Origin of the sequence: Aminobacter sp. J41, from assembly GCF_000526635.1 — a bacterium.
Classification (GTDB): domain Bacteria; phylum Pseudomonadota; class Alphaproteobacteria; order Rhizobiales; family Rhizobiaceae; genus Aerobium.
In genome coordinates this window covers 1-57,671 of record NZ_JAGL01000023.1, presented here as the reverse complement: position 1 = coordinate 57,671, position 57,671 = coordinate 1, and the positions used below count along the sequence as shown (strand labels likewise).

The 57,671-nt window shown below is 63.1% G+C and carries 43 protein-coding genes and 4 pseudogenes (1 of these 47 running past the window's edge); 24 read left to right on the top strand and 23 right to left on the bottom strand.

The annotated features are described in order from the left end of the window. The 5 genes from L630_RS23285 to L630_RS0115095 all read left to right on the top strand — a co-directional run. Positions 1-5,784 carry the 3' portion of a peroxidase family protein gene (locus L630_RS23285; RefSeq protein ID WP_024849086.1) on the top strand. The gene continues 1,713 nt to the left of window position 1, outside the view, so the window shows 5,784 of its 7,497 coding nt (coding positions 1,714-7,497); its start codon lies off the left edge, out of view; the stop codon is at positions 5,782-5,784. Positions 5,785-5,849: 65 nt separating this feature from the next. Beyond that, positions 5,850-7,604, top strand: coding sequence for a type I secretion system permease/ATPase (locus L630_RS0115110; RefSeq protein WP_024849085.1), 1,755 nt, complete (start codon positions 5,850-5,852; stop codon positions 7,602-7,604). Between the two features lie 14 nt (positions 7,605-7,618). Continuing rightward, entirely contained in the window at positions 7,619-9,799 is a 2,181-nt protein-coding gene (locus L630_RS21550) for a cadherin-like domain-containing protein (protein WP_024849084.1), read from the top strand. Positions 9,800-9,810: 11 nt separating this feature from the next. Then, complete coding sequence (locus L630_RS0115100) at positions 9,811-11,109, top strand: HlyD family type I secretion periplasmic adaptor subunit (RefSeq protein WP_034330489.1); 1,299 nt, start codon at positions 9,811-9,813, stop codon at positions 11,107-11,109. A gap of 87 nt (positions 11,110-11,196) precedes the next feature. Next, positions 11,197-12,624, top strand: coding sequence for an ATP-binding protein (locus L630_RS0115095; RefSeq protein ID WP_084466078.1), 1,428 nt, complete (start codon positions 11,197-11,199; stop codon positions 12,622-12,624). Between the two features lie 15 nt (positions 12,625-12,639). Here L630_RS0115095 and L630_RS0115090 read toward each other — a convergent pair whose 3' ends face one another. Further along, complete coding sequence (locus L630_RS0115090) at positions 12,640-13,320, bottom strand: response regulator transcription factor (RefSeq protein ID WP_024849081.1); 681 nt, start codon at positions 13,318-13,320, stop codon at positions 12,640-12,642. 188 nt (positions 13,321-13,508) lie between these two features. Beyond that, positions 13,509-14,531: a LacI family DNA-binding transcriptional regulator gene (locus tag L630_RS0115085; RefSeq protein WP_024849080.1), complete on the bottom strand. Its 1,023-nt coding sequence runs from the start codon at positions 14,529-14,531 to the stop codon at positions 13,509-13,511. Positions 14,532-14,840: 309 nt separating this feature from the next. Here L630_RS0115085 and L630_RS0115080 point away from each other — a divergent pair, with 309 nt between their 5' ends. The 7 genes from L630_RS0115080 to L630_RS0115050 all read left to right on the top strand — a co-directional run bounded on the left by L630_RS0115080 (position 14,841) and on the right by L630_RS0115050 (position 22,068). Further along, positions 14,841-16,145, top strand: coding sequence for an extracellular solute-binding protein (locus tag L630_RS0115080; protein ID WP_051473292.1), 1,305 nt, complete (start codon positions 14,841-14,843; stop codon positions 16,143-16,145). An 80-nt stretch (positions 16,146-16,225) separates the two neighbouring features. After that, the gene (locus L630_RS0115075) at positions 16,226-17,173 is read left to right on the top strand and encodes a sugar ABC transporter permease (RefSeq protein WP_024849078.1); all 948 of its coding nucleotides are present in this window, start codon (positions 16,226-16,228) and stop codon (positions 17,171-17,173) included. Beyond that, positions 17,170-18,111 carry a carbohydrate ABC transporter permease gene (locus L630_RS0115070; RefSeq protein WP_024849077.1) on the top strand — a complete coding sequence of 314 codons (942 nt, stop codon included), beginning with the start codon at positions 17,170-17,172 and terminating at the stop codon, positions 18,109-18,111. The genes L630_RS0115075 and L630_RS0115070 overlap by 4 nt, the downstream gene beginning before the upstream one ends. Beyond that, complete coding sequence (locus tag L630_RS0115065) at positions 18,108-18,332, top strand: hypothetical protein (protein ID WP_024849076.1); 225 nt, start codon at positions 18,108-18,110, stop codon at positions 18,330-18,332. Before L630_RS0115070 ends, L630_RS0115065 begins: the two co-directional genes overlap by 4 nt. A gap of 3 nt (positions 18,333-18,335) precedes the next feature. After that, positions 18,336-19,433, top strand: coding sequence for an ABC transporter ATP-binding protein (locus L630_RS0115060; protein ID WP_024849075.1), 1,098 nt, complete (start codon positions 18,336-18,338; stop codon positions 19,431-19,433). Next, a complete protein-coding gene (locus L630_RS0115055) occupies positions 19,426-20,421 on the top strand; it encodes an ABC transporter ATP-binding protein (protein ID WP_024849074.1) in 996 nt (331 codons plus the stop codon). The genes L630_RS0115060 and L630_RS0115055 overlap by 8 nt, the downstream gene beginning before the upstream one ends. A 9-nt stretch (positions 20,422-20,430) precedes the next feature. Further along, on the top strand, positions 20,431-22,068 hold the full coding sequence (locus tag L630_RS0115050; RefSeq protein WP_024849073.1) for a dihydroxyacetone kinase subunit DhaK: 1,638 nt from the start codon (positions 20,431-20,433) through the stop codon (positions 22,066-22,068). A 138-nt stretch (positions 22,069-22,206) separates the two neighbouring features. Here L630_RS0115050 and L630_RS0115045 read toward each other — a convergent pair whose 3' ends face one another. The 8 genes from L630_RS0115045 to L630_RS0115010 all read right to left on the bottom strand — a co-directional run bounded on the left by L630_RS0115045 (position 22,207) and on the right by L630_RS0115010 (position 30,773). Then, positions 22,207-23,823, bottom strand: a complete 1,617-nt coding sequence (locus tag L630_RS0115045; protein WP_024849072.1) for an MFS transporter — start codon at positions 23,821-23,823, stop codon at positions 22,207-22,209. Positions 23,824-23,880: 57 nt separating this feature from the next. Beyond that, positions 23,881-24,879 (bottom strand): glutaminase A, encoded by a 999-nt coding sequence (gene glsA / locus L630_RS0115040; RefSeq protein ID WP_024849071.1) that lies wholly within the window; start codon positions 24,877-24,879, stop codon positions 23,881-23,883. Between the two features lie 80 nt (positions 24,880-24,959). Then, entirely contained in the window at positions 24,960-25,982 is a 1,023-nt protein-coding gene (locus tag L630_RS0115035; protein WP_034330499.1) for an AI-2E family transporter, read from the bottom strand. Between the two features lie 59 nt (positions 25,983-26,041). After that, positions 26,042-26,590 (bottom strand): DUF308 domain-containing protein, encoded by a 549-nt coding sequence (locus L630_RS0115030; protein ID WP_051473290.1) that lies wholly within the window; start codon positions 26,588-26,590, stop codon positions 26,042-26,044. 289 nt (positions 26,591-26,879) lie between these two features. Then, positions 26,880-27,914: an extracellular solute-binding protein gene (locus L630_RS0115025; RefSeq protein ID WP_024849068.1), complete on the bottom strand. Its 1,035-nt coding sequence runs from the start codon at positions 27,912-27,914 to the stop codon at positions 26,880-26,882. A 29-nt stretch (positions 27,915-27,943) separates the two neighbouring features. Further along, positions 27,944-28,753, bottom strand: coding sequence for an ABC transporter permease (locus tag L630_RS0115020; protein WP_024849067.1), 810 nt, complete (start codon positions 28,751-28,753; stop codon positions 27,944-27,946). Then, entirely contained in the window at positions 28,746-29,669 is a 924-nt protein-coding gene (locus L630_RS0115015) for an ABC transporter permease (protein WP_024849066.1), read from the bottom strand. Before L630_RS0115015 ends, L630_RS0115020 begins: the two co-directional genes overlap by 8 nt. A 3-nt stretch (positions 29,670-29,672) precedes the next feature. Then, positions 29,673-30,773 (bottom strand): ABC transporter ATP-binding protein, encoded by a 1,101-nt coding sequence (locus tag L630_RS0115010; RefSeq protein WP_024849065.1) that lies wholly within the window; start codon positions 30,771-30,773, stop codon positions 29,673-29,675. Positions 30,774-31,035: 262 nt separating this feature from the next. Between L630_RS0115010 and L630_RS0115005 the strand changes: the two genes are divergently transcribed. Beyond that, positions 31,036-32,067 carry a histone deacetylase family protein gene (locus L630_RS0115005; protein WP_024849064.1) on the top strand — a complete coding sequence of 344 codons (1,032 nt, stop codon included), beginning with the start codon at positions 31,036-31,038 and terminating at the stop codon, positions 32,065-32,067. Between the two features lie 124 nt (positions 32,068-32,191). Here the strand turns inward: L630_RS0115005 and L630_RS0115000 are convergent, their stop codons facing one another. The 4 genes from L630_RS0115000 to L630_RS0114985 form a co-directional block, all read right to left on the bottom strand. Then, positions 32,192-32,992 carry an inositol monophosphatase family protein gene (locus tag L630_RS0115000; protein WP_024849063.1) on the bottom strand — a complete coding sequence of 267 codons (801 nt, stop codon included), beginning with the start codon at positions 32,990-32,992 and terminating at the stop codon, positions 32,192-32,194. A 44-nt stretch (positions 32,993-33,036) separates the two neighbouring features. Further along, the gene (locus L630_RS0114995; RefSeq protein ID WP_024849062.1) at positions 33,037-34,095 is read right to left on the bottom strand and encodes an ABC transporter ATP-binding protein; all 1,059 of its coding nucleotides are present in this window, start codon (positions 34,093-34,095) and stop codon (positions 33,037-33,039) included. Continuing rightward, positions 34,092-36,323, bottom strand: coding sequence for an iron ABC transporter permease (locus L630_RS0114990; protein WP_024849061.1), 2,232 nt, complete (start codon positions 36,321-36,323; stop codon positions 34,092-34,094). Before L630_RS0114990 ends, L630_RS0114995 begins: the two co-directional genes overlap by 4 nt. Positions 36,324-36,401: 78 nt before the next feature. Then, on the bottom strand, positions 36,402-37,430 hold the full coding sequence (locus L630_RS0114985; protein ID WP_024849060.1) for an ABC transporter substrate-binding protein: 1,029 nt from the start codon (positions 37,428-37,430) through the stop codon (positions 36,402-36,404). Positions 37,431-37,682: 252 nt separating this feature from the next. Between L630_RS0114985 and L630_RS0114980 the strand changes: the two genes are divergently transcribed. Together L630_RS0114980 and L630_RS0114975 are read left to right on the top strand one after the other, a co-directional pair. Next, positions 37,683-39,080 (top strand): NAD(P)/FAD-dependent oxidoreductase, encoded by a 1,398-nt coding sequence (locus L630_RS0114980; RefSeq protein WP_024849059.1) that lies wholly within the window; start codon positions 37,683-37,685, stop codon positions 39,078-39,080. After that, positions 39,077-40,045, top strand: coding sequence for a UDP-glucuronic acid decarboxylase family protein (locus L630_RS0114975; protein WP_024849058.1), 969 nt, complete (start codon positions 39,077-39,079; stop codon positions 40,043-40,045). The genes L630_RS0114980 and L630_RS0114975 overlap by 4 nt, the downstream gene beginning before the upstream one ends. 24 nt (positions 40,046-40,069) lie before the next feature. Here L630_RS0114975 and L630_RS0114970 read toward each other — a convergent pair whose 3' ends face one another. Further along, on the bottom strand, positions 40,070-40,840 hold the full coding sequence (locus L630_RS0114970) for a DeoR/GlpR family DNA-binding transcription regulator (protein ID WP_024849057.1): 771 nt from the start codon (positions 40,838-40,840) through the stop codon (positions 40,070-40,072). 145 nt (positions 40,841-40,985) lie between these two features. Here L630_RS0114970 and L630_RS0114965 point away from each other — a divergent pair, with 145 nt between their 5' ends. The 4 genes from L630_RS0114965 to L630_RS0114950 all read left to right on the top strand — a co-directional run bounded on the left by L630_RS0114965 (position 40,986) and on the right by L630_RS0114950 (position 46,369). Then, positions 40,986-41,900: a choline/ethanolamine kinase family protein gene (locus tag L630_RS0114965; RefSeq protein ID WP_024849056.1), complete on the top strand. Its 915-nt coding sequence runs from the start codon at positions 40,986-40,988 to the stop codon at positions 41,898-41,900. Next, a complete protein-coding gene (locus L630_RS0114960) occupies positions 41,897-44,356 on the top strand; it encodes an FAD-dependent oxidoreductase (protein WP_024849055.1) in 2,460 nt (819 codons plus the stop codon). Before L630_RS0114965 ends, L630_RS0114960 begins: the two co-directional genes overlap by 4 nt. A gap of 108 nt (positions 44,357-44,464) precedes the next feature. Beyond that, the gene (eutH, locus tag L630_RS0114955) at positions 44,465-45,691 is read left to right on the top strand and encodes an ethanolamine utilization protein EutH (protein WP_024849054.1); all 1,227 of its coding nucleotides are present in this window, start codon (positions 44,465-44,467) and stop codon (positions 45,689-45,691) included. 120 nt (positions 45,692-45,811) lie between these two features. Further along, the gene (locus L630_RS0114950; protein WP_024849053.1) at positions 45,812-46,369 is read left to right on the top strand and encodes a dihydrofolate reductase family protein; all 558 of its coding nucleotides are present in this window, start codon (positions 45,812-45,814) and stop codon (positions 46,367-46,369) included. Here L630_RS0114950 and L630_RS0114945 read toward each other — a convergent pair. Continuing rightward, positions 46,366-47,151, bottom strand: a complete 786-nt coding sequence (locus L630_RS0114945; RefSeq protein ID WP_024849052.1) for a helix-turn-helix domain-containing protein — start codon at positions 47,149-47,151, stop codon at positions 46,366-46,368. The genes L630_RS0114950 and L630_RS0114945 overlap by 4 nt on opposite strands. A gap of 354 nt (positions 47,152-47,505) precedes the next feature. Here L630_RS0114945 and L630_RS21545 point away from each other — a divergent pair. After that, positions 47,506-47,957 (top strand): annotated as a pseudogene (locus L630_RS21545) (integrase core domain-containing protein); the annotation flags it as partial. An 83-nt stretch (positions 47,958-48,040) separates the two neighbouring features. Here L630_RS21545 and L630_RS22515 read toward each other — a convergent pair. The 7 genes and pseudogenes from L630_RS22515 to L630_RS0114905 all read right to left on the bottom strand — a co-directional run bounded on the left by L630_RS22515 (position 48,041) and on the right by L630_RS0114905 (position 54,682). Continuing rightward, positions 48,041-48,607: a DUF1643 domain-containing protein gene (locus L630_RS22515; RefSeq protein ID WP_245263758.1), complete on the bottom strand. Its 567-nt coding sequence runs from the start codon at positions 48,605-48,607 to the stop codon at positions 48,041-48,043. Between the two features lie 183 nt (positions 48,608-48,790). After that, positions 48,791-49,630 (bottom strand): annotated as a pseudogene (locus L630_RS0114930) (IS256 family transposase); the annotation flags it as partial. Between the two features lie 51 nt (positions 49,631-49,681). Further along, positions 49,682-50,574, bottom strand: a pseudogene (gene istB / locus L630_RS21540) (IS21-like element helper ATPase IstB). After that, on the bottom strand, positions 50,571-52,043 hold the full coding sequence (istA, locus tag L630_RS0114920) for an IS21 family transposase (protein ID WP_084466069.1): 1,473 nt from the start codon (positions 52,041-52,043) through the stop codon (positions 50,571-50,573). The pseudogene istB and the gene istA overlap by 4 nt, the downstream one beginning before the upstream one ends. 226 nt (positions 52,044-52,269) lie before the next feature. Beyond that, positions 52,270-52,635, bottom strand: a pseudogene (locus L630_RS21535) (IS256 family transposase); the annotation flags it as partial. A gap of 440 nt (positions 52,636-53,075) precedes the next feature. Then, positions 53,076-54,389, bottom strand: a complete 1,314-nt coding sequence (locus tag L630_RS0114910; protein WP_034330487.1) for a type II toxin-antitoxin system HipA family toxin — start codon at positions 54,387-54,389, stop codon at positions 53,076-53,078. A gap of 14 nt (positions 54,390-54,403) precedes the next feature. Further along, the gene (locus L630_RS0114905; RefSeq protein WP_024849045.1) at positions 54,404-54,682 is read right to left on the bottom strand and encodes a helix-turn-helix domain-containing protein; all 279 of its coding nucleotides are present in this window, start codon (positions 54,680-54,682) and stop codon (positions 54,404-54,406) included. Positions 54,683-54,984: 302 nt separating this feature from the next. Here L630_RS0114905 and L630_RS0114900 point away from each other — a divergent pair, with 302 nt between their 5' ends. The 4 genes from L630_RS0114900 to L630_RS23280 form a co-directional block, all read left to right on the top strand. Then, positions 54,985-55,317: a hypothetical protein gene (locus L630_RS0114900; protein WP_024849044.1), complete on the top strand. Its 333-nt coding sequence runs from the start codon at positions 54,985-54,987 to the stop codon at positions 55,315-55,317. A 47-nt stretch (positions 55,318-55,364) separates the two neighbouring features. Then, on the top strand, positions 55,365-56,621 hold the full coding sequence (locus tag L630_RS22900) for a hypothetical protein (RefSeq protein WP_144708691.1): 1,257 nt from the start codon (positions 55,365-55,367) through the stop codon (positions 56,619-56,621). Positions 56,622-56,702: 81 nt separating this feature from the next. After that, entirely contained in the window at positions 56,703-57,203 is a 501-nt protein-coding gene (locus tag L630_RS22895; RefSeq protein ID WP_144708692.1) for a hypothetical protein, read from the top strand. Between the two features lie 260 nt (positions 57,204-57,463). Continuing rightward, positions 57,464-57,671, top strand: a 208-nt coding sequence (locus L630_RS23280) for a hypothetical protein (RefSeq protein WP_034330485.1), incomplete at its 3' end; no start/stop codon positions are given.

Here is a 57,671-nt window from a genome sequence, read left to right as displayed (position 1 = left end):
TTCGCCAACGTCGTGTACCGCTTCGGTCACTCGATGCTGAACGAGAACATCGAGCGGGTCTATAGCGACGGTGCGCGGGACGACATGACCCTGTTCGAGGCGTTCCTCAACCCGATCGCCTACGACAACAACGGGACTCTCTCCCACGACGAGGCCGCCGGAGCCATCGTCCGCGGCATGAGCGGTCAGCTCGGCAACGAGATCGACGAGTTCGTCACCAACACGCTACGCAACCAGCTGCTGGGCATTCCGCTCGATCTGGCGGCTATCAATATCGCCCGCGGCCGTGACACCGGCATGCCGACGCTGAACGAGGCGCGTGCGAAGTTCCAGGAGATGGCCTTCGGCGACAGCCAGCTAGAGCCGTACAAGAACTGGATCGATTTCGCGCTCAATCTCAAGAACCCGGCATCGATCGTCAACTTCATCGCTGCCTACGGCACGCACGAACTGATCCAGGCCGAGACGACTGTCGAGGGCAAGCGTGCGGCGGCGATGGCGATCGTGTTCGGTACGTCAGAGCAGGTGTGGGACAGCTCGAGCGTCTCGTTCCGCACTATCGCGCCGCCTTCTGCAGACGACCGGAACGCCTTCCTCAACGGTACCGGTGAATACGCCGAAAACCTCGGCGGCCTCAACAAGGTCGATCTCTGGGTCGGCGGCCTAGCCGAAAAGAAGATGGATTTCGGCGGCATGCTGGGCTCCACCTTCTCCTTCATCTTCGAGATGCAGCTTGAGCGGCTGCAGGATGCCGACCGGTTCTACTACCTGTCGCGCGTCCAGGGCCTCAACCTCATCTCCGAGCTCGAAGGCAACTCGCTCGCCAAGATGATCCTCCGGAACACTGATCTTGGTGAGGACGGCACGGCCATTCCGGGTGACATCTTCGCGACGCCGGATCGCGTGCTCTACGTCGATCACGCCCGCCAGCTGGCGATGACAGGACTGGAAGATCCCGAGCACGAGAACATCTTCTGGCAGGCGCTCGTGCCGATGGTAGAGCGTGGCACGGACGAGCAGGGCCGCAATTACCTCCGCTACAACGGCGAGGAGCATGTCGTCATCCAGGGCACCGACGGCGACGACCATATCATCGCCGGCGAAGGCGACGATACCATCTGGGGCGGCAAGGGCAACGACCGTCTCGGGGCGGGCTACGGTGTCGATCACGTGCATGGCGGCGAGGGTGACGACATCATCACCAATGCCGGTACGGACATCGGCATGACCGACTTCCTCCATGGCGAGGAAGGCAACGATGTCATCCACGGTGGCAGCGGCCTTGCTCTCCTGTTTGGCAACCAGGGCAAGGACTTCCTGATCGCTGGTCCCGACGGCAAGCAGGTCTGGGGCGGCATCGACGACGACTTCATCATGGGCGGGGACGGCATGGACTTCCTGCTGGGGGAGGCCGGCGATGACTGGATCGAGGGCGGCGACCGCTTCGATACTCTCGCGGGCGAGAACTCGGAACTCTTCTTCAACTCGTCCATCAAGGGCAATGACGTCCTCAACGGCCAGAGTGGCGACACCGACTACGACGCCGAGGCTGGCGACGACATCATGTTCCAGGGCACCGGCATTCAGCGCAGCAACGGCATGGCCGGCTTCGACTGGGGCATCCACAAGGACGACCCGAACCCGGCGAATTCGGATCTCGGCATTCCGATCTTCGCAAATCAGGAAGCCTTCATCCTGCGCGACCGCTTCGACCTGGTGGAGGGCCTGTCAGGCTGGAAGCATGACGACACGCTTACTGGCCGCGTGGTGCCGGTGAACACCCGCGTCGAGGCAACCGGTACCGCTGCGATCCCGGCGCCGGGTCAGCCTCTCTATGCCTACTCAAACGCGCTGCTCGAGCGGAACGTCGAACTCATCGACGGTCTTGACAAGCTGGTCGGTCACCTGACGGCCTATGAAGAGGTCGGACGCGACGGCGTCGCCGAAATGGTGCTGTTCGAAACCGCCGACGCGTCGGACATGATCCTTGGTGGTGGCGGCAGCGATCGCATCAAGGGTCTCGCCGGCAATGACATCATCGATGGCGACAAGTGGCTGAACGTCCGCATCCGCATCACGACGGACGACGGCATCTACACCGCCGATGGCATGACCAAGCAGATCTTCCGCGAGGAAGATATGGTCAATGGCGTGCTGGTCGAGAGTGCGGTCGCCCAGTTCGAGGGGAAGGCGCTTCACATGCTCATGCTGGACGGCGTCTTCAATCCGGCTCAGCTGACCATCGTCCGCGAGATTGTCGACGGCAACCAGACGGGCGACATCGATACTTCCGTCTACACCGACGTCCGCGTCAATTATGCGTTCGGCGTGAACAAGGACGGCAGCCTCTATGTCGAGCACGCGCCGCCTGCCAGCGACGAGACCGATCCGCTGACTGACAACATTGAAGGTGTCACCGAGCGTCCGGTGCTTGATGGCCGCGACACGGTTCGCAACATCGAACGGCTGGAGTTCACCGACATGACGATGAACGTCATCAACGGCAGCTCGGCCAATGAGACACTGAACGGCGACCAGGCCGGGTTGGTTGACCAGCACGGCAACCCCATGATCCACGACGTCCTCATGGGCTTCGAGGGGATTGACATCCTCAACGGCGGTACGGGTAACGACGTTCTCATCGGTGGCGCCGATAACGACACCCTCCGCGGTGGCGCCGGCGACGACATCTATGTCTTCGGTCTCACCGACGGCAACGACCGCATCGAGGACTCGAGCGGGAATGACAGGATCGCCGTTTCCACCGATGGTCAGAGCTTGGCGGCCCTCAACTTCGCTCGCGCCAATAACGGTGATCTCGTCATCAGCGTCAACGGCAACGAAATCCGCGTGGTCGGTCACTTCAATGGCACTTCCGTCGAGACGATCAGCTTCGATGGCGGCGACTTCATGGGCTATCAGCTGCGCCTGGCCGATGACGAAGGCGACGAGGTGTTCCGCGGCGACTTTGCCCTCAGCACCGCCATTTCAGCCGACGAAGCAGGTGTATTGACCCTTCGCGCCGAAGCGGGAGTCAGTACCATCCTTGCCGACGCTCAGGGAGCCGGTGCAACGACGCTGCTGGGCGACACGGGCGATGACATGCTGTTCGGCAACAACGGCGCGGACAAGCTGAATGGCGGCGCCGGTGCGGACCTCTTGGTCGGCGGATCAGGCAACGACACCTACATCGTCGACGGCTACGGCGACACCGTTGTTGAATTCGGAGGCGGTGGCACCGATACAATTGAGGCCAGTATCGACAGCTACACCCTCGACGCCAATGTCGAACGCCTGACCTATACCGGAAGCGGTGACTTTACCGGCGCTGGCAACGAGCTCGACAACATCATCATTGGCGGGGTTAACGGCGACAGCCTTTACGGCGAGGCCGGCAATGACCGCCTCGAAGGCCTCGAGGGCGACGACTATCTCGACGGCGGTGAGGGCAACGACACCCTCCTCGGCGGCGAGGGCGACGATTACCTCGTTGGTGGTGCCGGCAACGACACGCTGACCGCCGGCAATGGCAACGACTATCTCGACGGCGGCGACGGCGACGATACGCTGAACGGTCAGGATGGAGACGACATCATCCGCGGTGGTGCCGGCAACGACACCATCAATGTCGGCAATGGCTTCAATACGATCGTTTACGACACTCTGGACTTCGGCAATGACACCGTGGCCAGCTTCGACGCCAATCCGACCGGCGGCGGTCAGGACAAGATCGACCTGCGCGGTCTCGGCATCACCGATGCCAACTTCGAGGAAATGGTCACGATCACGGCTGACGGTACCAACACTACCGTTACGATCGCGGGTGGCGGCACGATCACGCTCAACGGCGTTACCGGCGTCGGCAACAACGCGATCACTTGGGCTGACTTCATTCTTGAGGGCCAGGATGCGGACCCCATCAATGGCCCGATCAGCGGCACTCCGGGCGACGATACGCTCAACGGAACCTCGGCGAGCGACACGATCCTCGGTGGTGCCGGCAACGACACGATCAATGGCCTCGCAGGGAATGACATCATCGACGGCGGCGCTGGCGACGACGAGATCTTCGGTGGGTCCGGCGACGACGTCATCCACTGGCAGGCGCCAAATGGTGGCTGGGATGTGGTCGACGGCGGTTCGGAAGGCATTGCAGGTGACACGTTCGTCATTACCGGTGACGACTCCTACGAGATCTTCCGCTTCTATCCGACCGAAGATGCCACGACCGACTTCCCGGATATTGTCCTGCGGGGTGCGGCCACGGAAATCGTGGTGCTGCGCTTCCTCGTGACCAACGGCGTCGAGAGTGCGCCGCAAGTGATCGCCGAGCTGTCGGAGATCGAGGAGATCGTCATCAACGGCGCTCCGGCCTCCGGGTCGGGCACCTCTGCGGGCGACCGATTCGAATTCGTCGGCGATTTCAACGAGCAGGGCGAGGAAACCAACCTGCGGTTCAACACGATCACGGTCAACGGCTCGACCGGCAACGACGTGGTCGACATTTCGGGCCTGGCATCGGCGCACCGCATCCTCTTCCGGCCCGGCGGCGGCGTCGACACTATCATAGGTGCCTTGCGGCCGCAGGACGCGATCGTGCTGCCTGCAGGCACGACGCTCGATGACTTCGACCTCGTGCGAAATCTCGATGGCACGGTGACCCTGATCGGCGAGAACTTCTCGGTCACGTTCACCAGCCTGACCGCCTCGCCGCAGATCCTCCTGGACGATGGCGAGGGCAGCTACGCCGTCCCGCAGCCAGGCCTCGCCCCGAACGCTGTCGATGGGGAAGAAGTCATCGGCGAGGAGACGGAAGAGCCGGGTGAGCAGACTGGAGCTCCGCAGGATGAAACGCCCGGCGGTGGAGAGCAGAGCGGCGAGACCCAAGACGGTGACACGGGCCAGACCCAACAGCCGCCGGTTCAGGAGGAGACTCCGACCGACACCGGCAATGCTCCGGCCGAGGAGACGCCTCCGGCTGAAGAAGCACCGGCTGGCGACGAAACAGAGAGCGTCAAAATCGGTGGTGCCGGAGAAGACACGCTTACAGGCACAAGTGGCCGGGACATCATCTCTGGTTTCGACGGCAATGACGTGCTCGTTGCTGGTGGCGGTGCAGATATGGTGTTCGGCGGTGCCGGTGACGACACCATTCTCGGCGAAGGCGGTGACGACATTCTCGACGGCGGAGCAGGACGCGACACCGTCGTCGGCGGAGCAGGAAACGACACCTTTGTCGCCAGCGCCGGCGATGGTGATGATCTCTACTTCGGCGACGAGGGCAGCGATACGCTGAACATGGCTTCGGTTCAGTCGAACGTTACCGCTGATCTCGGCAGTTCGGGCTCCATGGGCGTGGTCAGCAGTGCTGAGACCGGCACCGACCTTCTCTGGCGCATCGAGAACATCACCACCGGCTCCGGCAATGACACCATCGTCGCGAGTGAGGCGATCAACGTAATGGATGGTGGGCTCGGCAACGACACCTTCCGCTTCGTGTCGGCTGCTGCTGCCAACGGGGATACGATCATGGGCTTCCAGCCGGGCGACAGGATCGACCTCAGCGGCATTGACGCCAACCAGGGCCTGAGCGGTAACCAGTCCTTCACTCTGGTTTCGGGGGCCTTCACCGGCGCGGCCGGGGAGCTGCTCATCACCCATGAGAACCGGGACGGCGTCGACTACACCGTCGTGCAGGGTAACACCTCCGGCGGCAACCAGGCCGACTTCAAGTTCTCGATCAAGGGTTCGCACGACCTCACGGCGAGCGATTTCAATCTTTGACGAGCTGAATGCCGGGGGCGCACCTGCGCTCCCGGCATTCCCACTGTTGCCCTGGGAGGGGTGTCATGCGTCAACGAGACAAGAAGTCTTCGACCAACAGAAGCGCGGAAAAGCTGACGAAAGGCTTCCGCTCCGTCGCCGTCTTTCTGTTCCTCATGTCGGGGATCATCAACATCCTGGCGCTGACCGGCGCCTTCTACATGCTCCAGATCTACGATCGCGCTCTTACCAGCGCGAGCATCCCCACGCTGCTGGCGATCTCGCTGCTTGCGGTGGGGCTCTATTTCTTCCAAGGCCTGTTTGACATCCTGCGCTCGCAGATCCTGGTGCGCGTCGGCGCTCGCCTCGACCGCAAGGTGGCGCCGCTGGCGCATCAGGTCGCTGTCGACATGCCCCGCTTCGGCTTCTCGACCGCCGAGGCGCTCGAGCGCGGCCGCGATGTCGATACCGTCCGTGGGTTCCTTGGCGGGCAGGGGCCTGTTGCCCTGTTCGACCTGCCGTGGATGCCGCTGTTCATTGCCTTCGTCTACATCCTGCATCCGCTGCTGGGCGCACTGGCGGTTGGCGGGGCGGTGGTGCTGACGCTGCTCACCATCATCACCGAGCTGATGACGCGCAACCTCACCAGCGCAACGCATCATGCGGTGGTGACGCGCAACGCGATCGCCGACTCCAATGCCCGCAACGCCGAGGTCATCAAAGCAATGGGCTTTGCCGCACGTGCCGTGGCCCGCTTCAACCGTGCCAATGAGGAACATCTCATGCTGCAGACGCGGGCCAACGATGTTACCGGCACGTTCGGCGCCATCTCCCGCGTGCTGCGCATGATCCTGCAGTCGGCGGTGCTGGGGCTTGGCGCGTATCTGACCATCCAGGGCGAAATGTCGCCCGGTGCCATCATCGCCGCCTCGGTCGCCTCTGCACGCGCACTCGCGCCGATCGATCTGGCGATCGGCAACTGGAAGGGTGTTGTTGCAGCCCGCGCTGCCTATGGGCGGCTCAAGGAAACCGTCGGGGCGCTTGCCTCGATCACCGAGCCGCTTGAATTGCCCGCGCCGCAGCGTTCGCTGAAGGTCGAGGGTATCACCGTCGCTGCCCCCGGTTCCGGCCGTGTGCTCCTGAGCGACGTGACCTTCGAGCTGAAGGCGGGCGAGGCTCTTGGCGTCATCGGTTCCAGCGGCGGCGGCAAGACGACGCTCGCCCGCGCGCTCAGCGGCATCTGGCCGACCCTGCGCGGTAGCGTCCGCCTCGATGACGCGGAGCTCAGCCAGTATGCTGATGCAAAGCTCGGCTCCTATATTGGCTTCCTGCCGCAGGAAGTCGCGCTGCTCGACGGTACCATCGAGGACAACATCGCACGGCTCGAGGAAGCGCCGGATCCGCGCGCGGTTGTCAGTGCTGCCATGGCGGCCGGGGTCCACCCGATGATCGTGCGCATGCCTGATGGCTACAAGACCGAGCTCGGCCCGCAGGGCGCATCGCTTTCCGGCGGCCAGCGCCAGCGCATCGGGCTCGCCCGGGCGCTCTACGGCGATCCGTTCCTGGTCGTGCTTGATGAGCCCAACTCCAATCTCGACGCGGAAGGCGAGGCGGCTCTGACTGCGGCGATCGAAAACGTGAAGCGCCGTGGCGGCATCGTTGTCGTCATCGCGCATCGTCCGAGCGCGCTCGCGGCCGTCGATACGGTCGCCGTGGTGCAGAATGGCAGGATGACGGCCTTCGGACCGAAGGAAGAGGTCCTTGCCGCGATCCTCCACCCGTCTGCTCCGGTAGCCGTACCCGCCGCAGCAACCAAGGTTAAGGAGCGCGCCGCTGTCTGAAGGCGCGTACGGCCATGATCGTCAACGTTAAAGGCACAAAACAGACGCAGGCCGATCCGGACTTGGCACAAAAGTTCGTGCTGAAAAGCATGGATCGGCAGTCGAAAACGCCGTTTGCGCTCGGGATGCTGCTGGCGAGCCTCGTGCTCTACTTCAAGTCGTTCCTGTCGAGCCCGGGATCGGCTCAGCCAGCCGAGGAGGGTGCGGAGCCTTACCCGGAGGAGCTTCCTCCCTCCGAGCCGGAAGTGACGGCCGAAATCATTCCGCTGCCTGTCGAACGCAAGCCGGAACCAGAAGAACCCTTCGAGCTGGATACCAGCTCGACGGTGCTGGACGACTTTTCCGCGGCCGCCTTTTACGGCATCTCACCGGAGCCATTCGAATTCGAGATGGACCTCGGCGTCCTTTCGGTCACCAAGCCGATGGTCGTTGCTGTCCTTGCCGCAAACGACAACAATTTGGCAATCGGCGACCCGGCACAAACCTCTTCGGCCGACAGTTCGGACCAAACGGGCTTCGACCCGGTAGCTGGCCCGGATCAGGAAACGTCGGCGGAAGCACCAGCCTCTCCACAGGAGGCGGCGACGCAGGATCCGACTGATGGAACAGATCAGACGGACGTCGAAGATCCGGGCGAAACGGACACGCGCGATCAAGGCGACACCCCGGACCTCGACGGAGAGGACGAGGAAGGGCGGGTCAATCGCGCGCCGCGCAGCAGCGGGCCAGTCACGCTGTGGGACCTCAGCGGCTGCGGGCCCTTTCTGATCGCGATTTCCGATCTGCTCAGCGCGGCATCGGACCCTGATGGAGACCCACTTACAGTCCAGAACGTGACCGCCTCGCACGGCACGATCACCTGGACGAACGGCCATTGGGAATTCCAGGCCGCGCTCGGCTACGAGGGCGTGGTGACGATGACATACGAAATCACCGACGGCGAATTCGTCATCGAGCAGGTCGCCTATATCAACGTCCAGCGCAACACGATCGAGGGCACCGACGGCGACGACCAGATCGTCGGTACCGACTGTGGCGAGAACATCGACGGCCGCGCTGGGGACGACAACATCTACGCACGCGGGGGTGATGACATCATCAGCGGCGGCGAGGGTGACGATCACATCGTTGCCGGCGAGGGCAACGACATCGTCTTCGGCGGCAACGGTCATGACATCATCCTGGGCGGCTCAGGCGACGACTACATCTTCGGCGAGGCCGGAAATGACTATCTCTCGGGCGACGAAGGCGACGACATCGTGTTCGGCGGCGATGGCGATGACCGTCTCTACGGTGGCGCCGGTGACGACATTCTCGATGGTGGCGACGGCGATGACATCATCGAGGGTGGAGCGGGCAACGACGTTCTGCTCGACGGCAAAGGAAGTGATCGCGTCGCAGGAGGCGAGGGGGATGACCTCGTCATCGCGGCTGCCGATGGCGCCGACGACCATTTCGATGGCGGAGCAGGCTTCGACACACTCGAATATTCCGCGGCAGGCGAGGGCATTGTCATCAACATGACCGAGGCCGTTGCCTCCGGCGAAGAGATCGGTACCGATACGTTCGTCAATTTCGAGGCCGTCGTTGGCGGTACGGGTGATGACCACTTCATTGCCGCTGCTGACGGTGATGACGATCATTTCGATGGCGGCCAGGGTTTCGATACGCTGGACTACTCGGCTACGAGCGAGGGGATCGTCATCGACGTGATGGGGGGCGTGGCATCTGGCAAGGAGATTGGCACCGACACCTTCGAAGACTTCGAGGCCATAGCAGGCGGCAGCGGCGATGATCATTTCATCGCGGCTGGCGGCGAAACCGTTCTGGCCGGCGGCGGCGGAGATGACGTCTTTGAGTTCCTGCCGCCCGAGCCCGCGCCTGTTCAGGGCACCTCGATCCCTGAGCCGACGCCGACCGGAAAGCACATGATCCTCGACTTCAATGTCGGCGACCGCGTTCGGATGTCGAAATACGACATCTTCGAGAAGGTGCTCGACGAAATCGAGGAAAGGTTCGAGGAAATCTACGGTGACGACTTCGACGATGATGACATGGCGATCCGCTATCGCCATGACCGCGTCGACGACATCAGCCGCACCGTCATCGAGGCGGATTTCAACAATGACGGAGTTTGGGAAACAGCCGTGATGATCGATGGCACGCGTGCGCTCGTCATCATCGGACATGCGTAGGGGAGGTTACCGTGAGGAAAAAGGGAAAAGACACGTTCCGGATCGGCTCCCGCGTATTCGCGGGGACGATGCTGGGTATCCTTCTGGTCGGCGGTGCCGGCGGCTGGGCGGCTTCCGCACAACTGGCCGGCGCGGTGATCGCGCAGGGGCAGGTTGCGGTTGATCAGCAGATCAAGGCGATCCAGCACCACGACGGCGGCATCGTCAGCGCCATCCTGATACGTGAGGGTGACGTGGTAGAGGAAGGCCAGGTGCTGATTCGCCTGGACGTCACCCAAACCAAGGCCGAACGCTCGATCGTCGAGGCGCAGATGCTGGAACTGACAGTCCGGCGCGCCCGTCTTCTGGCAGAGCGCGACCTTCTAAATCACATCGAGTTCCCGGTATCGCTTGATCTTTCGCGTCCTGACGTCGAGTTTCTCGTCAATGGCGAGAAGCGGGTTTTCGAAGGCAACCTCGCCAATCGCGAAAGCCGCAAGCAGCAGCTAGAGCTGGTGCTCGCGCAGGTCGCCGAGGAGATTAAGGGGCTTGAGGCGCAGCTCATCTCCAAGCAGGACGAAATCGCGCTCGTCGACCAGCAGCGGGAGAAGCTCGAGCATCTCGTCTCCCGCCAGCTCATGGAGCATTCTCCGCTCTATGCGGCACAGCGCGATGTTGCCCGCCTGCGGGGCGAAAAGGGTGAGATCGATGCTTCGATCGCCCGCGCTCGCACAAAGATGAACGAGATCCGGCTGCAGATCCTCGCCATCGATGAGACGGCCCGAACTGAGGCACAGCGGGAGCTGACCACCGTCGATACCAAGCTTTCGGAACTGCGCGACCGTCACATGGCCATTTCCGACCGTCTGCTGCGCACCGATATCCGCTCGCCTATCGCGGGCACCATCCACGAGCTCAACGTCCACACCATTGGTGGTGTCATCACGCCTGCCGAAGTGCTGGCGACGATTGTGCCGGTCGATGCGAGCCTCAAGGTCGAGGTCATGCTGCAGCCGACTTCGATCGATCAGGTCGCGATCGGCAGCACCGCGCGCGTCCGTCTGCCGGCACTCAATCAGCGCACGACGCCGGAGCTGTTCGGGCTCGTCTCGCACGTTTCGCCCGCAACGACGCGTGATCCCGTCAGCGGCCAGCATTTCTACAAGGGCGACATTCTGCTGAACGAGGGCGAACTAGCAAAGCTGGGCGACAGCAAGCTGATTCCCGGCATGCCGGTGGAGGCATTCGTGACCACCAGCGAGCGTACGGCACTGTCCTATTTCGTCAAGCCGATAACAGACCAGCTCAGCAAGGCGTTGAGAGAACGATGAAGAACTTCATCATATTCTGATTGAGCGATTTATCAGTCAGATCGATCTGGTGTAGTCTCTTCCCGTTGCTTGGGGCTGGCAAAGTTCATGCCGCATACGGGAAGAGATCGGGGCACGCTATTGGGCCTCAGCCTGTCCATGCAGTTCATGGCGGCTGCGGCCGTGGTGCTGTGCGTGTCGATGGCCGTCCTCGGTTCGTGGGTAAACAACCAGATCACCCGCAGCGTGCTGGCTACCTCCGGTGCCGGCGCCGTCGGCTTCATGCGCGCGTTCATCGAACCGCTGCTTCACGATCTCGATACCTACGACGAGCTGCCTCCGCATGTTCATCGCGCGCTGGATGGGCTTCTTGCCGAGGGCGAGCCGATCCTGTCGAGCATCGTCACCGTCAAGATCTGGCGGCCGGACGGGAAGGTGCTCTACGTCAACAAGCCGAAGTCCCTCATCGGCCAGAGCTTCGTGTCGACCGACATGGCGAGGGCCGCATCCGGCGAGGTCGTCGCCGAATTCGAAGACATGACGAGCGAGGAGAGCGCTTATGAGCAAACGCTCGGTCTGCCTCTTATCGAAGTCTATGCGCCGCTTCGCGACCCATCAGGCAAGGTGATCGCCGTCGGCGAAATCTATGAAAACGCCAGCGAACTCGGCGTGCAGCTGAAGGTCAGCGAGTTCCGTACCTGGATCTTCGTCTGCTTCACCACCGTCGTCATGCTCGGATTTCTCTACCTCATTGTCCGGCGCGGCAACGGCCTTATCGAACTGCAGAGCTCGGAACTACAGGCGCGGTACCGCGAGTCGGTGGCGCTTGCGAAGATCAACCAGGACCTCCGCGTCGAGGCCGACAGGGCACGCCTCGATGCGAACGCGGCCAATGAGGAACTGATCGGCCGCATCGGCCTCGACCTGCACGACGGGCCGATTCAGTTGCTGAGCCTGCTGATGCTGAGGCTGGGGCGCTTGCGCCAGAGCAGCATGAGCCCGGAAGAAAAAGCCAATGCGGCTGCGATCCAGGAACTGACGTCATCTGTGATTCAGGAACTGCGCGAACTGTCCGCCGGGCTCGTGCTGCCGGAAATTCGCGAGATCGGTCTGGAGGAAGCGATCCGCCACGCCGCGGAGCGGCACGAGAACCTGACCGGCACCACGGTTGCTGTGGAACTCGGTCCTTTGCCCGCCGATCTGTCGGATGCACTGAAAATCTGCATCTACCGGATCATCCAGGAATCGCTGAACAATTCCTTCAAGCATGCGGGCGGAAAGGGGCAGCGTGTCAGCGCCCGGGAGGAAGAGGGGCGCATACTGCTCACTATCTCCGACAGCGGCGAGGGACCGGTCGAGCAGGTCCGGCAGAGTGCGGTGGGAGCAAAGCTTGGCATGCACAGCATCCGCAATCGTGTCGCGACCTTCGGCGGCGAACTGAACATCCACTCTGACCGCAACGGCACGACAGTCTCGGCCGAATTGCCGATAGCCGCGCAGCCGGCGGCGGGCAGCGCATTGCCCGCCACCGCGTGAGGCGGATTTCGCTCGTCAGTTGAGCAGCGGGGTCTGCTGCACGTCGCCGCGTGCCGTCGCGAAGGTGCCGAGTTCCTGGGCCGCGAGCACCACCTCCACGCGGTTGCGGGCATGCAGCTTCTGCATGAGCAGCGTCATGTAGTGCTTGACGGTCTTTTCACTGATCTTCAGGCGTTCGGCGATCTCTTTGTTGGTACGCCCCACCAGCAGCAGGCGCACGATCTGGTCCTCGCGGACGCTGAGCTTGATGGACGGATCGGACGGCGTCCTCACCGAGGAATTCCGCAGTGCTGAGATCACCTTGCTGGCAAAGCTTGGCGTAATGAACGTCTCGCCGGCCAGCACCGTATCGATTGCCTGGATGAGCTCGTCGTCGGTGCTGCCCTTCAGCACATAGCCGGTCGCACCCGCTTCCAGCGCCTTGACGGCATGATCGATACCGGCGGAGGCGGTGAACACCAGGATGTGTGTGGGCGGGGAGATCTCCTGGCTGCGGCGGATCGCAGAAAAGGCGTCGCCGGGCATGTTGAGGTCGACGAGGATGATGTCGGGATGCTTTTCCGAAAGCAGATCAATATCCGCCGCGCACCGCCCCGTCCCGACCACCGAAAATCGCGGAATCTCCGAAAATATATGCGCAAGCCCACCAAGAAGGACCGGATGATCATCTACAAATGCTATGGAGATTCGACGCATAACCAAGCCCCCTCCAGACTTATGGTAACGTAATATTTCTACGCGCCATGTACGGTTGCAATTCATACTAAAGGATGAAGGCAGGTGTACTAAGGGGGGATCCGGTATCGCCCTCACGGAAACTTGAAGTCGTAGAAAAAATGACCTGTCGGGGTCATCTAAGATGAGCCCGGACGAAAATGGTGTTCCTACAGATTATCCTTCAGCAGGATCTCGATCCTCAGTTGATCCTGAGACTTCAGCACCGAGCGGCCGTCGATGCGGGCGCGGAGGAGGCGGACGGCGCTGCGCACAGCGTGGCCCGGGTTTTGCGCGATAACGGCGTCGATGGCGCCGGATTTCAGCCCTTCGACGCTGAAGGGCGTGCGCTCGTGAGCGATGACGATGATGTCGTTGAGGCTGATGAATTCGGCCGCGCAGGAGATCGGTGCACGGGCCTCGGAGCTCAGGACATAGAGGCCAACGACGTCACGGTTGTATTCGAGCGTGCGGGCGATGATGCGGCGCGTGCGCTCCATGTCGGAATGGGTTTCCAGCGAGGGCAGCACCGACAGGTGCGGAAAGTCGCGGTTGATGACGTCGTCGAAGCCGAGGCGGCGCTGGCTGCTGTCCTGTGCCCGCATCGTCTCGGCGATTACCATGATTGAGCCGCGTTCCTTGCGGCAGAAGCGGCCGACGAGGCGCGCGGCGGTGGCACCGGCCGCGTAGTTGTCGATGCCGACGAATTCGATGCCGGGTGCCTGCTGGCTGCCCGACAGGAAGTTGACGACATGGACGCCGCGCTCGACGAGACGCTTCAATGCATCGCGGACCTGCGGCGATTCCGGCGCCATGATGGCGACACCCTCTACCCTGCGAGGATCGATCGCGGCGAGGTAGCTCGCCACCAGATAGGGATCTTCGATCGCCATCTGCACGATCTCGGCGCTCACCATCTCCGACTTGAGCGCGTCGTTCACGACGCGGATCTCCTCCATGATTTCCGCAAGATACTGGTCCCCTGCCTGTGGCAGGATGAAGCGAAGCCGGTAGGTGGTGCTGCGGGCAAGATTGGCGGCTGCAAGGTTACGCACGAAGCCGATGCGCTCGATCGCCTCGGAAACCTGCCGCATCGCCTTTTCGCTAACATTTGGACGTCCGTTTAGGACGCGGTCGACCGTGGCAAGGCTGACGCCTGCGGCTCTTGCAAGGTCTCGGGTCGTAGGCCTCATGCTAGCGAAATGATCCTCCATTCCGACGTGTAAGACCGCAGAAGGGGTCACGCAACTGCTAATGAGGTACGTACCTCAATTTTTTCTTGCCATGACGTGCGTACCTCAGATAGCTTGGCTGCGAGGATGGCGGCCAGTCGAGGAGGGCTGGTTGCGGAGGATCCTGCGGGAGGAGTGTGGCGCAGACCAGCCACTGATGCGGCGTGGGCTTAGGGCCCGCGATCCTTCCGAATTGCATGCGAAACAATCGTTTCTGCTGGTTCGATTTGGGAGGTCACCGTGAAGTCATTTCTCGCAAGTTCCGTTGCAATGTTCAGCCTGACGACCGTGATCGGCGCCGCAGGCGTCACCTCGGCTGCCGCCGAGGATCTGACGCTTTGCTGGGCCGCCTGGGATCCGGCCAATGCGCTTGTCGAGCTCTCCAAGGAGTTCGAGAAGCAATCGGGGCACAAGATGAGCTTCGAGTTCGTCCCCTGGCCAAATTTCGCCGATCGCATGCTCAACGAGCTCAACTCGGGCGGCAAGCTCTGCGACCTGATGATCGGAGACAGCCAATGGATTGGCGGCTCGGCGGAGAACGGCCACTACGTCAAGCTGAATGAGTTCTTCGACGCCAACGGCATCAAGATGGAGGACTTTGTCCCGGCTACAGTGACTGGCTATTCGGAGTGGCCGAAGAACACGCCAAACTACTGGGCGTTGCCGGCATTCGGCGACGTCGTCGGCTGGACCTATCGCAAGGACTGGTTCGAACGGCCGGAAATCCAGGCGGAGTTCAAGGAAAAGCACGGCCGCGACCTGACGCCGCCGGAGACTTTTGCGGAGCTCAAGGAGATCGCTGAGTTCTTTCAGGGTCGCGAGATCGACGGCAAGACCGTCTACGGTGCCTCGATCTACACCGAGCGCGGCTCGGAAGGCATCACCATGGGCGTGATGGATGTGCTCTACAGCTTCGGCTTCCTCTACGAGAACCCGGACCAGCCTTACGACATGGAGGGCTTCGTCAATTCGGAAGGCGCGGTGGCGGGCCTCGAATTCTACAAGTCGCTCTATGACTGCTGCGTGGCTCCCGGCACGTCCAACACCTACATGGGCGAGGGCATCGACGCTTATAAGTCGGGACAGGTGGCGCTGCAGATGAACTTTGCCTTCACCTGGCCGGGCTTCGAGGCCGACCCCAATGTCGGCGGCGGCAAGACCGGTTACCTTGTCAATCCGGCTGGCCCGGACGGCACCCGCTATGCGCAGCTTGGTGGTCAGGGCATCTCGGTTGTCTCCTACTCGGAGAAGCAGGACGCGGCGCTCGAATACATCAAGTGGTTCGCCCAGCCAGAGGTCCAAAAGAAGTGGTGGGCAGCCGGCGGCTTCTCGTGCCTGCGGGCCGTGGTCGAGGACCCGTCCTTCGCCACCAGCCAGCCCTATGCGCAGACCTTCCTCGACTCGATGGCGATCGTGCGGGACTTCTGGGCTGAGCCCAGCTACGCCACGCTGCTGCAGGCCTCGCAGAAGCGGTTCCATGACTACGTCGTCGCGGGCAACGGTACCGCCAAGGAGGCTCTGGACGGCCTGATCGCCGACTGGACCGAAACCTTCGAGGACGACGGCAAGCTCTGACGTCCCTGATATCCAGACGTGACCGGCCGGCATCGCAATTGCCGGCCGCGTCCGAGGCTTGTCCGAGGGAGGCTGGACTGATGTCGATATCGGTGATCGATCGCGCTGCCGCTGCAACGCCGCCAGGCATTGCCCGCAAATTTCGCGGGCTGAGCGACCGGGCGATCGCCTGGATTTTCGTCGCGCCTGCGATCTTCCTGCTGCTTGCGGTCAACATCTTCCCGCTGATCTGGACGATCCGGCTTTCCTTCACGAACTACGCCGCAAACCGCCCCAACCGCGAGGTCGAGTGGGTGGGCCTGCGCAACTATGAGCGGATCCTGACCGACGCCGACACCTGGTCGAACATGCAGACCACGGCCCATTTCCTGTTCTGGACGATCTTCTTCCAGGTCCTGATCGGTTTCACGCTCGCTTGGCTGATCAACCGGAAATTCCGCGGCAACGACCTCGTCACGACGCTGATTGTGATGCCGATGATGCTGTCGCCGGCCGTGGTCGGCAATTTCTGGACGTTTCTCTACCAGCCGCAGATCGGCCTCGTGAACTACGCGGTCGAGTTCGTCACAGGCATCCCGGCCTCGTCCTTTTCGATGTTGGGTCCCGGTGGCTGGGCGCGGTGGGCGATCGTCATCGTCGACACCTGGATGTGGACGCCGTTCGTGATGCTGATCTGCCTCGCGGGGCTGCGTTCCATCCCCGACTACATCTACGAGGCGGCCGAGATCGACCGCGCCTCCAAGTGGCGGCAGTTCTGGACGATCACCATTCCGATGGTTTTGCCGTTCCTGATGCTGGCGGTGCTGTTCCGCGGCATCGAGAACTTCCGCATGTTCGACCTCGTCGTGCTGCTGACGGGCGGCGGGCCGGGCGACGAGACGCTGCTCGCCTCGATCGACCTCAAGCGCGAGGCGTTCGAGAAGTGGCGCACTGGCTATTCGTCCGCCTACGCCATCATCCTCTTCGTCACCGTCTTTGGTCTCGCCTCCATCTACGTGAAGGCGCTCAACAGGGTGAAGGATCGATGAGCAGCTATTCCGTCACCGAGCCGTCCGCGGGGCAGAAGTGGGTAGCAGGCGCGCTGGTTGCGACCTATGCGCTGATCACGCTCCTGCCGCTCATCTGGATCTTCGCGACCAGCTTCAAGACGCCGTACGATGCGATTGCCTATCCGCCCAAGGTGATCTTCGACCCGACGGTCGAGGGCTACGTCAACCTGTTCACCACCCGCACGCGCATCCCGATCGACCAGGTCGGCAACCTGCCGCCGCCGGCCAATTTCGCGGAGCAAATCGTGCGCGACCAGGGCATGATGATCACCGGTCCCTCGCGCTACGGCGCGCGGTTTTTGAACTCCATCATCATCGGCTTCGGCTCGACCTTTCTGTCGGTATTCCTCGGCACGCTTGCGGCATATGCCTTCTCGCGCTTCCGGGTGCCACTGAAGGACGACCTGATGTTCTTCATCCTGTCGACCCGCATGATGCCGCCGATTGCAGTGGCCATCCCGATCTTCCTGATGTTCCGCGAGCTTGGGCTTTCTGACACCCATCTCGGCATGATCCTGCTCTACACGGCGGTGAACATCTCGCTCGCCGTCTGGCTGCTTAAGGGCTTCATCGACGAGATACCGCGCGAATACGAGGAAGCGGCGCTCATCGATGGCTACACGCGCTTCCAGGCGTTCTACAAGGTGGTGCTGCCACAGGCCGCGACCGGCATCGCCTCGACCGCGATCTTCTGCCTGATCTTCGCGTGGAACGAATATGCTTTTGCGGTGCTGCTCACCTCCGGCACTGCGCAGACCGCTCCGCCCTTCATCCCCACCATCATCGGCGTCGGCGGGCAGGACTGGCCGGCCGTCGCTGCCGGGGCGACGTTGTTCCTCATCCCGGTTCTCTTGTTCACCGTCCTGCTCAGGAAGCACCTCCTGCGCGGCATCACCTTCGGAGCGGTCCGCAAATGAGCAGTTCCGCACATAGTTCGCCCGCTCGCAGCACCGTCGCGTCGAGCGGCCGCCGCCGCATCTTCCGGCGCGGTCCGTGGGAGATGGCGGCGTCGATCATCATCGGCCTCGGCGTGGTGATGATGATGCAGCCCTTCTTCATGTGGGCGTTCACCTGGTCGTTCCTCGTCACGCTGGCGGGCACGGTGATGTTCATCATCGTCAGCCACTTCCCGGAGTAGCGCATGGCTTCGATCGTCATCAGAAACCTGCGTAAGTCCTTCGGTGAGTTCGTTGCCGTGGAAGACTCAACCTTCACCGTCGAGGACGGCGAGTTCTTCATGCTGCTCGGCCCCTCCGGCTGCGGCAAGACCACGACGCTGCGGATGATCGCGGGGCTTGAGCTGCCAAGCTCCGGGCAGATCCTGCTCGATGGCAAGGATGTCGCGCAGGTGCCAGCTTCCGGCCGCGACATTGCCTTCGTCTTCCAGATGTTCGCGCTCTACCCACACATGAATGTGCGGCGGAACATTTCCTACCCGCTCATCAGCCAGGGAATGCCGCGCTCCGAAGTGCGCCGGCGCGTCGATGAGGTCGCGCGCATCCTCGGCATCGAGCACATCCTCGACAAGCATGTGGGCGGCTTGTCCTCGGGCGACCGCCAGCGCGTCGCCCTCGGCCGTGCAATCGTGCGCAGCCCCAAAGCGTTCCTGATGGACGAGCCGCTTGGCGCGCTCGACGCCGAGTTCCGCGAGCGAATGGCAGAGGAGCTGCGCGCGCTGCACGACCGCATGGGTGCAACCACAGTCTATGTTACCCATGACCAGCTGGAAGCCATGCAGATGGGCGACAAGATCGTGGTGATGAACCACGGCGTCGTCGAGCAGTTCGGGGTGCCGCAGGACATCTACGACTGGCCGGCCACCAAATTCGTCGCCAACTTCATCGGCTCACCGCCGATGAACTTCCTCGGCTTCGAAGGCGTGATCGGGCCCGGAAGCAATATGGTCGAGCTTGATGGCTACAGGATAGCCGTGCCCGCCTCACGCGAAGGCCGCCGCGGCCGGCTGACCCTCGGCGTCCGGCCCGAACATATCCGCCTTGCCGATGCCTCCCCGTATCGCGGGGAGGTGCGGGCGGTTGAATATCTCGGCACCACCCAGATCGTCACCATCGCGACACTGAACGGCGAGGTAAAGGCGCGAACCTCCTCCGCAAACAAGGTGAACTCCGGCGACATCGTCGGGCTCGAGTTCGATCCGCGCACGCTGACCGTCTTTGATGATGCCAGCGGTCGCGCGCTTTTGTCGGAGGCAAACGCGGGAGTGCTCGGCCATGGCTGAAGTGGTGCTCGACCGGATCAGGAAAACATTTGGTTCCACCGTCGCGCTGGACGACGTGTCGATGACCATTCCCGACGGTTCGTTCGTCGTGCTGCTCGGTCCTACAGGCGCTGGCAAGACAACGACGCTGCGGGTCATCTCTGGCCTCGAAAGGGCCGACGCCGGCGACGTTTATATCGGCGGCCGGCTGATGAACGAGCTGACGCCAGCCGAGCGCAATGTAGCGATGGTGTTCCAGCAATATTCGCTCTACCCGCATCTCACCGTTCGGCAAAACCTCGAATTCCCGCTGAAGTCGCCGCTGTTGCGCACGCCGCGCGAGGAAATCGACCGCAAGGTCGAGGCGGTGGCGAAGGTGCTGCAGATCTCGCACAAGCTCGACAACAAGGCGACCGCGCTTTCCGGCGGCGAGATGCAGCGCGTCTCGATCGGTCGGGCGCTGGTGCGCAGCCCCGCCATCTATCTGATGGACGAGCCGCTCAGCTCGCTCGATGCGAAACTGCGCGCCGACCTGCGCGTGGAACTCAAGAGCATTCAGGCGGATTTCGGCGCGACCCTGCTCTACGTCACCCACGACCAGATCGAGGCGATGACCATGGCGACCCATGTCGGCGTCCTCGATCATGGCCGGCTGGTGCAGTTCAGCTCGCCGCGCGAGATCTACGAGGATCCGGTCAGCATCTACGCCGCCAGCCGCCTCGGCCAGCCGCGCATCAACATCCTGCCCGCCGACATCTTTGGCTCGGCACCCCCGAATGCCAGGTCCATGGGTCTGAGGCCGGAGCAGATCACGCAGGGGAGCGGCGAGGAGAGCACCGTGATCCGCGTCGAGCATCTCGGCGACCAGACGCGTCTGCACCTTGCCTTCAGGAACCACACCATCATCACCGTGACCAACACGCACACCGAGCTCAGCGCCGGCAGCACCGTCAGGATTGAACCGCACAACCCGTTCTTCTTCGACGCCGACGGCCAGAGGATCCGCTAGGAGAGACGCATGGCCCAGTTCATCAACGCAAGGGAGAGCATTGTCACCGAGGCCGTCGAAGGCCTGGTCGCGGCTTCGGGCGGCAAGCTGGCACGACTCGACGGGTTTCCTCACATCCGCGTGGTCGTGCGCAACGACTGGGACAAATCGAAGGTGGCGCTCATTTCCGGTGGCGGCTCGGGCCACGAACCGGCCCATGCCGGCTTCGTCGGGGAGGGGATGCTGACGGCGGCGGTGTGCGGGGATGTCTTTGCTTCGCCAACGGTTGATGCCGTTCTTGCAGGCATCCTTGCCGTCACTGGTCCGGCCGGATGCCTCGTCATCGTCAAGAATTACACCGGAGACCGGCTGAACTTCGGCCTTGCCGCTGAGCGCGCACGCCAGTTCGGCCTCAATGTCGATATGGTGATCGTTGACGACGACGTGGCGCTTCCCGACCTGCCGCAGGCGCGCGGCATTGCCGGCACCCTGTTCGTGCACAAGATCGCAGGCGCCTTGGCCGAGAATGGCGCTGACCTGCAGACGGTCGCGGCCGCGGCGCGGCAGGCAGCCTCCCGCGCCAAAACGATCGGCCTCTCGCTCAGCACCTGCACCATCCCGGGCTCGCCTAAGGAGGACCGCATCCCCGCCGGCATGGCCGAGCTCGGTCTCGGCATCCATGGCGAAGCGGGCACCGAGCAAGTTGCCTTCGCCGATGCGCGTGGGGCAGTTGCGGCTATGGTCGAGCGCCTCTCCGCGAAGATGGAGGACAGGCCGCATGTCGTCCTCATCAACAATCTCGGCGGTACCTCGGTGCTCGAGATGTCGATCATCCTCAACGAGATCCGCAATTCGGCGATTGGGCCGCGCATCCACCACGTGATCGGGCCCGCGGCGATGATGACTTCCCTCGACATGCACGGCTTTTCGATCTCGATCTACCCGGCTGACGATGGCGAGATTGCGCTCCTCAAGCAGCACACGCCGCTCGTCGCCTGGCCGCGGGTTTCGCGGCTTGGTTCCGTGGCGGTACAGGCGCTGCCGGACGGGCTTACCCCTGTGGTGCCGATCCCGTCGAACCATGGGCCGACACAGGAGTTTCTGACCACCTGCTGCGAGGTGCTCATTGCCGCCGAGGCCGACCTCAACGCGCTCGACGCTAAGACAGGAGACGGGGATACGGGCAGCACACTCGCGGGCGCAGCGCGCTCGCTGATCGGCGCAATGCACCGACTGCCGCTTGCCGACCACACGCAGCTCTACCGCGCGATCGGGCTGGAGCTCAGCCAGACGATGGGCGGATCGTCGGGCGTGCTGCTTGCGATCTTCTTTGCAGCCACCGGGGACGCGGCCTCCAGCGGCCTGCCGATGCGAGAAGCCTTGAATGCGGGCCTCCGGCGCATGCAGGAAATCGGCGGCGCGCAGCCGGGTGACCGGACGATGGTCGATGCGCTAGCTCCCGCCCTTGAGGCCTTGCCACAAGGCCTCGCCGCTGCCGCGAAGGCTGCGCGCGAAGGGGCCGACCGCACCGCGAGCATGAGCAAGGCGAACGCCGGTCGCGCGGCCTATCTCAGCGCCCGTCAGCTCATCGGACATCCGGACCCTGGCGCCGAAGCCGTCGCTCGCCTTTTCGAGCATCTCGCTACATGGCTCAAGCAGGCCGCGTAGAAGTGCCGGGATCGTGTACATCCTGATGGTGGGCGGCCCCGAGTTCGACTGCATGCAGGGTGACGCATCGTTGCTGCTCAGCGGCTGCGATGCGTGGACCGTGGGCGATGAACCCGCTGCCGGAGTATCATGCGTTCCTTACGGCTCCGGAATCTCTCCGGGTCGGTAGGCAGGCAGGCGGCCGGCGGGGAGGATCGCGACGAAGGCAAGGCCCGCCATGATCAACAAGCCGATCTTGAGCGCGAGAAGCCGCGATTCCGTATTGATCCGGAGCGCCTCGGCCTTCTGCTCGGGCGTCGCATCCGTCGCCTCTATCGCCGCCGCCAGCTGGTCGTTGCTGACGAAGGTGATGCTGTCGAGGTTGACCTGGGACGTGATCTCGATCGGTAGCGTCGGGTTCTGCGCAAGCTGGCGCATCACCGCCGAGCTCAACAGGCCAACCAGCAGCGCGCCGGCGACCGCCGTGCCGACTGCGGCGGCGAGATTGTTGGTCGTGCCGCGCAGAGAGCCGACATCGCCTGCAAGTTCTTTCGGCGATGCCGTCACCAGCACGTTGAAGACCAGTGTCACCAGGGAACCCTGGCCGATGCCGAAGACGATCAGTCCGAGGAGGACCGGCACCTCGCTCCAGTCGTTGCGCACGACGAAGGCGAGCCACAGCAGCGCCACCGCGCAGAGGATGAAGCCAATGCGGCCGATCTGCCGCGGCGTAAGCAGCGTGTAGAAGCGCACGATCAGCATCGCGGCGAAGAAGACCGTCAGGTTGAAGGGCAACATCGCCACCGCCGTTGCGAGCGGCGACCGGCCCTGCACGATCTGGATGTAGAGCGGGACGGAGAAGTTGAGTGCAGCTTCAAGCGCTACCACGGTGAACATGGCGTAGACCGCCGCGCGCTCCTGTGGCGAATCCAGCACGGCGAGCGGCAGAAGCGGCGTCAGGCCCGCCCTCTCTCGCCGTCGCGACCAGAGGAAGAAGGCCTGGCCTACGACGATGCCGACGACGATCATCACTGGGGCGGGCGACAGGCCAAGCAGCGAGAAGGGCGCATTCGGACCGGCCAGCAGGAGGCCCCAGCCGTTCAGATTGTTGAAGCCGAACGAGATCAGGATGATGGCGCAGGCGGCAAGAATGACGCCAACGAAATCGATCTTCACGTCGGGCCGCCCTGCATCTGGCTTGAGGCGGAAGCTCAGGAACAGCACCAGCGCCGAAACCGCGACGAGGATGCCAAACACCGGCCGCCAGCCGATATAAGTGCCAAGGATGCCGCCGATCAGGAAGGCCAGTACGCCGGCGCCGGCACGTGCGGAGCCAAGTGTGCCGAGCGCGGTTGCCTGTTGCTGGCCACGGTAGTTTTCGGCGATCAGCGCCACCAGCGCCGGGACGATAACGGCCGCGGCCGCGCCGCACAGCGCCTGCGCGGTGATCATCGAGGCGGCGTTCGGGCTCAGCGTCATCAACACTTGCGACAGCCCAAAGACGATGACGGCGATGCGGAACACCCGTAGCGCGCCAAAGCGCTGCACCAGCTTGGCGCCGAGCATGACAAAGCCCGCGACGATCATGGAATAGGCGACGATGCCTGTGGCGATCGTCGTGGGCGGAACGCCAAAGCTCTCAACCATGCCGCCGAGCGCAACGGGCAGCGAGGCGACGTTGAAGGACATGATCGCCTGGCCGAAGGCAATGGCGATCATCGGAACCCAGGAGTCCTGCACTTCGGCATGTGATGCCGATACGGACGCGGCTGCCATGGTCTGTCTCCGCGTGAGGTGCGCAGGCAACCCGCCCGGTTGCGCGGCGCGTGCCCGTCAGTCTGCTGGCGACAACAGGAGGTCGAGGCCGAGCCTTTGGGACAGGAACTGCGTTGCCAGCTGGCCCCTGACACTGTTGCCAGCCTCGTCGAGCGGCGGGGAGAAGGTCGCAAGGCCTCCCTTGCCAGGCGAAATGGTGACGATGCCGCCGCCGATACCGCTCTTGCCCGGCAATCCAACCTCGTAGAGCCAGTCGCCGGAGGTCTCGTAGAGGCCGGAGGTGAGCATTATCGCGAGCGCGTAGTGGCAGGTCTGGGGCTTCACCACCTGCTCGCGTGTTAAGGGGTTGAAGCCGCCATGCGCCAGTGTCGCGCCCATCACAGCAAGGTCGCGCGCGCTGACATTGAGCGAGCACTGGCGGGTGTAGAGCTCGACCGCTTCCATCGGCTCGCAATAGATGCGGCCGACGCTTTCCAGCATCCAGGCCAGGCTGCGGTTGCGGAAGTTGGTAGCCGAGGCCGAGACATAGACATCGTCGTTGAGGGTGAGCCGCCTGCCGGCAAAGCGCGACAGCCCCTCGATGAGGAAGCGCCACTTCTCCTCGACATTGGCTCCCGGCACGCAGCTCGTCGCTGCGATGGCGCCGGCATTGACCATCGGGTTCGTGCGCCCGTCGGCCATGCGTTCGACGCCGGTGACAGAATTGAACGCATAGCCGGTGGCGTTCGTGCCGATGCGTTCCCGCACGCCGGTCGGGCCGATGAGATCGCAGACCAGCGCGAAGACGAACGGCTTCGACACGCTCATGATCGTGAAGAGGTATTCGGCGTCGCCAACGGAATAGAGGCGCCCGTCAGTGCCGGCAACGCATATGCCGAAGAGTCTCGGATTGACGTGGGCAAGTGCCGGATAGACCTGTGACACATGCCCCTGGTCCAGCGCCCCGAAGCGTTCGTGCGCCTCTCTGACCAGCTGTGCGACCTGACTTTCCGGCGGTAGCGTTCCTGTCGAAATGTAGGACTGCGACGGATCGAGAAAGTCGTCGGGGAGATGCATTGACCCCTCCTCCCCCCGCCTGCCACCGGTGCTGCCCCGCGGTGACGGGTCATCATAGCATGGATATTTTCTGGTACCTATCAGGTCCATTCCCTGCGCGGCGGCGCTCCAAGAAGCTCCGCCAGCCAGCGTGACGACGGGTCCTGCGCGCAAAAGGCGACGACTGCGATGGTGATCGGCACGCCGATGAAGGCGCCGAAGATGCCCCACAGGAACGCCCAGAGGAAAACCGAGAACAGGACTACGACCGGCGAGAGCGCGAGTGCGTTACCAGAGACGCGCGGCTCGAAATAGCTGCCGATCACCGACTGGACGAGGTTGAGGCCTACGAACAACCAGATCACAGACTGCCAGGTCTCCAGCTGCACCATGGCGAAGACGGTTGGGAACAGGGTGGCGAGAAAGGGACCGAGGAAGGGGATGTAGTTGAGCGCGAAAGCGATGACCCCCCACTCGACCGCAAAGCCGAGCCCCATGAAGCGGACGAAGCCGAAGACAATTAACCCGGTGATCACGCTCATCAGGGTGCGCACCAGCATGTAGCGGCGCAGCTTGAAGGCGGTCTCCCGGCTGCCACCAACGAGGATTGTGCCGAGGCGCTGGTTGTCGAGCGCGCGGGCACGGCGCGTGAACTCATCAACCTCCATCAGCCCGAGGATCACGTAAACGAAGACAATCAACCAGAAGGTCGCCATCGAGTTGAGGCGGCCGGAAACATTCTGAAGCGTGCGCAGAACCTGGCTGACGCTGAAATAGTCGGACCAGATGCCAGCAAGCGTGATGCCGCGTGCCTCCAGCCACGCCATCGCTTCCGTGTAGAGCATCTGGAAGCGAGGGGCCTCTGCGATCAGCCAGCGGATCACGCGGCCGAACGCCCAGACGACGATCGTGCCGAAGGCGCCGAACACGGCGAGGATCAACAGGATGCAGATGATGAGGGCGACTGCCCGCGGGATCGACCGCTCGAGCCGCGCCTGCAGCGGCCAGACAAGGGCGATGATCAGCAGCGCGCAGGCAAGCGGCGCAAAGACGGTGGCGGCGAACCATAGCGCCGCGACAGTAAGGATCACCGCAATCAGCACGAGCGCAAGGCTGCGCGACAGCGCGGTCGGCGCGGCCGTTCTATTCCTGGCGCTCTGCGGTTGGGCCGGGCGCCGCAGCGTCAGGCAGCCTTTCGCGCCAGCCGCGCGATCGTCCAGAGGGAAAAGCCTTCCATCAGGAGCTCGATCGAGACGAAGGTGCCGATCACCCAGCCCCACGACTGCAGCCACTGCGTCATGCCTTCGGGTGTCGCCAGCACCGCTTGGTCAGGCGGAATGACCGCGCGGTAGACGAGGACGCCGAGCAGGATCGAAATAATGCCGGAGAGGAGCACTGCGAGCCAGACACCGCTTTCACCGCGTAGCTGGAAGGCGAGGATGATGCGCAGCACTCCTGTCGCCACCAGCGAGATGGCGAGGAACAGCGTCAGCCAGAAGGCCGCCGCAAGCGGCATGGTGACGAGCAGGATGCCGGTTCCGAGGTAGATGATGCCCATCAGGGCGTGCCAGAAAACGCCCTTCCATTCACGCTGGCGGAAGGCGTCGATGATCTCGGCGATGCCGCCGGCAGCGGCCAGCACGCCGAACCAGAACACCGCAACCGCCGTCATCCAGTAGCTGGCGATGAGGCCGATGCAGCCGAGAATGATGAAGAAAATTGCGAGGGCCATAAGCCACCCCGCGCTCAGGCCCTGACCAGCCAGCCTCGCGCTGGATGATCCTACGGAAAGGTTCGTCATGGCGAACTCCCTCTGAACGGAGAGGCAAGTCTACCACGCTTGCGGGTGAAATACACTGGTGGGCTATGGTGGCCGCCTCAGGCCTCCGGATTTGGCGCGCCGCAGGGGCATTGCAGCAAAACGCTGTATCTCTTCATTAAGAAAGAGGCCGCTTGGGGCGGCCTCCGGATAGGATGCGGTAACGGGCGGTCGGCCAGCTCCCAACGCTGGCAAAAAACGCTTACTTCTGAACGTCCGTCCAGATGCGGGTGTAGAGCTGCTGTACCTCTGGCGAGCAAGAGAGGAGGAACTCGCCAGCAGCTTCAAATTCGGCCGGAACGACGAGCTCAGGTGCGTCCTTCATGTCATCCGGCATGAACTGTTCCGATCCCTTGATGCCGTTCGCGTACTTCGCAAAGGCCGAGATCATCGCCGCATTTTCCGGCTCCATGATGAAGTTCATGAACAGCTTGGCATTGTCGACGTTCTTCGCGTCCTTCAGGATCGCGACGCTGTCCATGAAGTAGGGGAAGCCTTCCTTCGGGTAGCCGAACTTGATGTCCGGGTTCTTGATGCGCGAGCGCATGATGGCGCCGTTCCAGTAGAACACCGCGGCATAGTCGCCGGCCGGCAGCTTCTCAGTGACGCTGTAGTCCATAGCCAGCCACTTGGGCTTTGCCTCGACGAGCTTGTCGCGCACCTTCTTCAGCAGTTCCTTGTCGTCCGTGCACCAGTCGCCGCCGAAGTACTTGATTGCCGAGAACAGCACGTCGTTCATTTCCGGCGCGACGTTGATCTTGCCGACCAGTTCCGCGGGCGGGTCGAGGAAGATCGCCGACGTGTTGATGTCACCGCCATAGACCTTGGTGTTCACGCCGGTGCCAGACAGGCCCCACTGCCACGGCACCGTGTAATGGCGGCCCTCATCCCACGGCACGTTGACCCAGCGTTCGTCGACGTTCTTGAAGTTTTCCATCTGGTCGGGCCGCGCTTCAAGCAGCAGGCCTTCCGCAACGAAGATCGGGACGTAGTTGGCCGACGGGACGACGATGTCGAAGCCATGGCCGCCGGCGCGCACCTTGGCGAGCGCGGTGTCGTTCGAGTCGTAGTCGGTGATGGTAACCTTGACCTTGTAGGTTTCCTCGAACTTCTTGATCAGTTCGGGGCTGGTGTAGTCGCCCCAGTTGTAGATGTTGAGCTCGCCTTCCGCCGATGCGGTGCCCGCAAGGGCAAACACCGTAACCGCCGCAGCGGCGGTCGTTGTCTTCCACTTCATTGCCGTTCTCCCATTGTTGGCAAGGCTGGTCATGGCCTCCGCCGATTGACGAAATAGAACACGGTGACGAGCACGACAGACAGCGCGAGGAACACCGTGGCGATGGCATTGATTTCGGGGCTCGTCTCGCGCCGCAGCTGGCCGAGCATGTAGGTCGGCAGCGTGTCCTGGCCGCCGGACTTGACGAACTCGGTGATGACGACGTCGTCGAGCGAGATGACGAAGGCGAGCATGAAGCCGGCGATGATCGCGGGCCGCAGCAGTGGCAGCGTCACGCGCCAGAAGGCGCGCCAGGGCGTCGCGTAAAGATCGGCCGCAGCGCGTTCCAGAGTGAGGTCCATGCTCTCAAGGCGCGCGCGGATCGGCAGATACGCAAACGGGATGCAGAAGGCGGTGTGGGCAAGGATCAGGTAGCCCATGCCGGTGTAGCCGGTCCAAACCTTGATGCGCGAGAAGACGATCAGCAGCGCGACGCCGGTGACGATCTCCGGCACCATCAGCGGCTGGTTGATGAAGGCGTATTTGAAGGTAAGCCCTGGATAGTTCGGCGTGCGCGTCGTCGCTAGTGCCGCCATCGTGGCGGCGATCGTTGCCAGCGTCGCTGCCCAGGTTGCGAGGAGCAGCGAGCGGATCGAAGCATCCTGCACTGCCTGGTTGTTCCAGGCCGAGATGAACCAGCGCAGCGACAGCCCGTCCCAGCGCGACAGCGAGTCGGCCGCGTTGAAGGAATAGGCAACGAGGGCTGCGATCGGCAGGTAGAGCGCAAAGAAGGTAAACAGCGCGATCAGGCCAAAGCCTGGCTGCCGGCGGATGTCATAGGCGCGCTGACGTCTAGCCATGGCTTGCCCCCGAACGCGAGACGTTTCGGACGTAGAACAGGAGCGCGACCATCACCAGCGCCATCAGTGTGATCGAGATCGCCGCCCCCAGCGGCCAGTTGCGACCGGCACCAAACTGCAGCTCGATCAGGTTGCCGAGCATCATGCTCTTGCCTCCGCCCAGCACTCGCGGAATGACGTAGGCGCCGAGCGAAGGGATGAAGACGAGAATTGAGCCGGCAACGATGCCGGGTTTGACCAGCGGAATGACGATCCGGCGCAGCACCTGCCAGCGAGAGGCGTAGAGGTCGTAGCCCGCCTCGATCAGCCGGAAGTCGAGTTTCTCGATACTGGCATAGAGCGGCAGCACCATCAGCGGCAGGTAGACGTAGGTCATGCCGAGCAGGATGGCGAGGTCGGTGTTCATGATCTGCCACGGCCGCTCGATGATGCCGAGCGAGATCAGCGCCGTGTTGATGAGACCCTCGTTGCGGATCACCTGCTGCATCGCGAAGGTGCGGATGAGAAGGTTGGTCCAGAAGGGAATGGTGACGAGGAAGACCCAGACCTCGCGGGTTGTCGCCGGGCGCGTGGCGATGAAGTAGGCGGTGGGAAAGCCAAACAGCAGCGTGAGCACCGTCGTGTAGAGCGACAGGCTGATCGAGCGCCACAGGATGGACAGGTGCGCGTCGGCAAGGCCCAGCGTATCGTCGAAGATGTCGCGCTGGAACAGGACCGAGACCCAGCCCTCCAGCGAAAAGACGCCGAACTTCACGTCGCCATAGTCCGCCTTCTCCATGAAGGAGTAGGCGAGCATGACGAACAACGGTCCGATCGCCGCGACGAAGATGATGATGAGCCCTGGCGCTGACAGCAGCCAGCGGTCGCGCCGGTCCCTGGCTTCGGCGGCGCGGGCGGTCTCGGCTGCGGTGGCCATCGGTCATCTCCTGAGAAGCTGCGCGGCATCCGCGCTGATCGCAACGCCCGCGCGCTGGCCAGCCGCAAGCCCCTGCGCCGCGTCGGGGCTGTTCTGCCTCCGCACGACGAACAGCGTCCCGTCGTCGATCCGCAGGTGGAAATGCGTGTCGGTGCCGAGATAGACGACGTTCTCGACTGTGCCATGGAGCGAGGCCCCGTCGCCTTCCGGCACGATGCGCGCATGCTCGGGGCGGACAACGATGGTCGCGCGCCCTGACGGCGAATGGCCCTCTGGCACCGCAGCGGAAATCTCGGCGCCAGAGGACAGGCGCACCGTTGCGCGGCAATTTTCGACGCTTACCACTTCTGCCTCGAGGAAATTGCTCTCGCCGATGAAGTCGGCGACGAAGCGCTCGGCCGGGCGGTCATAGATGTCACGCGGCGAGCCAACCTGCAGGATCTTGCCCGCCGTCATGACCGCGATGCGATCGGACATCGTCAGCGCTTCCTCCTGGTCGTGCGTGACGAAGATGAAGGTGATGCCGGTCTCGTGCTGCAGGCGTTTCAGCTCGATCTGCATGCCCTTGCGCAGCTTGTAGTCGAGCGCCGAGAGCGGCTCGTCAAGCAGCAGCACCTTCGGCTGCGGGGCAAGGGCGCGCGCCAGCGCCACGCGCTGCTGCTGGCCGCCCGAGATCTGACTGGTGCGGCGGTTGGCCAGGTTCTCCATGCGCACCAACGCCAGCATTTCGGCGACGCGCGCCTTGATCTCGTCCTTTGGCCTGCCCAGCATTTCGAGGCCGAAGGCGATGTTTTCCGCCACCGTCATGTGCGGGAACAGCGCGTAGGACTGGAAAACCGTGTTGACCGGCCGCTTGTGTGGCGGGAGGCCAGCAATGTCCTTGCCGTACAGCAGGATCTCGCCTTCGGACGGGTATTCGAACCCGGCAATCAGGCGAAGTAGTGTGGTCTTGCCGCAGCCGGACGGCCCCAGCAACGTGAAGAATTCATTTTCTCTAATGGACACCGAAACCGTGTCCAGCGCCGTGACGGCGTATTCTCCAGCACCGAAAACCTTCCGCACACTGCGGACGTCGATGGCATTGCTCCCCGGCTGATCCGGCACGCGTTACCCCATTATTTTCAGGAGCCCGTTCTTGTGACGGGTTTTGTTCCCCACCGGAATGTCATCACAGGCGAGAGTGCTTGGCAACCGTATGTACGCAAACAAAGGCGGATTTTTTTGCACTGCACATCTGGCGGGCAATCTTGCCTCGCCAGGTCTCCCGCAACTGGCCGGACCAGACGGTGTCGGCCGGTTGGCACAGCGCTTGCCAGACGCCTGCAGGCGCGCTTAGCTTCGCCTGACTCTTGGGGAGAGGAATTGCATGAAGACAATCTATTCGCCGCTGCACGCCGGTCATGGCGGAACGATGGAGCTGGTGGCCGGCGCGCTGGTGCCGGGCTTTGAGAAGCCGTCCCGCGCGGAATACATCCGTCAGCGGGTCGAGGACGTGAAGCTCGGCCCGATCCTCGGACCCGAGGCGCATGACCTTGCGGCTGCAAAGCGCATCCATCGCGCCGACTACATCGATTTCCTCCCGACGGTTTATCCGGCTTGGGAAGCGTCCGGCCGCTCGGGATCTGCGCTGCCCTTCACCTGGCCGACCCGCGGCCTGCGCGGAGACGTGGTGCCGGAAACCATCGAGGCAAAGCTCGGCTATTATTCGTTCGATGCCGGCGCGCCATTCGTGAAGGGAACGTGGGAGGCGATCAAGTCCTCCCATGAGGTGGCGATGACGGCCGCGCGCCTCGTCAAGGACGGCGAGCCGGCCGCATTCGCTCTTTGCCGTCCGCCCGGGCACCATGCGGGCGACGCCTTCATGGGTGGCTACTGCTACATCAATAACGCCGCCGTCGTGGCGCAGTGGTTCCGCGACCAGGGAGCGGCGCGTGTCTCGATCCTCGACGTCGACTACCACCACGGCAACGGCACCCAGCAGATGTTCTACAGCCGCGGCGACGTCCAGGTGCTCAACCTGCATGGCGACCCGATGAACGAGTATCCGTTCTTCCTCGGCCATGCCGACGAGAAGGGCGAGGGTGAGGGCGAAGGCTTCAACCTCAACTACCCGATGCCGGCTGGTACCAGTTTCGAGGTCTGGAGCGACGCACTCGACAATGCCTGCCGCAAGCTTGCCGACTTCGCGCCCGACGTCGTGGTTGTCTCGCTGGGCGTCGACACCTTCGAGAAGGACCCGATCAGCCAGTTCAAGCTGAAGAGCAGCGACTATCCGCTGATCGGCCGCCGCATTGCAAAGCTTGGCCTGCCGACGCTGTTCGTCATGGAAGGCGGTTATGCGGTCGAGGAGATCGGCATCAACGCCGTCGGCGTGCTGACCGGCTTTGAGGACAAGTAGCGATCAATCTCAAGGCTGAGGGGCCGCTCCGTCCCGGTTTTTGCGCGCACGCCCCCGCCTGCGGCTCGCCGATTTCGTGCAGATCGGCGAGGGGGTGATCCGGCTGACATATCTTCCGGGGTAACTAGTGCCCGGCTATTGCCCGGAGGTCATCGATCGCACCGGGAGCTGCCGCCAGCACCGGGGCACCCTTGGTGAAGGATTCGCCTTCGACCGGGAAGGGGAGGAACCAGCCGCCCGCTTCGCGCACGAGGCAATAGCCGGCAAGGCAGTCCCAGGCATGCATGTAGGGCTCGTAGTAGCCGACGAGACGGCCTGCGGCGACATAGGCGAGCATCAGCGCGCCGGAGCCGTTGCGGATGAAGGTGCCGCCCGCGCCAAGCAGGTCCTCGACTACCTTTGCTACGACCTGCGGCGCAACATAGTGGTTGGCGCCGATGCCCGTGACCGCGTTGCGGATCGTCCGGGTGGCGTCGAGCGAGAGCGGCGTGCCGTTCATCGACGCGCCGCGGCCAAGCGCTGCCGAAAAGAGCTCGTCCTGGCATGGCGCATAGATGACGCCGACCACCGGCTCGCCGCGATGGAGAAGCGCGATCGAGACGCACCAGGTCGGCATGCCGTTGACGAACGGGCTGGTGCCGTCGATCGGGTCGATCACCCAGGTAAAGCCGGAAGTCGCATCGGCGAGGCCATATTCCTCGCCAAGGATGCCGTCGCCCGGAAAGCGCTCGCCGATCTTCTCGCGGATCAGCGTCTCGACATTGCGGTCGGCAATCGAGACGACGTCCTGCGGGTCGCGCTTCATCTCGATGACGAGGGTGCTGCGGCGGTTGAAATAGTCGAAGGCCAGCCGTCCGGCTTCGCGCGCTACGGCTTCGGCAAATCTCTGCCTGTCCTCATAGGAGGCGAGGTCTTCGGTGCTCATGCAAATCCTCGGGTCTGGCGGGTCTTCGTTGGGGGCAAGAATTCTCAGCTTGTTATGATCGCAATTCCGCGATTGCGAAAGGCGATTGCTACCGGAGTCGTCGCGGGCAGCATGCGCTCGACGGCAGGATCGATGACGAACAGCCGGCCGGCGTCGGTTTCGACCTCGTATTCGACATGGTCGCCGAGATAGGCGGAGTGGGTGACGACGCCGCCGAACGGCGCTTTGTCGGCAGGCTCGAGTACGATCGCATTAGGCCGCACGGCGAGCTTGGCCGCTCCCGGCTGCGAGACGTTGCGGCGCGGCACGCGATGGGTGAGCGCGCCCAGCCGGATCATCGCCTGGTCGTCCTCGAAGCCGACGACATCGCAGGGCATGACGTTCGCCTCGCCCATGAAGTCGGCGATGAAGGAGGATGCTGGCGCTTCATAGAGCTCGCGCGGCGCACCCTCTTGCGCAATGCGCCCGTCCTTCATGACGATGATGCGGTCGGAGACGGCGAGCGCCTCGTCCTGGTCATGGGTGACGTAGACGGCGGTGAAGCCGAGCCGCTGTTGCAGGTCGCGGATCTCGGTGCGCACCCGCCGGCGGAGGCGCGCGTCGAGATTGGAGAGCGGCTCGTCGAGGAGCAGCACCTGCGGCTCGAGCACGAGCGCGCGGGCGACCGCGACGCGCTGCTGCTGGCCGCCCGAGAGTTCGGATGGCAGGCGATCGCCAAGGCCGGCGAGGCCCACGAGCCGCAGCCCTTCCTCGGCCTTTTCGACCGCTTCCTTCGGCTTGAGCCCAGATGAAGCGAGGCCGTAGGCAACGTTCTGCGCCGCAGTCATATGCGGAAACAGCGCATAGGACTGGAACACCATAGACACGTCGCGCTCGTTAGCGGGCAGTTTCGTAACGTCCTTGCCGCCGATCAGGATGCGGCCGGAGGTTGGGTGCTCGAGGCCCGCGAGCATGCGCAGCGTCGTCGTCTTGCCGCATCCGGAGGGGCCTAGCAGCGTAACCAGTGTGCCCGGCTCAATCGTCAGCGACAGGTCGTGGATGGCCGTGAACGAGCCAAAGACCTTGCGGACATTCTGGAAGACGACCGATCCTGTCGAACTCATGCGGCTTTCTCCTCGGGAACGGGTACGGGCAGCACGGCGCCTGCCTGTTCGGGACGGCGGCGCAGGCGTCGCTCGCCGACCAGCAGCTGGAAGCACGCGATGATGAGGATCATCACCACGATTAACGCAGAGGAATAGGCGATGGCCACACCGTATTCGCCGTTCTCGACGAGGCCGACGATATAGGAGGTCGCCATGTTGTATTCGGCGCTGACGAGGAAGATCACCGCGCTGATCGAGGTAATGGCGCGGACGAAGGAATAGACCAGCGCGGCAGTGATGGCTGGGCGCAGGAGCGGCAGGATCACCTTGCGGATGGTGCGGAAGCTGTTGGCGCGCAGCGTCAGCGAGGCCTCGTCGAGGCTCTGGTCGAGCTGCTTCATGGCCGCCACGCCGCCGCGCACGCCGACCGGCATGTTGCGGAAGACGAAGCAGGCGATCAGGATCGCCGCCGTGCCGGTCATCTCCAGCGGCGGCAGGTTGAAGGCCATGATGTAGCTGATGCCGATGACGGTGCCGGGAATGGCGAAGCTCATCATCAGTGCGAACTCGAACAGTTCGCGCCCTGCAAAGCGCTGGCGCACGATCAGATAGGCGGTGAGCAGGCCGACGGCGGCAGTAAGCGGTGCCGAGGCGAGCGCGATCTTCATCGTCGTCCAGAACGAGTTCCAGGCGACGCCAGTCCAGACGATGCCGTTGTCGGTGAAGGCGATGGAAAAGGCGCGGATGTAGTGCTCAAGGGTAAAGCTGTTGTCGAGGCCCCAGGTCTTCATGAAGCCGCCGGCGACGATCATACCGTAGACGACGAGGGTGAAGATCGCCCAGGGAATCACCAGCGCATGCACGCCGATGTTGATCGAGCGGGGGAGGGCGGCATGGTTGCCGCTGTCGCCCTTGCTGGTGACGGTGGCGAAGTTCTTGCGCCCGAGCCAGAGGCGCTGGGCAAGAAAGGCCGAGAGCGTGAAGCAGAGCAGCACAATCGCCAGCACCGCGGCGCGCGAAGGGTCGTTTTGCGAACCGACGACGGCGAAGAAGATTTCGGTCGAAAGCACGCCGTGGCTGCCGCCCAGCACCAGCGGGTTGCCGAAATCAGCCATGCTTTCGATGAAGCCGATCAGGAAGGCGTTAGCGAGGCCGGGCTTCATCAGCGGGAGTGAGACGTGCCAGAAGGTACGCCAGCGGTTGGCGCGCAACGTCTGCGAGGCTTCTTCCATCGATGGGCTGACGCCCTCGACGACGCCGATCAGCACGAGGAACGAAATGGGCGTGAAGGACAGCACCTGCGCGATCCAGATGCCGGTCAGCCCGTAGAGCCAGCGGCCCGGCTCGATGCCGAAGAGGTTCGACAGGGTGAGCGTAACGACGCCGGCGCGGCCGAACAGCAGGATCAGCGCAAGGCCTATGACGAAAGGCGGGGTGATGATCGGAAGGATCGTGAGAAGCCGCAGCCCCTTCTTGAAGCGGAAGCCGGTTCGGGTCGCGACCAGCGCAAAAGCGAGGCCGAGGATGGTCGAGCCCAACGCGGTGATGATCGCGAGGAAGAAGGTGCGCCAGGCAATGCCGCAACGCCCGGCGTCGATGACGCAGTTGAGGCTCCAGATCGACGGGTCGACAATGTTGCGCAGGAAGCCGTCCGGCTTGAACGAGCCGTCGAAGTCCTGGAACGCGCCGATGAACATGCTGATCAGCGGGTAGAATACGAAAACCGAGACCAGCAGCACCAGCAGGCTGATGGCGCCGACGACGAAGGTGTCGCCCTTGAGCGCACCGCGCTCGGCCATGCCGAACGAGAAGATCAGCGTGAAGATGATGGACAGGGTGATGGCGCCGGCGCCCATCGCGGGCTGGCCCGTTGAAAGCGGGCCCAGGGTGTTTTCAGAGATCATCCAGGTCCAGCCGGCAAAGCCAATGGCAAGTCCCTGCAGCGCGAGGAAGCCTAGTCCAAGCCCGCCGATCAGCGCAAGCCAGGAGCCGCGCCGTTCTGACTGAGGAGACGCAACGCGGATGAGGATGGCGACGGCAAACAGGGCAATCGCGACCCAAAGCCACCAGCGGCCGTGCATGGTGGCCTGCAGCAGGCCCGGCGCCTCGTTCGAGCCGCGGGGGAAGTTGCCGAGCCACGAAAAGCCGAAGAAGCCGCCTCGCTCGATCCTGTACCAGGGCAGGAGCAGCAGCGCGATAATGCCGGCCGCAAAACACCAGTCCAATCGGCGATTGCTCTTTCCCATCAGATCCCTGCCGCACGGTTCAAGTCATGGGGGAGAAAGGAGCCGGAGGCTCCGGCTGCCTCTGCCCTGACCGTTCGGTCAGTTCGCGCTTGCGCCGATTTCACGGTCCCAGCGCTCGAGCAATGACTTGCGCTTTTCCGGATCGCCGTAGGTGACGAAGTCGTAGTCGATCAGCTTGATGTCCTCGAAGCGCGGGGCCTCCTTCGGAACCTCGGCGTTCTTGTTGGACGGCAGCTGGAAGGACTTTGCCTCCCTCATCAGCGACTGCGTTTCCGGCTTCAACGCCCAGTCGTACCACTTCTTGGCGTTGTCCATGTTGCGCGCGCCCTTGATGATCGACATCGAGCCGATCTCGTAGCCGGTGCCTTCACAAGGCGCGACTGACTTGACCGGGAAGCCTTCCACCGTCTGCGCAACCGCGTCATGCAGGAAGACGATGCCGAGCGCGGTCTCGCCGCGCCCGGCTGCCTTCACGGGCGCCGAGCCCGACTTGGTGTACTGCGAGATGTTCTCGTTCAGCTTCTTCAGATAGTCGAAGGCCGGGTCCTCGCCCATGATCTGAACGAGCGAGGCGAGCGCCGTGTAGGCGGTGCCCGACGAGTTCGGGTTCGCCATCTGGATCTCGCCCTTAAGTTCGGGCGCGAGCAGATCGGCCCAGCAGGCCGGTTCCTTGATGTTCTTCTTGCCGAGGATCTCGGTGTTGTAGCCCCAACCAAGGGCACCGGCATAGACGCCGATGGTCTTGTAGCCAGCGCTCTCGGCCTGCTTCACCGCCCAGTCATGCAGCTCGGAGAGCATGGGCGACTTGTACTCGACGGTCAGGTCCTCGGACGCCGCCTGCAGGTGTGGATCGCCGGTGCCGCCCCACCAGATGTCGGTCTTCGGGTTGCGCGCCTCGGCGCGCACCTTCGCATAGGTTTCGCCCGACGACAGGCGCACCATGTTGACCGAGATGCCGGTCTCCTTCTGGAAGGTTTCCTGCAGCAATTCGCAGATTACCACGTCGGCAGAGCAGATCAGGTTGAGGTCGCCTTCAGCCCTGGCGCTGAACGAGAAAATTGATGCGCCTGCGGCAAGGCAAGCCGCGACGACTTTGACTCGAGTCATGAGCGTTCTCCTCCGGTGTCAGACGCCTCCACGTCTGCCGCTTCTTTTATAAGCGTACGGAAATGCTGCAGGATATTTATGCCACTGTCAAACGTCGTCTTGACAGTGTGAGGCCCCTGCGAACGCGCTTCAGCTGGCGCAACGTCCGTCGCGGGGAACCATCTGCGGCCTCGGCGCTTCCGTCATCACAAGGCGTAGCCTGGCGACGCGCAAGCGCGGCTGGATCGTATTCCCACGAAAGCGGTAGGGGCGATGAACGAAGGCAAAGTCAGCATTCTTTCGAACGACCTGACCTGCGTCGTTATCGTGGGCGCGGGCTTTGGCGGGCTGGAGGCGGCGAAGCATCTGGGACGCGCCGGCGTGCGCGTGGTGCTGATAGACCGCAACAACCACCACCTGTTCCAGCCGCTGCTTTATCAGGTCGCAACCGCGGCGCTGTCGGCGCCGGATGTTGCTGAACCGGTGCGCAAGATCCTGCGCAACTACCCCTCAGTCCAGGTGGTCTATGCCGAAGTCACGGGCATCGACAAGGACGCTCGCCGGGTTCATCTCGCAGACGGGCGCTCTGTCTCCTATTCGCATCTTATCCTGGCGAGCGGCAGCATTCCCTTCTACTTCGGCAATGACGCCTGGGCTGAGCATGCGCCGGGCCTCAAGACGATCGAGGACGCCCGGCTGATCCGCTCCCGGCTGCTCTTGTCGTTTGAGCGCGCCGAGCAGACGGCGGATCCAGACGAACGGCGCCGGCTGATGACCTTCGTCGTCATTGGCGGCGGGCCGACCGGCGTGGAGATGGCGGGATCAATTGCGGAGCTGTCGCGCTATACGCTGGCCGACGATTTCCGAAAGATCTCTCCGAAGGAGGCCCGGATTGTGCTAGCGGAAGGCGGGCCGAGGCTGCTCGCTGCTTTCGATCCGTCGCTGTCGGAATACGCGCTGGAGCGGCTGCTGCGGCTCGGAGTCAATGTGCGCACCAACACGCGCGTCCAGCATATCGCGGCCGATCACGTGGTGCTGGGCGACGAGGTGCTGCCCTGCGGCCTCGCGCTGTGGGCGGCGGGGGTTGGCTCCTCACCGCTAGGCAAGCTGCTCGACGTCCCGCTCGACCGGGGCGGGCGCGTCATCGTGCGGCCGGACCTCACCATCGATGGGCATCCGGAGATCTTTGTCCTGGGCGATCTCGCTCATCTCGAGGACGAGAACGGCCAGCCACTTCCAGGACTCGCGCAGGTCGCCAAGCAGCAGGGCGCGCATCTGGGAAAGCACCTGCCGGGGTATCTTGCAGATGGCGAGCAGATTCCGCCATTCCGCTATAACAGCCGCGGCAACACCGCGATCATCGGTCGTCACGCCGCCGTCTTCGAGCGTGGCAAGCTCAAGTTGCGCGGCTGGTTCGCGTGGCTGCTATGGGCTATCGTCCACGTATACCTGCTGGTCGGCTTCCAGCACCGCCTGTCCGTCTCGATGAGCTGGCTGTGGCGGTACCTGACCTACGATCGTGGCGCGCGGATGATCTATCCCGAACCCGGCGGAACGCAGCATGAGAAGCCGCAGATCAAAGCGCCCGGCGTTGAAAGGGAACAATCCGGGCAGGACATGATTGGGCGGCAGGAACATCATGTCGAACGCCAGCTCCGGGAAAATCCATGACTTTTGCAGATCAGCGCCCACGAACGGTGCTTCTTGCCGGCGGCGCCGGATTTCTGGGCTCGCATTTCTGTGAGACGCTGCTCGCGCAGGGAGACCGCATCATCTGCGTCGACAGTTTTCTCACCGGCTCGCGCAACAACATAATCAGCTTCGCCAACCACCCTCGCTTCCGGCTGATCCGGCACGATATCTGTAACGAACTCGAGGTCGACGAGCCGCTCGACGAGGTGGTCAATCTCGCCTGCGCCGCCTCACCACCCCGGTATCAGGCCGATCCTGTGCACACGCTGATGACAAGCGTTGTCGGAACGCACAATCTGCTGAAACTCGCTGAGAAACACCGGGCCCGTTTCCTGCAGGCATCGACCAGCGAGATCTATGGTGATCCGGCCGTTCATCCGCAGACAGAAGACTATCTCGGCAACGTCAACTGCACCGGCCCGCGCGCCTGCTATGACGAGGGCAAGCGCGCTGCTGAGGCCCTGTGCTTTGACTTTCTCCGGCTTCGCCGCGCCGATGTGCGTGTCGTGCGCATCTTCAACACCTACGGGCCGCGCATGCAGCCAGACGACGGACGCATCGTCTCGAACCTCGTCAACCAGGCGCTGAACGGGGAGCCGCTGACGATTTATGGCGATGGTGAGCAGACCCGCTCGTTCTGCTTCGTTTCCGACCTGATCGACGGCATGATCCGGCTGCTCAGGGTCGAGCCCAACCCGCGCGCGCCCGTCAATCTCGGCAATCCCGGCGAGTTCACCATCAATCAGCTTGCCGAACTGGTGACACAACTCACCGGCCGCTCCGTCCCGGTCTTACACAAGCCGCTGCCGCAGGACGATCCGCGCATGCGCAGGCCGGACATCAGCCAGGCGAGGACCCTGCTCGGCTGGAAACCGCGCGTGCCGCTGGAAGAAGGTTTGCCGCAAACGATCGAATGGTTTCGTCAAGCGAGCAAGGTTGCCTGAGCAGCTCACTCCAATCCGCGGGTCTCATTGGCTGATCGAAATGCGCACTTCGGCCGCGGCCAGCGCATCCGCAAGCTCCTGTGGCGGCATCCGGTTCGAGATCAGCTCGTCGAAATCAGCAAAGCCGCATACGCGCACCAGGCCCTTCTGTCCGAACTTCGAAGCGTCGGTCACCACCAGCCGCCGTCGGCCGCGGGTGAGCACCGCCTGTCCGAACTGGGCCTCCTCAAGGTCGTAGTCTGCCACGCCGTTCGCGGCATTGACGGCACCTGCGGAGATGATCGCGTGGTCGACGCTAAAGCGGCTGATGAACTCAATGGCCGAATAGCCAAGGGCCGCGCCGCTGTCGCTGCGCAACTCGCCGCCCGCCATGTAGACCTTGTTTCCGTTGACCGTGGCGAGCGTGCGGGCGATGTCCGACGAGTTCGTCACCACGGTGAGGCGACGATGGTCAAGCAGGGCACGCGCCAGCAGGCTCGTCGTCGTGCCAGTGTCGAGCATGATCGACTCGCCGTCTCTAATGGTCGAGGCCGCGACTCTTGCGATTGCTTCCTTCGCCTCACGGTTCTCGCGCATGCGGCGCTCGAAGGGCGCCTCGCTCACCACCGACGGCAAGCCGATTGCGCCGTGCATGCGCACGATATCGCCGCGCGAGGCGAGCGTCTTGATGTCACGCCGCACCGTCTCGGCCGACACGTCCAGCATCTGAGCCAGATCGTTGACGGCGATCGTGCCCTGCTCACGCAGGACAGTGAGGATGCGGCCGTGGCGGGGGGAGTAGTCGGTGAAGCTCATTCGGTGCGCCTGCAGAATGACTGTTTGTGCCTGTTTCGGAAGAGTCTACACGCAAGAACGGTCAAAAATCCACAATTCCAGTTGACTCTACGTAAAGCCGGATCAATCCTGTTTGTGGATGAAGTGTCAGACTGCGGGAGGTTGGATGGCGCATCAGCTCCGCGAAATCGGGACGGAACGTGAGGCCCAGATCAAGGCATTGCCGATCTGGAACGGTCCGATCGAGATAAGTCCGCTGCTGGGCGGCATCAGCAACGAGAGCTGGCTGGTGCAGGACCGCAACGGCGGCCATGTTGTCCGTCTCGGCGAGGATTATCCGTTCCACCATGTGCTGCGCGATCGCGAGCTGATGACGGCGCGCGCCGCCGAACGGGCGTCATTTGCGCCGCCGGTCGAATACGCCGAGCCCGGGATCATGGTCTCCCGTTACCTCGACGCGCGCACCTATAGGGATACTGACGTGCGCGCCAATATCAGCCGCATTGCCGAGACGGTGCGGGCGTTCCATCATGAAATGCCGCATCACGTTTCCGGCCCCGGCTTCATGTTCTGGCCGTTCCATGTGATCCGCGATTATGCGCGAACGCTGCGCGAAGGCGGCAGCCGCATGATCGAGAAGCTGCCGGACTATCTCGAACTCGCCGACGATCTCGAGGCCGCGCAGGTGCCGCTGCCGATCGTCTTCGGTCACAACGACCTTCTGCCTGCCAATTTTCTGGATGACGGCGACCGGCTCTGGCTGATCGACTTCGAATATGCCGGCTTCTCGACGGCGATGTTCGATCTTGCCGGGCTGTCTTCCAATGCCGGGTTCTCCGCCGAGGAGTCGGAGGAGCTGCTGGAAGTCTATTTCGGCCGCCCGCCGGATGAGGGCCTGCGGCGCTCGCTGGCAGCAATGCAGTGCGCGTCGCTGCTGCGCGAGGCGATGTGGAGTATGGTATCGGAGCTTTACCTCAACGCGCCCGGCACCGACTACGTCGCCTACACCGAGATGAACCTGCACCGTCTTGAGGCGGCGCTGGATGAATACCGCACGAGACATGGATGTGCCCGTCGATGAGTCAGACCCTTCCTTCCCACGCAGAGATCGTCGTCATCGGCGGCGGCATCAGTGGCTGCTCGACCGCCTACCATCTGGCACGCGACCACAAGGCTGATGTCGTCCTGCTTGAGCAGGGACAGATCACCTCAGGTTCGACCTGGCATGCTGCGGGTCTCGTCGGCCAGCTGCGCTCGTCGGCGTCGATCACCCGCGTCCTGAAATATTCGGTCGACCTCTACAAGCGCCTGCATGAGGAAACCGGCCTCGAGACCGGCTGGAAGATGACCGGCTGCCTGCGGCTGGCGACCACACCCGACCGCTGGACCGAGTTTCGCCGCCTTGCCACCACCGCGCGCTCCTTCGGCATGGAGATGCACCTCATCAGTCCTGAGGAGGTGAAGCGCATGTGGCCGCTGATGGAGACGTCCGACCTGATCGGCGCATCGTGGCTGCCCACTGACGGTCAGGCGAGCCCCTCCGACATCACTCAGTCGCTCGCCAAGGGGGCGCGGATGCACGGCGCGAAGCTGTTCGAGAAGGTGCGCGTCACCGGCTTCGTCATGGACGGCAACCGCATCACCGCCGTCGAGACCAATCAGGGGCGCATCAACTGCGAGAAGGTGGTCAACTGCGGCGGCCAGTGGGCGCGGCAGATCGGCGCGATGGCCGGTGTCAGCGTGCCGCTGCACCCTGTGAAGCACCAGTACATCGTCACCGAGAAGATCGAGGGCCTCTCGTCGGACGCCCCGACCATTCGCGACCCCGACCGGCGGACCTACTTCAAGGAAGAAGTCGGTGGCCTCGTCATGGGCGGCTACGAGCCGAACCCTCAGTCCTGGGCGACGGGTCTGCCAAATGGCGACGTGCCCGACGAGTGGGAGTTCCAACTGTTCGATGACGACTACGATCATTTCGAGCAGCATCTGACGCAGGCGATCGCCCGTGTGCCGGCTCTCGAAACCGTTGGCGTCAAGCAGATGATCAACGGCCCCGAAAGCTTCACGCCGGACGGCAATTTCATCCTCGGCCTCGCGCCCGAATGCGCCAACATGTTCGTTGGTGCCGGCTTCAACGCCTTCGGCATCGCCTCAGGCGGAGGCGCCGGCTGGGTGCTGGCCGAGTGGGTGGTGCGCGGTGAGGCTCCGCTCGACCTCTGGGTCGTCGACATCCGCCGCTTCTCAGGCCTTCACCGCGACCGCAAATGGGTCGAGGAGCGTACCCTTGAGGCCTACGGCAAGCACTACACCGTCGCCTTCCCGCACGAGGAGTACGAGAGCGGGCGCCCGCGCATCGTCTCGCCGCTCTATGAGCGCCTCAAGGGGTATCGCGCCGTGTTCGGTTCCAAACTGGGCTGGGAACGGCCCAACTGGTTTGCGCCTGAAGGAATGGAGCCCCGCGACATCTATTCGATGGGCCGGCAGAACTGGTTCGAGCACGTCGGCAACGAGCACGTTCACGTCCGCGAAAAGGTTGGCGTCTTCGACCAGTCGTCGTTCGCGAAGTATGAAGTGAGTGGCTCGGACGCGGCCAGCGCGCTGGAATATGTCTGCTCCAACTACGTCGCCAAGCCGGTTGGACGGCTCACCTACACGCAGATCCTCAACAGCCGCGGTGGAATCGAATGCGATTTGACCGTCGCACGCCTGGCCGAGGACAGGTTCTACATCGTCACCGGCACCGGTTCGCGCACGCATGACTTTGCCTGGATCAGGGATCATCTGCCGCAGGGTGCGAATGCGACGATCAAAGACGTCACCGAAGAGTTCGGCACTCTGTCGCTGATGGGGCCGAGGTCGCGCGATGTGCTCGCGGCCGTGACGGATGCGGATGTATCGAACGAGGCGTTCCCCTTCGGCCATGTGCGCGAGATCGAAGTCGCGGGGCACAAGGTGCGGGCGCTGCGCGTGACTTACGTCGGCGAACTCGGCTGGGAGCTGCACGTACCGCTCGCGGGCACCGGCGACGTCTTCGACGCGCTGATGCAGGCCGGCCAGCCGCACGGCATCTGCCCGGTCGGTTACCGCGCGATCGAGTCGCTGCGCCTCGAGAAGGGCTACCGCGCGTGGGGCTCGGACATCACGCCGAACGACAATCCGTTCGAGGCAGGCCTTGGCTGGGCCGTCAAGCTCAAGCGCAACATGCCCTTTGTCGGCCGCGAGGCGGTCGAGGCAGCATCGGTACAGCCGTTGCCGAAGCAGCTCGCCACCTTCACGACGATCGATCCGGACGTGGTTCTGCTCGGTCGCGAGACGATCCTGCGCAATGGCGAGCCGGTCGGCTACCTCACCAGCGGCGGCTTTGGCTACACGGTCGGCAAGCCGATCGGGCTTGGTTACGTGCGCAACGCCGAAGGTGTCGATGAGGCCTTCCTGAAGGCCGGGAAATACCAGCTGGTCGTCGCCAACGAGGTCGTCGACGCAACGATCCATCTGGAGCCGCTCTATGATCCGAAGGGAGAACGCGTCAAAGCCTGACGGCAATCGATGGGGCGGCATGAAGTGCCGCTGACGGCAGAGGGGAACCTGCCGGGCGGCGGAGAGGGGAAGCCGCGCGCATGAAGCGCGCCAATGGGAGGCCGGAAAATGGCGTCTATCGGTACCTACATCATCTACATCATCATGATATGCGCCGTCGCAGGCGCAATCGCGTCGATCCGTGACCCCGAAAAGGGGCTCGGTAAGGAATTCATCGAGGGCCTGCATTCGATCGGTCCGATCTTCATCCCCGTCGCAGGCATCATGGCCTCAATCCCGTATCTGTCCGAATTCATCCGCATCGCGGTGGGTCCCCTGTTCGGAATGGTGGGTGCTGATCCCGCCATTGCCGCAACGACGCTGATTGCGGGCGACATGGGCGGCTACCAGCTCGCCGATGCGCTGGCCGGATCGCGTGACGCGTGGCTCGTCGCGGCGATCGTGTCGTTCATGTCGGGCGCGACCATCATCTTTTCTATCCCGGTCGGTCTCGCCATGCTCGACAAGGCGGACCACAAGTACATGGCGCTCGGCATCATGTCCGGCATTCTCAGTGTGCCGATCGGCGTCTTCATCGCATCGGCCCTGATTTCGCTGTCCGGCCTCGAGATCCGTCCGGAAGTGTCAACGACGGCGGCAGCCACCCATGCAGTGACGATGGGCATCGGCGAGATCCTGCGCAATCTCTTCCCGCTGATCGTCTTCTGCGTTGCCATCGCTCTTGGCCTTCGCTTCGTGCCGGACGCGATGATCAAGGGCTTCCTGTGGTTCGGCCGCATCATGTATGCGGGCATCACCCTGGTGCTGGTCGCTTCCATCGTCGAGTACTTCACCGGCTTCTTCTCGGCGGTCTTCGGCTCGTGGGGCTTCGATCCCATCATTGCGGACGAGGCGGACCAGTTCCGCGCGCTGGAGATCGCCGGCTACATCGGTATCATGCTCGCGGGCGCGTTCCCGATGGTCTACCTGCTGACGAAGTATCTCGATGGCCCGATGAAGGCCCTGGGCTCACGCATCGGCGTCGAGCCGGAAGGTGCGGCGGGCCTGCTCGCGGCGAGCGCCAACATCCTTGCCATGTACCGTCTCGTCGGCCGCATGCGCCCGAAGGACAAGGTGCTGGCAATCGCCTTTGCCGTCTGCGCCGCCTTCACCTTCGGCGACCATCTTGCCTTCTCGGCCAACTTCCAGCCGACGATCATCCTGCCGCTGATGCTCGGCAAGCTGCTGGGCGGCGCGTCCGGGTTCCTGCTCGCCGTGTGGCTGTCGGTCCCGAAGGCCGAAGAGCTGGCACAAAAGGAACCGGCTGCCTCGGCAATCGCCCAGCCGGCGGAATAGGCGACAATCTTGCCCGGGAGCCTGCCAACCGGTGGGCTCCCCGCGCATGTCGGTTTGCATCGCACGCCCGCGCTCCATAGGATCATCCCCTGAACCAGGCCCAGCGCGGGAGGAACGTGCATGCGCAGACTCATTGTCTGGAACCTGATGTCCCTCGACGGTTCCTTCGAAGGCTTCGACAAGTGGGACCTCTCCATGCACGAGACGGCATGGGGTGAAGAACTCGAAGCATTCAGCCTCGAACAGCTGAACGACGCCGGCGTGCTGCTGTTCGGGCGTGTCACCTATGAAGGGATGGCGGCGCACTGGACGAAGGCCACGGGCGCCATAGCCGACTTCATGAATTCCATCGAGAAGATCGTCGTCTCGCGAACCCTCAAGGACGCGGACTGGAACAACAGCCGCGTCCTCGACGCAGACATGCCAGAAGCGATCAGGAAGCTGAAGGCCGAGCCCGGCAAGAACATTTACGCGTTCGGCAGTGCCGATCTGGTGGCGCAGCTTCTGCGGCACAAGCTGGTTGACGAATACCGGCTCTGCCTCGCGCCGGTTGTCCTTGGCAAGGGGAATCCCCTTTTCAAGCCGTTCGAGGGGCAACTGCGCATGCGGCTCAAGGAAACGCGGCCGCTGAAGACGGGTGCCGTCATCCTGTTCTACGAGCCGCAATACAGCGCCTAGAGCTCGGCATGCATGTCGCGGAACAGGCGCGGGGCGATGCCGAAGCGCCGCTCGAACGCCTCGGTGAGTCGCGCCGGCGGGTAGAGCCCGACCTGCGCCGCGACCGACTTGAGCGACAGGCCGCGTGACAAGAGCATGCGCGCGGCATCCAGCCGGGCGATCTCGACGAAGCGGGCAGGGGTCTCGCCGGTCGAGGCGACGAATTTGCGGTGAAAGGTGCGCTCCGTCATGCCCGCGCGTTCAGCGAGGATCGGGACATCGAGTTGCGCGCCGAGGTTTTCCTGGATCCACTCGATCAGCTCGGCGAAGGGGCTATCGCCCTTCACCTGAGCCTGCAGGACCGGGCTGAACTGCGACTGGTAGCCCGGCCGCCGCGCATAGAGCACCAGCCGTTTCGCCACCTCGCTGGCAATCGTGGAGTCGATGTCCTGTGCCACCATTGCCAGCGCCATGTCGATGCCGGTGGTGACACCTGCCGAGGTCCATACCTCGCCGTCGACGACATAGAGCGCGTCGGAGTCGACGCTGACGTTGGGAAAGGCTGCCGTCAGCGGCTCGCTGGAGTCCCAGTGAGTGGCAACCCGTTTGCCGTCGAGGAAGCCAAGCGCAGCAAGGACAAAGCCCCCGGTGCAGACCGAGCCATAGCGCTTCGTCTGCGGAACGAGCCGGGGCAGCGCGCGCCTCAGCGCCTCGTCCCTGACGGCTTCGAGCAGCGGTTCCCGCTCGGCACCGGCAATCAGCAGCGTGTCGACGTCGGCGGGGAGGATGGGACTCTTCGCCAATTAAGCGCAAAAAGCTGCTTTCTCGCCTGTCTTTCTGGGCGGGAACACTTCAGCGATACTTTCCACGGTACATAGCACGATACTGCAGCCCTGAGAGCCCCTTCAGGCAAACTTTGCCTTCCGATCGGCAGGGCCAATTTGCACGTGCTACTGCGGTGGGCGAGCGTCGCCATCACGTTGCCGCAACGGGCTCGAACTTTCGGCAGGCATTGCAGTGGGCTAGGTGCGGCGGAGGCAAAGGCCCCGAGGCGGGAAGCCGGGGTTGCAGTGGAGCAGGGCGAACGACGTTCTTCGCCCCCTGCAACCCCGAGCCCGAAGATCCATCGGTTTATGTAGGGCAATTCCGACAGTTGCCGCCTCCGGATCCTGTGCGTCATCGACGACCTCAGCCGGGAGTGCCTGGTGTGCGTCGTCGACAACTCGATCTCGGGCGAACGCGTCGCCCGCGAACTCGACATCATCGCCGAGCATCGCGGCTACCCCTGCATGATCGTGTCAAACAACGGCACCGAGCTGACCTCGAATGCCATCCTGGCATGGCAGGAAGATCGGCGTATCGAGTGGCACTACATCGTGCCGGGCAAACCGAGGCAGAATCGCTTCGTGGAGAGCTTGAACGGTCGGCTGCGCGACGATTGTCTTGGTGAGCGGCTCTTCACCAGTGATCGGCCGCCCGAGACAGCATCGAAGAATGGGGGATCTACTACAATCTGAACCGCCCCCACACCAGCAGCGACGGGCACACACGCAACGAATTTGGAACCCCGTCCACATCGTGCCACAACGTGAACAGGGCTAACTTATAGGCGCGGACAAAACGGGGAGCAGGTCAGCCCGAAGGCGACGTCTTCGCCTACTGCTCCATAGCGAAGGTCGTGATGACGCTTCTTCAACGGTTGGGCATGCTCAAGCGGAACGGCTCTGGGCGTGTCCCGTGTGAGATGCGGCTCGCATGCCGAGGGTTGCCGTCGCGGTTCGTCTTCAGACACCAGAGGTTCAAAGGCCAACCCTTCTCGTCGTCAATGCGTTGAAGAAGATTGGCAACAAAATCAGCGGTGGAGGGAGGACCAGCGCTTCCCCATGCAGCCATAGCCGCATCGTTGGGGGCTATATCGCGGGCGATCAGAGCGTGGGTGCGCTCGATCGGTTCCTTGCCATGCTCCCGCAGGAACCTGGCAAGCGTCGCAGGCTTGGGATCAGCGAACGGGAAGACGTTGTAGGTAATGAAGCCGTCGAACCCCCACCGCCAACTAAGCATTGCCATGCACCAGCCTGCCCCCTTGCGCGGCAACGGTGTGGGAACGTCGTTTCCTGGTGTACCCGCTGGATTAAGCACTATCCAAGATAGCAGGCGAGGCTCCTTCGAATAAAGGTTCCATAGCCTGAGCCGCTTCCACCGAAGGCAACCATCAAAACTGTCCTGAATTATCGCGTTATCGGGTCTTCCGTCACGCATGAGTGGAGACTTGAGTATGCCCGTAACATGCGACGACATATCTTCCTCTTGCGCATCGTGAGAACAGTCGGTGCAACCGCCGGCAGCCGGCAGCCATAACGTTCATGCCGCCACTGATGGTGTCCCACGGCGTGGTGTAGCTGGCGGCGTTGTTCGCCGTGCTCTCCGCCATTGCCGGGTTGATCAGCGCGCCACTGCCGGCAGGCTGATGAGGGGATCATCGCTCAACTGGCCGACGCTTTCCAGCGTCATGTAGCGGGCGCGCTGGACGGCCCACTCGTCGTTCTGTTCAAGCAGCAAGGCTCCGACGAGCCTCACGATGGCGTCGTCATTCGGGAAGATGCCGACGACGTCGGTGCGCCGCTTGATCTCGCCATTGAGCCGCTCGATGGGGTTGGTCGAATGGAGCTTGGCGCGGTGCTCCTTCGGGAAGGTCATGTAGGCGAGCACGTCTGGCTCGGCGTCGTCGAGGATGGCGGCGAGCTTGGGCACCTTCGGCCGGATCTGGTCGGCGACGGCCCGCCACTGGGTGCTGGCGGCTTCCGGTGTCTCCTGGGCGAAGGCAGTGGCGATGAAGGCAGAGACGACGCGGCGACTGCTCTTGCCGGCATGGGCCAGAACGTTGCGCATGAAGTGGACGCGGCAGCGCTGCCAAGTGGCCGAGAGAACCTTGGTGACGGCAGCCTTGAGGCCTTCATGGGCGTCGGAGACCACGAGCTTGACTCCGCGCAGGCCTCGGCGGGTCAGCTTGCGCAGGAACTCGGTCCAGATCGGCTCGGCCTCCGAGGTGCCAATCTCCATGCCCAGAACCTCGCGCCGGCCGTCCGTGTTGACGCCGACCGCGATGATGACGGCGACGGAGACGATGCGGCCGCCTCGACGGACCTTGAGGTAGGTCGCGCCGATCCACAGGTATGGCCAGTCGCCTTCGATCGGCCGTTCGAGGAAGGCCTTCACCTTGCCGTCGATCTCCTCGCAGAGCCGCGACACCTGGCTCTTCGAGATGCCCGACATGCCCATCGCCTATGGCGCGGCGATCAGGATGAGACGGCGGCGACAATCTAGATGAGACTCTTATGTCGCGGTGGATTGGAAGTTATCAGGCTGATTGTCGCTGGCAAGTGCTTCGTCGGTTTCTGATTGCCGCTCCGCGACAGGTTCGTGCGCGTTTTTGATTGTCGCGTAGGAGGCGGGTCTGCCGCGCTGGCGTTTGGCTTCCATCGCGGATCTGCGCCGATAGCTTTCGACATTCATCTCGAAGATCGTTGCGTGGTGGACGAGGCGGTCGACGCGGCGAGGGTCATGGCGGGGTCCGGGAAGACCCTGTTCCATTCTCCGAAGGGCTGATTGGCGGTGATCATGATGGAGCGCCGCTCGTAACGGGCAGAGATGAGTTCGAAGAGCACGCTCGTCTCAGCCTGGTCCTTGGTAACGTAGGCCAGATCGTCGAGGATGAGCAGATCGAACTTGTCGAGTTTTGCGACGGCGGATTCGAGCTGCAGCTCACGCCGCGCAACCTGAAGCTTCTGGACGAGATCGGTGGTGCGGGTGAACATCACGCGCCAGCCGTTCTCGATCAGCGCAAGGCCGATGGCTGCGGCGAGATGGCTCTTGCCGCCGCCGGGCGGCCCGAACATGAGGACGTTGGCGCCCTTGGCGAGCCAACTGTCGCCGGCGGTGATCGCCATGACCTGGGCCTTGGAGACCATGGGCACGGCGTCGAAGGCGAAGCTGTCGAGCGTCTTTCCGGACGGCAGGTGCGCCTCGGCCAGATGCCGCTCGATCCTGCGGTGGGCGCGCTCAGCCAACTCGTGTTCGGCGATGGCCGAGAGAAAGCGTGCGGCCGGCCATCCCTCCCGATCCGCCTGTTCGGCAAATTGCGGCCAGAGTGTCTTGATCGTCGGCAGCCTCAGTTCGTTGAGCATGATGCCGAGCCGGGCTTCGTCGATGGTATGGGCGCCCTTCATGCGACGTCTCCCGCATACGCCGTGCCGATCAGGGCTTCATAGCCGTTGAGCGACGCCAGTTGCACATGAACGGTGGGCAATCGGGCCGGGTCCGGCGCGAAGAGCATTAGCAGGGCGGCAAGGTCAGGCAAGTCGCCAGCGTCGAGCGTTCTGGCAAGCTCCTCGGCCAGTTCACGTTCGCAGCCGCGATCATGGGCCAAGGCCAGCAGTTCGACGGTGATCTTGCAGGCCTGCTTGTCGGGAAGATGCTCTATGAGAACCTCAAAAGCCCTGCGGTATTCCTGACGCGGGAACAGCTTGTCGCGATAGACGAGCCCGCGAAGCGCCATCGGCTTCTTGCGCAGGGAATGGATCACATGGTGGTAATTGACGACCTGGTCATGCCGGCCATCGGCATGGCCACGCCCGCGGGGCAAGGTCATCAGATGCGTGCCGCCGATGAAGACCTCGAGGCGATCGTCGAAGAGGCGTACACGAAGCCGATGCCAGATCAGGCGGGAGGGCACGGTGTAGAAGACCTTGCGCAAGGTGAAGCCGCCGGTGCGCGATACCGTGACGACTATCTCGTCGAAGTCGGTGGTGCGACGATCGGGAAGCCCCTGCAAATGCGAACGCTCGGCGTCGATGCGCTTGCCGTGTGCCGCATTGCGGCGGCTGGCAATCTCATCGATGAAGATGCGGTAGGAGCCGAGATCGTCGAAGTCCCTTGTTCCGCGCATCAGCAGGGCGTCACGAACGGCGTTCTTGAGATGGCCGTGGGAGCTTTCGATCGAGCCGTTCTCGTGAGCGATGCCTTTGTTGTTGCGGGTTGGCGTCATGCGGTAGTGGGCGCACAGTTCCTCATAGCGGCGCGTGAGATCGGCCTTTGCGTCGGCATCGAGGTTGCGGAAGGCGGCCGACAAGCTGTCGCTGCGGTGATAGAGCGGCGTGCCGCCAACAGACCACAACGCGTTCTGCAACCCCTCGGCCAGGGCGACGAAGCTTTCGCCGCCGAGGATGACATGGGCGTGCTCAAAGCCCGACCAGGCGAGCCGAAAGTGGTAAAGGAGGTGGTCGAGCGGCTGACCGGCGATCGTTACGCCGAGGCTGCTCATGTCGGTAAAGTCTGACAGCCCCAGTCGGCCGGGCTCGTGCGTCTGGCGGAAGATCACCTCCTGTGCCTCACCGTGAACAGCCCGCCATGACCGGATCCGTCGCTCAAGCGTACGGCGAATGCCTTCGGACAATTCCGGATGGCGCCGCAGCATCTCGTCGTAAACGGCGACGGCACGGATGCCGGGAGCGGCCTTCAGAAGCGGAACGACCTCCGCGTCGAAGATGTGCTCAAGCGGATCGGGGCGACGCCGACCGCGCGGCGGCCTGTTTTGCGATGGAAGGCTGGCTTCCTTCTCGATGCGATAAGCCGTCGCCCGGCTGACCGACGCCTTTGCGGCAGCGACCTCAACAGAATGCGTTTGTCGGTACTTCATAAAAAGCCTCGTCTGATGATCGGTTACATGGCGACCCGGCACAAAGGTGATTCTCCATTCCAGAAAACCACCCACGCTACCGGGCCGACCGCGATCATGAGACGCCGAAAAATGCGCCGCGGCGGGGATGTAACTCCGATCGGGCTACGCCCTCCCTTCGCCACACCCCCCCCCGCCGAGTCTCATCCTGATTGACGCTGAATCTCACCTTGATTGTCGCCGCGCACATCGCCTTGACGAGCTCGTCGACCGAGCGCGTCGAGATGCCGTGGACGTAGGCTTCCTGGATCACCGCCGTCAGCGCCTTCTCGGCCATGCGGCGCGGTTCCAGAAAGCCAGGGAAGTAAGAACCTTTCCGGAGCTTGGGAATGCGCAGCTCGACGGTGCCCGCGCGCGTCTCCCAGTCCCTGTCGCGATAGCCGTTGCGCTGGGCCGTCCGAAGCGAAGACTTCTCGCCATAGGCGGCGCCGGTTGCAGCACCCACCTCCATCTCCATCAGCCGCTCGGCGGCGAAACCGATCATCTCGCGCAGGAGATCGGCATCCGCGCTCTTCTCGACTAGCGCACGCAGGTTCATCATCTCGTCGGTCATCGGTGGTCTCCCCAGAAAGGTTGGCTTCGACAACCAGACCCTACCGGAAAACGCCGATGACCACCGCGCTACCCACCTACACCACGTCCCGGGACGTCACCCCGCCACTCTCAATTCAAGGTATCGTGCCCTATTTCGAAACATAGACTGAACAGACTTCCTTGTGGCATCCTTAGTCTTCCCGAAAAGTCTTGGCCAAGTTAGGAGTGAGAGCGACGCGAGGCACAGTCACCAAGTGACCTCTGGCGCGGGCTGCAACACGTCCTAGGCGAACTGCTTGGACCCTGTTCGTAACGTGTTCGCCGTCATTTCGAGACTAGGCGACAGAGCTATGCGAGAAGTACCTCGGCCCGGCACGCGAAGCGAACCTCCTCCTGGCATCCGATTTGAACGTCGGCCGAAGTAAGGCTGCTGGCGGACTTCTTAATCGCGACCTCAGCCTAATCTGCCGCTATTTCCGCCCCATAGAAGCTGGCCAGGCAATTGACGCGCCTTGATATTGCATCGACGAGACGGACGACGATCTCGTGGGTGATCCCGTCCATCCTCAGGTCGCGGTCACAGTCTGCTGCCACGTCCGGGATCACCGCCAGCTGGTGACGGATGGTCCCCAGCGTGAATTCTCGGCCAACCTTTGCCGACGTAGCGCAGCGCTCCCAGTCGCGCGGCATGATTTCCTCGATCGAGTAGACCTTGTCGACCCTCATTGAGAGCTTGAGGTCGTTTAACTGAGCCTCGATCCCGGCCTCGCCGAGGTGGGGCAGGATGGAGGAGACGTCGTAGAGTGGGGCGAGGCGCGCGTCAGCTTTAGGCCCAAGCAGCATCGAGTAGTTCTTTGCGTGCGCGTCGGTGCCGCCAATGATCCAGTTGAAGATCACCGCGGCGAGGAAAGTTTGGCGTTCGCGGACCGGATCTTGTGAGGCTGGCAGCACTCTCGTGGAAATCGCGGCGATGCCGGGGCCGCCCTGGTTCTCGTACTTGCCCGTCGGCATCACCGACAGCGCCTGGCACATGTCTTCCTGATGGATACGGATGATCCGGCCGTTGACCCTGCGACGGTCGTAGCGCTCGACGACGAGCGCCTTCTCGCCTGCGAATTCCAGGACTTGGCTTTGTGCGACGTCCAGGCCAAGCTTGCGCGCAAGGCGCAGACAGAAGTGTTCGTTCTCCGCATAGCCGTTGAGGTGCGGCATCGGCGGCTTGATGATGTGGGTCGTGGGTACATTGCCAACAGGTATCCCCCAGCGGCCGCTGTCACTGTCAAAATAGAGCGCCGTCTTCGGCTGAGCTCCGGCAAGGGTGAACTGCCCGGGATCGCCAATGCGCCGGGTCGCTGCAGCATCTTTTCGCAGTTCGCGCAGCCGCTCGCCAACCTCTTCCTCGGTTAGGAACAAGACGTCATCGTCGCTCGATGCTGGTTCTCCATGCGGGAGAAACTCGACAGCGCCCGCGCAGTCGCGGCCGACGTGCTTGAGCAAGGCAAGCGGGTTTCGGGCCGAGACCTGGAACCGCCGCACCCATCCAGCGAGGATCTCCTCATTGTCCGGCAGCAGCCCCCACAAGAATGCCTCTACGACCTTGCCCTCGTAGGTCCTCCTGATCGTTGGCATGGAGAGCGAGAGCGGGATTTCCGCCCGGCCGTTGATCCATTGTTCGTGATAGGAGAACGAAAGCCTGCCGCCAGGAAGTTGGCGAAGCTCGCCCGCGGGTTTGCCAGCAATATGGACGTCGAGGATGTCGGCCGGGCGGCTCATGGGGTCACTGTCGGCTAAAGCTTGTATGGGACGTCGTCATCGTCAGGCAGATCAACACCATCATCAGCGGTAGACGTTGGCGCGGGAGGAAGCCTGAAATCCATCTCCACGCCAAGCGTGGTCAGTGCCAGCAGCACACTGCCGATCTCAGCCGTTGGCTTGCCGTTCTCGACCCACGATATCCACGTCTGCGTCGAATTGATCATCCTCGCCAGCGCAGCTTGCGAGAGGCCCTTGCGCGCGCGAGCTTCCTTCATCAGGAGGCCGATATCTCGGGTGGTCTTGATCTTCATGCTAGCCGCTAAAAGACCTCGGATGATATGCGTTCGTATATAAAACGGATCAATATACGATCGTATATTAGCGTGGTCTCCCGCTGATCGCCAGTGGGTGGTTGATCATGCTGCCGACGCGGCCTGTTAACCATGCGATCGCGAAAAAATTCGAGATCCCGAAAATTAGGGGCTCAGATCTCCGGCGGATCCTGCCAGGGTGATCTTGGCGGCGGGGCGGTCCTGCCGTCTCAGGCGGCCTCCGTCGATGTTGGCGCATCAACGAAGGCCTGACCCGCAACCTGGTAAGGAGGTCTTGGGCTATGTCTACTGGTACTCTGAACTCTCTCCCGAAAGAAGCCGCACGCAGTGCGAGCCCCCAGCTTGCAGCAGCCGATGCTTTCGCTACGCATGTTGGCGACGTCACACTTGAGCTCGCGGACCTGACCCTCGGACAGCTCTCTGCTGTCGCAGCTCTGTTGCTTGCCCTGGAAGAAGCGAATGCACGTGCGCTTGCGGCAGAACGAGCGCTGGCCAATCTGCTCCACGGCGGCAGCGGCGGTACCTTCATTAGCGCCGCATCCGAATTGCTGGGCGATGCATCCTCTTTCGAAGACGATAGCGGCGATCTCGATCTGCTGAAGGTTGCAGCCTGACGCACACCTAAAACGTGAAGCGCCCATAGATCCTTCAGGAGAGATCCATGTCAGTTATCCAAGCCATCAACGGGCGGCCGATCCGTCACATGCGTGCGACGGCCCTTCCTCGCGCCGCCAGAGGAGGGGAGGTCGCCGACGTTCAGGCATCGCGCAGCCGTTGCCGTACTTCGGTGGTATCCGCCAGGGAGGAGCCCCGTCTCGACCGCAGTGCGACGGACCGAAATACTGGAGCAGGCGAGGGGCGTACCGCCACCCGTCCAAGAGCAAGTGCTCACCGAAAGGACGCGGGCAGGGACGTCGCAGCTCTGGGAGGCCTCGGAAATGGAGGTGGTGGCGATGCCGAGGGTAGCCGGAATGCCGACTTCGATCTCCTGATCGAGGATGCCATCGGCGCGATCCTTGTTGCGGGTGATCGGGCAGATCAGGTTTTTGGTTCCTTTGCCGAACTCAACTCGCTGGTCCGTGCGGTCACCTATCACGAGGGTAAGCTCCTCGAGCTTGGCGTTGCTCGCCTTGCCTCGGAGAATCCGGCTCTGACACTCATGCCTGGCGAGACCGCGCTGCCGATCGTGCCTGCCGCGGCCGAGATGCTGAAGCGTAATGGCTGGGATGCCCTCAAAGGTATCCGGTTGCGCTCTGAGGTGCACTACAGGACCACCTACACGCCGGATCTATTCATCGTCGATCACGCCAAGCATTCGGCTCTGATCCTCGACGTCAAACGCTCGCTTGCCACCTATCAGGAGCGCAGGCTTGTCGCCTTGCGCGAGCGCATGATGGCTGCAGCGCTGATCGCTGCAGACTGGCTTCATATTGAAGGCCGGGTTGCTGGGGTGACGTCCGTTGAAATCGCCATCATCGATGGCTCCAGCGAACGCCGCGATCGCCGGAGTGGCATCTTTGCGCTTGATGAGATCGGTGAACTGATCGGCGTGCCCGATGCAGGGGCGGCGTTGCTCGAGCTTCGGGCAAAGTTTGCCTGCCGCGTTCAGGAGGAGATCCGGGCGGCCTGCCTTCGTGCGATCGGCGACATCGATCTTCCGGGCAGCTTTGGGGCTGAGGACGTAGACGGCACCGACGATGTCGCTCTCGACGAGGTGATCACGTCAGGGGAGGGGTCTGAACATGCGCTCGCTGGTCTTGACCACGAAGGAGCGCGGGGCCGCCTGGCAGACGAGGTTGAGACTGTGTTGACCGCGAACCGTCGCGGAGCTCGTACCGTCAGAGGCCGCGGGACAGATGTGCCTCGGTCGGAGCAGCCGCCGATCCTCGTTGGATTTGCGCGCGGCGAAGTCCCTTAACACCGTCTGAGCAACCAGCCTCAACCTGAAATCTCGACCATCACACCATGCGTGCTCGCCGCGCCACAGGAGCTTTTTGCCATGAACAATATGATCATCCCATTCCCGCAGACGCCTCAGTCAGCGCAGCAGCCACCTCGGAAGGCTTTCCCCGTTGCTGGTCGCAGAGCTGCCCAGGATGTGTCCGATATTCGTCCAGCTGCAGGGATGAACCATGCAGAGGATAACGCCCCTGGCTTTTTCGTCGACAGCCCGGTCGCGGCTGTGCTTGAAGCAGCTGGGCACAGCAGGGCCTGCGTCACCCGCATCCGTTCGGGTCTCAGCATCTCATGCTCCTGCGAAACCACCCCGGAGCCTTCTGACGTCGCAGCAAAGACAGTCGGACTGGCGATCAGATTTGCCCGCATCTCGGCGACCCGCCAGTTGCCGATTCCCCCTGGTGTCATTACCGGGCTGGTCGAGCAGGTTGATGCGGGCAATGCTGCCGCCGTCCTGGTGTGGAGGTGGTTGGTACAGCGCGGGCAAATTCCTGAAAGCTGCCCAGCGCGTCCGCGACTGCGCATCGCCTGTGCGCCGTCGTGACGTCAGAATGGAAGAAGCCCTGCCTCTTCCTTTTTGGATCCATCGAATAGCTCCGACTTGGAATTCTCTGCGACGGCTCTCCGCTTCCCAACGATGCGCAGACGCGTGACGCTTGTTCTTGCGGTCGCGCGTCAGGCGTCAACGACCAAGGGCAACAGCCGACGGCATAGCAATCGGCAATGGACACGACGAGCCCTTGGCTTCGGTGCCGATCAGAGCTCGGCGGAGCTTTCACACGCTAACAGAAGGAACTTTTTCGAATGCTGAAGTTCGACCCTCGTTCTCCTGATCAAGGGGCCGCCTTTGAGACAACACTCGCCGCATTCGTGCGCTTGCAGCCGAGATGGAACGGATCAGCCAGGGCACGCCTGTCGAAGAACTTGTGGGAGGACCATCCCCGCTTCTTGATCGGTGGAGCATCTCCGAGCGTCCGGCAGGCTGTCTCGTCGGGCTTGCAAGCGGACATCC

What these genes read in the sequence shown, in the direction of transcription:
- L630_RS0115110 (WP_024849085.1), top strand. Translation starts at nt 5,850, where the DNA reads ATGCGTCAACGAGACAAGAAGTCTTCGACCAACAGAAGCGCGGAAAAG.
- L630_RS21550 (WP_024849084.1), top strand. Translation starts at nt 7,619, where the DNA reads ATGATCGTCAACGTTAAAGGCACAAAACAGACGCAGGCCGATCCGGAC.
- L630_RS0115095 (WP_084466078.1), top strand. Translation starts at nt 11,197, where the DNA reads ATGCCGCATACGGGAAGAGATCGGGGCACGCTATTGGGCCTCAGCCTG.
- L630_RS0115090 (WP_024849081.1), bottom strand. Translation starts at nt 13,320, where the DNA reads ATGCGTCGAATCTCCATAGCATTTGTAGATGATCATCCGGTCCTTCTT.
- L630_RS0115085 (WP_024849080.1), bottom strand. Translation starts at nt 14,531, where the DNA reads ATGAGGCCTACGACCCGAGACCTTGCAAGAGCCGCAGGCGTCAGCCTT.
- L630_RS0115080 (WP_051473292.1), top strand. Translation starts at nt 14,841, where the DNA reads ATGTTCAGCCTGACGACCGTGATCGGCGCCGCAGGCGTCACCTCGGCT.
- L630_RS0115075 (WP_024849078.1), top strand. Translation starts at nt 16,226, where the DNA reads ATGTCGATATCGGTGATCGATCGCGCTGCCGCTGCAACGCCGCCAGGC.
- L630_RS0115070 (WP_024849077.1), top strand. Translation starts at nt 17,170, where the DNA reads ATGAGCAGCTATTCCGTCACCGAGCCGTCCGCGGGGCAGAAGTGGGTA.
- L630_RS0115065 (WP_024849076.1), top strand. Translation starts at nt 18,108, where the DNA reads ATGAGCAGTTCCGCACATAGTTCGCCCGCTCGCAGCACCGTCGCGTCG.
- L630_RS0115060 (WP_024849075.1), top strand. Translation starts at nt 18,336, where the DNA reads ATGGCTTCGATCGTCATCAGAAACCTGCGTAAGTCCTTCGGTGAGTTC.
- L630_RS0115055 (WP_024849074.1), top strand. Translation starts at nt 19,426, where the DNA reads ATGGCTGAAGTGGTGCTCGACCGGATCAGGAAAACATTTGGTTCCACC.
- L630_RS0115050 (WP_024849073.1), top strand. Translation starts at nt 20,431, where the DNA reads ATGGCCCAGTTCATCAACGCAAGGGAGAGCATTGTCACCGAGGCCGTC.
- L630_RS0115045 (WP_024849072.1), bottom strand. Translation starts at nt 23,823, where the DNA reads ATGGCAGCCGCGTCCGTATCGGCATCACATGCCGAAGTGCAGGACTCC.
- glsA (WP_024849071.1), bottom strand. Translation starts at nt 24,879, where the DNA reads ATGCATCTCCCCGACGACTTTCTCGATCCGTCGCAGTCCTACATTTCG.
- L630_RS0115030 (WP_051473290.1), bottom strand. Translation starts at nt 26,590, where the DNA reads ATGGCCCTCGCAATTTTCTTCATCATTCTCGGCTGCATCGGCCTCATC.
- L630_RS0115025 (WP_024849068.1), bottom strand. Translation starts at nt 27,914, where the DNA reads ATGAAGTGGAAGACAACGACCGCCGCTGCGGCGGTTACGGTGTTTGCC.
- L630_RS0115020 (WP_024849067.1), bottom strand. Translation starts at nt 28,753, where the DNA reads ATGGCTAGACGTCAGCGCGCCTATGACATCCGCCGGCAGCCAGGCTTT.
- L630_RS0115015 (WP_024849066.1), bottom strand. Translation starts at nt 29,669, where the DNA reads ATGGCCACCGCAGCCGAGACCGCCCGCGCCGCCGAAGCCAGGGACCGG.
- L630_RS0115005 (WP_024849064.1), top strand. Translation starts at nt 31,036, where the DNA reads ATGAAGACAATCTATTCGCCGCTGCACGCCGGTCATGGCGGAACGATG.
- L630_RS0115000 (WP_024849063.1), bottom strand. Translation starts at nt 32,992, where the DNA reads ATGAGCACCGAAGACCTCGCCTCCTATGAGGACAGGCAGAGATTTGCC.
- L630_RS0114995 (WP_024849062.1), bottom strand. Translation starts at nt 34,095, where the DNA reads ATGAGTTCGACAGGATCGGTCGTCTTCCAGAATGTCCGCAAGGTCTTT.
- L630_RS0114990 (WP_024849061.1), bottom strand. Translation starts at nt 36,323, where the DNA reads ATGGGAAAGAGCAATCGCCGATTGGACTGGTGTTTTGCGGCCGGCATT.
- L630_RS0114985 (WP_024849060.1), bottom strand. Translation starts at nt 37,430, where the DNA reads ATGACTCGAGTCAAAGTCGTCGCGGCTTGCCTTGCCGCAGGCGCATCA.
- L630_RS0114980 (WP_024849059.1), top strand. Translation starts at nt 37,683, where the DNA reads ATGAACGAAGGCAAAGTCAGCATTCTTTCGAACGACCTGACCTGCGTC.
- L630_RS0114975 (WP_024849058.1), top strand. Translation starts at nt 39,077, where the DNA reads ATGACTTTTGCAGATCAGCGCCCACGAACGGTGCTTCTTGCCGGCGGC.
- L630_RS0114970 (WP_024849057.1), bottom strand. Translation starts at nt 40,840, where the DNA reads ATGAGCTTCACCGACTACTCCCCCCGCCACGGCCGCATCCTCACTGTC.
- L630_RS0114965 (WP_024849056.1), top strand. Translation starts at nt 40,986, where the DNA reads ATGGCGCATCAGCTCCGCGAAATCGGGACGGAACGTGAGGCCCAGATC.
- L630_RS0114960 (WP_024849055.1), top strand. Translation starts at nt 41,897, where the DNA reads ATGAGTCAGACCCTTCCTTCCCACGCAGAGATCGTCGTCATCGGCGGC.
- eutH (WP_024849054.1), top strand. Translation starts at nt 44,465, where the DNA reads ATGGCGTCTATCGGTACCTACATCATCTACATCATCATGATATGCGCC.
- L630_RS0114950 (WP_024849053.1), top strand. Translation starts at nt 45,812, where the DNA reads ATGCGCAGACTCATTGTCTGGAACCTGATGTCCCTCGACGGTTCCTTC.
- L630_RS22515 (WP_245263758.1), bottom strand. Translation starts at nt 48,607, where the DNA reads ATGCGTGACGGAAGACCCGATAACGCGATAATTCAGGACAGTTTTGAT.
- istA (WP_084466069.1), bottom strand. Translation starts at nt 52,043, where the DNA reads ATGAAGTACCGACAAACGCATTCTGTTGAGGTCGCTGCCGCAAAGGCG.
- L630_RS0114910 (WP_034330487.1), bottom strand. Translation starts at nt 54,389, where the DNA reads ATGAGCCGCCCGGCCGACATCCTCGACGTCCATATTGCTGGCAAACCC.
- L630_RS0114905 (WP_024849045.1), bottom strand. Translation starts at nt 54,682, where the DNA reads ATGAAGATCAAGACCACCCGAGATATCGGCCTCCTGATGAAGGAAGCT.
- L630_RS0114900 (WP_024849044.1), top strand. Translation starts at nt 54,985, where the DNA reads ATGTCTACTGGTACTCTGAACTCTCTCCCGAAAGAAGCCGCACGCAGT.
- L630_RS22900 (WP_144708691.1), top strand. Translation starts at nt 55,365, where the DNA reads ATGTCAGTTATCCAAGCCATCAACGGGCGGCCGATCCGTCACATGCGT.
- L630_RS22895 (WP_144708692.1), top strand. Translation starts at nt 56,703, where the DNA reads ATGAACAATATGATCATCCCATTCCCGCAGACGCCTCAGTCAGCGCAG.